The following is a 55,192-nucleotide window of genomic DNA, read 5'->3' on the forward strand; positions in this document are numbered from 1 at the left end:
AATGGTGGTATCAATTTAGAGGGTGCTAAAGTTGATATTCAAGGTTCACAGTTAACTGCACAAAAAGATATTAAGATTGTTTCAAGTAAAGATGATGTGTTAGTTGATGGGGTAAAAAATAGTTTTGCAAAGAGAAAGAAAGAAGAAAAGTTTACTGAAGCCAATAATTTAAAAAATTCTATATTAAGTAGTTTAGATTTATTAAAACAACAACAGTTTTTTACCGATTATGATAATATGGTTACTGCATATGAAGATTATGCTTCTAGTAATTATGATTATACTTTATATGTGAAGCATTATAATCTTTATAAAGATTTTATTTCCAAATACCCAGTGAGACCAAACCCAAGGCTTCTTATATTTGGATCAGATGTACCATTATTCCATAGTATTATTGCTGTACCACAAAGAAGTAGCCGCTTTGATGCATTATATTCATTTGAGCCAAAATATGATGAAAATTATTTAAGGAGCTTACAGGCGGAAGTTGATTTTTATAATACAGAGATAAATGGTTCAGAACATGCCGAAGCTAAATTAACTTCAAAATCAGGAAATATAAATATTACTTCTGCTAAAGGTTTATCTATAAGTGGAGGAAATATTTCTGCTCAATTAGGACAAGTTAATTTAGAAGCAAGTGGTGTTTTAGCCGAACAGTATAAATCTACAACCACTACAGAGACTAATCCCCAGCCAAGAATATTAAATGCAAGTATTATTGTTGATGGTCATACAGATTTTTATGATAAAGGCAGTGAAAATGATCAAAATTATAGTATGAGAACACTAGTCAGCCCTTCTATTATTAATGGGGATAAAGGGGTTAACATTAGAACTGTAGGTAAAACTAAAGATGATAACTTAGTTTTACAAGCTACCGGTATTACATCAAAAAATGGTGATGTGAAAATAGAATCAAATAAAAGTATTTTATTTGATGCAGCTATTGAGCAAAGTTATGATCGATCAATAACTACTGAAAAGAAAAAATCATGGGGTGGTTTAAAGAAAAAGTATATTACGACTGTTTCTGAAAATAATGGCACAAATGCGGCATCAGTTGATATTTCTGCAAAGAATATTTCTATTGAGACAAAGAAACTAGATCCATCTGTAGATGCTAAAACCCCAGATAATAATATTGATATTTATTCTGGGCGCTTTACTGCTGAGGGTGGAACAATTTCTATTAACTCTGGGGGAAATCTTAACCTTTATACAGTGGAAGAGAGTTCTAGGAGTGATGTAGATATTACGAAAAAATCATCTTTTGCTGGAATCAAATACAACACCTCTAAAACAAATGCAACGCGTACTCAAGTTACTGAAATACCAGCAACCTTAAAAGCAGATTATATTGGGACAAAATCAGTTTATGATACAAAACTTGTTGGAACAGAATTTGAATATTTAATCGGTTCTACACTTGAAGCTGGCGGTAAGTTAGAGCTCATCGCTGCTAAAACCTCTATTACTGACTTGTTAAAAAAAGAAAAAAACTCTGTAGTCTGGCAATCAATGCAGGATAAAGGTTCTATCACTGAAACTGCTCAATTACCAAGTTTTAATGGTCCAGTTTTACCTACTTTTAAAGCCGCTGGTGGTTTAAGTGTACAAGTTCCAATTAGTGAAAAAGATGTTAATAAAGTAGAGCTACGTGATGCGATTCTTGACTTATCTAAAAAACCAGGAAATGAATATTTAAAAGAATTGGTAAACCGAAAAGATGTAGATTGGCAAACAGTTCTATTAACTCAAAAAGACTGGGACTATAAATCACAAGGTTTAACAGCAGCTGGAGCTGCGATTATTGTTATTATTGTGACAATTCTTACGATGGGTTCAGGAACTGCTGCAGCGGCAGGTGCGGCTGGAGGAACAGCAGCAAGTGGGACTACAGTTGGTTTGGGCGCAAGTATGATTGGTTCAGCAGGCGTTACAACTGCAACAGTGGGAGGTGTTACAACAATTACAGGTGTTTCTACGCTTGGGGCTATGGCAAATGCTGCTATTACAAGTTTAGCAACTCAAGCAAGTGTAGGATTAATTAATAACGGTGGAGATATCGGCAAAACACTAAAAGATTTAGGAAGTAAAGATTCTGTTAAGAATTTAGCAGCATCAGTAGTCACTGCTGGATTGTTGAATGGGGTAGCGACAAACTTAAATATCAGTAGTAATGCTATTGTGAATGACATTGCCAATAATATGGCTACTGGAATGATACAAGGTGTTGGCAGTACATTGATAGATTCTGCTGTTAATGGTAGAAACCTAAGCGAAGGACTGGAAAAAGCTTTATTAGCAGGATTGGCAAACTCACTGCAAGCACCATTAGCAGGTGCTATTGGTGACACATTAGGAATGAGTAGCAATGCCTTTGTGAGTAAAGTTGTTGCTATTGCTGCGCATGCTGCAGCGGGTTGTGCAACTGGTGTGATTGACAAAGAATGTCAGTCACGAGCACTAGGAGCCGCTTTAGGTGAGGTCATTGCAGAAAATATGTTCAAACCAGCAAATGGCATTGAATATACGGAAGCAGAAAAATCAAAAATTCTCAACATTACTAAACTTACCACTGGGGTGGTTGCTGCGTATGTAGGATATGATGTGACTGCTGCTGCAAATGCAGCAGATACAGCCGTTAGCAATAATTATTTGAACCATGTGCAAGAGAAGCAAAAGAGTCAAGAACTTAAAGATTGTAATGTTCTTACTTGTGGTGGAGTAGTTGTTAAATGGGCTGCAATTAGTGCAGGACAAGATGCAAATTATGCAGCAGGCTTTGCAGTAGGTATTCCGACCTCTGTTGCTGAGTCGGTAGTGGGTTTGGCAAAAATGGCTCTTAGCCCAATACAAACCTATAAAGCAATCAAAGAAGTTATCAATAGTGAAAACGCTCTAGGTAATATTAGTGATGCTATTAAACAAGATTATACGAACCGTATTAATAAGCTTGAATCAGAATATGAAAAAGCTGGTATTAAAGGCTCATATAATGCAGGTTTAGAAGCGGGCAAACTTACAGCTGATGTAGCGAGTTTATTCGCTGGTGGCGCTAGTCTTGCTAAAGGTGGAGTGATCCTGACAGAAAAAGTAGCAGCAAAAGTTGGCTACAAAGTTTTAAAAGATCCAATAATTATTTCGGATAAAGGTATTGCAGTCAATTTAGATGGACATAAAATATATGATCCTCAATTTACTCCCTTGAGTACAAATCCCCGTGCGCTTTATAGATTCTCAGATTTTAATCATAGATCTACAGGTGGTGATATCTATTTTGGTGAAAACATTGCTACATCTTATTTCGAAGTGAGACAGGCTGTAAATGGAAAGTCTTTATTTGTGGGACAGGTTGAGGTTAAGAATATGCTAGATTTAACCGATCCTAAAATATTGAAACAAATGGGGATTGATCAAAAAAAACTAACTGAAATTGCGCCAGATGGTTATTCAAATGCAGAAAAGGCTAAAAAAGAAGCTATATATGCGTATACAAATAGAATTGCGAACCAAGCCTATGACAAAGGTTACACAGGTATTATCTATAATAGTAGCCGTAATACAGGTTCAAACAATAACCGTGCTGTAGTGTTATTTGGGGGGCGTTATGATGCTGCTAAGATTAAACCAGTGCTTGATAAGCCGATTTTAAAGAAATAAGGAGCAAATACAATGAGAAGTTTACACCAAGTAGCAGCTAGTGAAATAGCTGTAGTACCTTATTATTTGAATGGATATCAACAGAATGGTCTGCAGTACGGAGTGAATGAATATGAAAGAGCAGAACCATTGGGTGCGCAATGTGCGAATTGTCATACTATTCTATGGATAACAGGACGTAGCGATCCTATTTTAAATGAGACAAAACCTAAAAATATTCCAGATAGCGGGCCTATTTATCGTGAATATATTCAAGATAATCTAAAAAGGTTTTTGAGATCATTACCTGCGTGTCCAAATTGTCATCAACAAACTTATGATTTATTTGTACACACGACTACATTAACTAGATTTGAAGATGGTAGTTCTTATCCAAAATATCCAGAGGAATATTATGGTGTTGATGAAGAGAGGTCAGCTAAAGTCAAAGATAAAGCGGTGTGGTGGTATGGTGATGAAGCCGAGGCTAAAAGGCTAAATTTAAATTTTTTATGATTTTCTTCAAAATTAAATTATTGTCTGGTAAATATTTTGATGGCGATATTAACTTAAAATCTCGTCACTTGGAATTAAACTCTTAAATATATTTAGCTCATTACTCAAAGAAAATTAATTACATGAAGCCCATTTAAAATGGGCTTCATCCTATAAAATAGTAACTTATTCTTAATTAGTTACTATTTTATACTTCCATGAATAATAGAACAGCTCTATTAATATAAAGATTTTTAACCCGCAACGATCCGCTTCTCAAGCATTTCCATAAAGGTTTTTAAAATAATATTGTGGTTTTTGCCTTTGTGAGTAATTAAACAAATAGGTGTGCTGTAATGCATTTTCTCCTTTGAAACAGCTTGCATAAAACCATCTTCAACCCATTTTTTTGCGTAGTGGTCGGGTAAAAAACCCAAGAATTTTCCAGTTAAAATCAGAAATGCGATGCCTTCACGGTCACTTGCTGTCGCTTTACAGTCTAAAAGTTGGTGCAACTTTGCTGCTTCTGGTGTGATGGCATAATTAGGAAGGACTGCTTGCCATGTTTTTAACTCATCTAGATTCATGTTGCTGCACTGGCTAAACAACGGATGGTTTTTGCCGCAGTATAAAAATGAACTTTCGCTATATAAATCAAAATAGTCTAGACCAGACAATGGCGTCACAAGGGGGATAACGCCTGCGTGTAAACGGTTATCGAGCACACGGCATTCAATATCTGACAGAGTACTCATACTAATGTTAATAATCACTTCGGCATGTTCCTCGGCAAGTTGAGTCAAGGTATTGGTGATATAGCCTCTAGGCATAGTCACAAGATTGTTAATAATGCCGATATTAAACTCACCCTTAAGGCGGTTATGCATTTGGTTGACTTTAGAGCGGAAGTCTTCAATGGCTGCCGTAAGCACTTCTATATATTCTAAAATTTCCCGTCCTTCATCGGTCAGGGCAAATCCGGCACGGCCTCGCTGACATAGCCGAATGCCTAAACGATTTTCTAAATCACTCATATGCAAACTAACTGCAGAACGACTAATACCTAAAATACTTTCGGCAGATGTAAAGCTGTGACAGTCACATACCGTTTTAAATATTTTAAGTAATTTAATATCAAAATCAGTGACTTGATTTAATTTTTTAGGTTTCATTTAGTTTTGTTTTTTTAAATCTAAACTCAAGATAATTTGAATTTATCAAACTTATTACGCTATGTACACTCAAACCATAATTTGAAAATAAACAGGAATGGTTATGTTTGATACGGATAAATTTAGCGACTCAGAGCATACTTTGGATGCGGTTCAAACTAATAACAATATGCATATAAATTATCAAGCACACTGGATGCCTTTCTCTGCAAATCGTAACTTTGCTAAAGACCCGCGCATGATTGTGGGCGCAAAAGGATCATATCTAATTGATGATTCGGGCCGTGAAATTTACGACTCACTCTCAGGCCTATGGACTTGTGGTGCTGGTCATACGCTTCCTGAAATTCAACAAGCGGTGAGTGCTCAATTAGGTCAGCTCGACTACTCGCCAGCTTTTCAGTTTGGTCATCCGTTGTCTTTTAAGTTGGCAGAAAAAATTGTTCAGCATATGCCTGAAAAATTACAACACGTTTTCTTTACCAACTCGGGTTCAGAGTCAGCAGATACTGCCATCAAAATGGCACGTGCGTATTGGCGCATTAAAGGTAAACCAAGCAAAACTAAATTGATTGGCCGTGCCCGTGGCTATCATGGTGTAAACGTTGCTGGAACAAGCTTAGGTGGGATTGGTGGCAACCGTAAAATGTTTGGTCAGCTTATGGATGTAGACCATTTACCGCATACCTTGCAGCCGAATTTAACTTTTACCAAAGGTTGTGCAGAAACAGGTGGGATAGAACTTGCCAATGAAATGCTTAAGTTAATTGAGCTACACGATGCTTCAAATATTGCAGCCGTCATTGTGGAGCCTGTTTCTGGTTCAGCAGGTTGTATTGTACCGCCAACAGGCTATTTACAACGTTTAAGAGAGATCTGTGATCAGCATGACATCTTATTAATTTTTGATGAAGTAATTACAGGTTTTGGCCGTTTAGGAACGTGGACGGGAGCAGAGTATTTTGGGGTAACACCAGATATTTTGAACTTTGCGAAACAGGTGACCAATGGTGCTATTCCTTTAGGTGGTGTGGTGGCAAGCCATGAAATTTACTCAGCCTTTATGCAACAAGACTTACCAGAGCATGCCATTGAATTTACCCATGGCTATACCTATTCGGCACATCCGGTTGCTTGTGCGGCTGCTTTAGCTGCGCTTGAAGTTTTAGAAAAGAAAAACCTGTTAGCTCAATCTGCGGCGTTAGCACCAACTTTTGAAAAAATGCTGCATGACTTAAAAGGCTCACCGCATATTTTAGATATTCGTAACTGTGGTTTGATTGGTGCTTTGCAGTTAGCACCACGTGATGGCGATGCCACCATCCGAGGCTTTGAGCTTGGTATGAAACTTTGGAAAGAAGGATTCTATGTTCGCTTTGGAGGCGACACGCTTCAGTTCGGTCCAATGTTTAACAGTACAGAGGCTGATATTGACCGCTTATTGAATGCCGTTGGCGATGCACTTTATCAAGTGAATTAAGGCTTATAGACATTTTAAGAGCATCGGTAAAGTCTATAGATGCTCTTTAAAAACTAAATGAAAAATACAGTTTGATCTAAAAACTAATTGTAGTAAGGAGTAACAACAATGACAAATGGCCTAGAAGATTTTAGCTATGAAGAAGTTTCAACTGAAAATAGTACGCATAGTGAACAAGCCAAAAAAGTGCTAGGGCATTTCATTCAAGGAAGAATTGTATCTAAAACGGCAAGAAAACAGCCAGTTTACAATCCTGCGACGGGTGAAATTAGTAAAGAAGTCGAAATTGCAGATGCTCAAACGGTAAATGAAGCAGTTCAGGTAGCCGAGCAAGCATTTCCTGCATGGCGAGATACACCAGTCATTAAACGTGCACGAGTCATGTTTAAGTTTAAACAATTATTAGAGCAAAATGCTGAAAAGATTTGCGCTTTGATTGGACAAGAGCACGGTAAAATTTCTCATGATGCTCAAGGCGAATTACAACGTGGTATTGAAAATGTTGAATACGCTTGCGGTGCACCAGAGCTTTTAAAAGGGGAATATTCAAAAAATGTCGGTCCAGATATCGACTCATGGAGCGAGTTCCAACCGTTAGGTATTGTCGCTGGGATCACACCGTTTAACTTCCCAGCTATGGTGGCTTTGTGGATGTTCCCAATGGCACTGGTTTGCGGTAATTGTTTTATTTTAAAACCTTCGGAAAAAGCACCTTCTGTGGTTTTATACCTTGCAGAATTATTAAAGCAGGCGGGTTTACCTGACGGCGTGTTTAATGTGGTGAATGGTGATAAAGAAGCGGTAGATGCCTTATTACATAATCCTCGTATTCAGGCAGTCAGCTTTGTAGGTTCAACACCAATTGCTGAATATATTTACCGTACAGCAACATCCACGGGCAAACGTTGCCAAGCATTAGGTGGGGCAAAAAACCACGCGATTATCATGCCTGATGCCGATATCGATAACGTAGTAACTTCATTGTTAGGCGCAGCTTTTGGTTCTTCAGGTGAACGTTGTATGGCACTCTCGGTAGCAGTTGCTATTGGTGACGAAGTTGCCGATGTAGTCATTGATAAGCTAACTCAAGAAATGAAAAAATTGAAGTTCGGCAACTATGCATATGCAAGCAACGACTTTGGGCCACTTATTACCCAAGCACATAAAGACAAGGTACAAGCCTATATTCAAAGTGCAGAACAGCAAGGCGCAAAAATTGTAGTAGATGGTCGTGATGCAAAACCGGCAGGCTATGAAAAAGGCTTCTTTGTTGGGCCAACTTTAATTGATCAAGTCACGCCGAACATGACCAGCTACCAACAAGAAATTTTTGGTCCTGTGTTGCAAGTTATGCGTGTGAATACTATGCAAGAAGCCATGCAACTCATTAATGACCATGAATATGGCAACGGTACTTGTATCTATACCCGTGACGGGGAAGCTGCGCGCTATTTTAGTAGCCATATTCAAGTTGGTATGGTCGGTATTAATGTACCTTTACCAGTACCTGTTGCTTATCATAGTTTTGGTGGTTGGAAGCGTTCGTTGTTTGGTGATTTACATGCTTATGGTCCAGATGGTGTCCGTTTCTACACACGCCGTAAAACTATTACGCAACGTTGGCCGTCTGCTCAGGTCCGTGAAGCAAAACAATTTTCAATGCCAACTTTAAATTAATTATTGCAACAAGGGGAAAACAATAAGTTTTCCCTTTTTCATTACCGTAGGATTTTAAACATGTAATAGATTGTTTTTATAGATATATTTTTAAGGATTGAAATATGAATAATGATACAACAAAAAAATTAGGCGAAGGACTTTCAAATCGCCATATTACAATGATTAGTATTGGTGGTGTTATTGGTGCAGGTTTATTTGTCGGTTCATCTTCTGCAATTGCCAAGGCAGGCCCAGCGGTGATTCTTGCATACCTGATTACCAGCATTATGGTATTTCTGGTGATGCGAATGTTGGGTGAGATGGCCGTTTTAGAACCAGACACTGGTTCATTTTCTACATATGCCCGTAAAGCGATTGGCCCTTGGGCAGGCTTTACCATTGGTTGGTTATATTGGTGGTTTTGGGTGCTTGCGATTCCTGTAGAAGCCATTGCTGGTGCTGAAATTTTACATTCGTGGTTTCCGAACGTTTCAGTTTCTATCTATGCATTCTGTTTTATTGTGTTCTTAAGCTTGGCCAACTTTTTTAGTACCAAAAGTTTTGGTGAGTTTGAGTTCTGGTTTTCTTTGGTCAAAGTAGTGGCCATTATTGGTTTCATTATTATTGGTATTTTGGCAATTTCAGGTATTTGGCCTTTAGCTAAAAATGTTAGCGGCGTTGCCAATTTATACAATAACGCCGGTTTTATGCCGCACGGTATGGGCGGAATTTTATCGGCAATTTTAATTACGGCATTTTCATTCTTTGGTGTAGAAATTGTCTCGATTGCAGCAGCAGAATCATCAAACCCTAAACAGAAAATCAGACGCGCTACCAATTTGGTGTTGTACCGTATTATCCTTTTCTTTGTAGTTTCGATGTTTATTGCCGTTTCACTTGTCGACTGGCGTTCACCAGACTTACAAAAGTACGGAACATTCCAATACGTTTTAATGAGCTTGAACGTACCGGGCACTAAACTCATCATTGATACGGTCGTGTTTATCGCCGTTGCGAGTTGTATGAATGCTGCGATTTATACGTCCTCTCGTATGCTATTTCGTTTGGGCACTCGTAGTGAAGCGCCACAAGCCGTAACTAAAATCAATTATGCGGGTGTACCTGCAATTGCAGTATTTTCTTCAACTTTCATTGGTTTAGTGTGTTGTGTCATTAACTATGTATTCCCTGGAAAAGTATTTGGCTTATTGCTCTCAAGCACAGGGTCAATTGCATTACTGGTGTACTTGGTTATTGCGTTCTCACAACTACGTTTAAGACATAAGCTCGAGGCAGCTGGAGCGGAAATACCATTTAAAATGTGGTTATTCCCATGGCTGACTTGGTTTGTGATTATTATTATTTTAAGTGTGTTGGCTTATATGTTCTTCTCGCCAGCATATAGTTATGAAACGACTTTATCTTTAGGGGTAACTTCGCTTGTGGTGGTTTGTGGATTGTTCGTCACGCGAAAGCGTAAAGCAACTAGAACGGTTGCCATGAATTTAGATTAATTAAAAAAGAGACCATAAATGGTCTCTTTTTTTCTCATATTCCAAGATCTAGACGAACTATTTAGTCGTATCAATAGAGACTAAAACCGATAAACCTGGGCGTAATAATTTAACGTCTTTTTGATTTTCAATAAGCTTAATTCGTAAAGGAAGGCGCTGAACAATCTTGGTAAAGTTACCTGTTGCATTGGTCGCCGAGATTGGAGAAAAAAATGCGCCAGTTGAAGGAGAGAAGCTATCTACCACACCTTTTAATTCAACATTATAAGCATCTACATAGACATTAACTGGTTGTCCGATCTTGATCTTTTTTAACTCAATTTCACGGAAGTTGGCTTCTACATAAACCTGATCTAAAGGAACAACCACCATGAGTGGATTACCAGCACTCACAAAGTTACCTACATTAGCTGACTTTTGACCAATCATGCCATCAATAGGTGCACGAACCTCTGTATAGCTCAAATTCAGTTTTGCTTTATCAAGCGCCGCTTGGGCTTGTTTAAGGGCTGCTTGTTTGGCTTGTACCTGTATCTTGTATTGATTGAGCTGATACTGTGCATCAATCACTTTTTCTTTACTGCTGTCTAAGTCAGCATATTGTTCAGTCAAAGTAGTCTTAGATTGCTGTGTAATTAATCTAGACTCCGCTCCAAGTGCCTGTAATTGCTCATAACGAGCCGTATTATCTTTGGTGAGTTTAATTCCAGCTTCTACTTTTCTCAGCTGTGCTTCAGTTTCTCGAATGATAGTGGGTTGTCTATCCACTGCGAGCATTGCTTCACTCAGGTCAGCTTGCGCTTTTGCATAATTAGATTCAGCCTCAGCCAAAGCAGCTTGATAATCACGTGCATCAATCCGCGCTAAAAGTTGGCCTTTTTTTACGGTCTGGTGATCTTTAATGTAAATTTCCTCAATATTGCCCGATACTTTTGGGGCAATTGTTGAGTACTCTACATCTACACGTGCATCGTCTGTTTCAACAACCGAAGAGGGTAAAAATATAAGTTTTAAAACCCATAAAATAGATGCTAAGACAATAATAAACGCAATAGCCATAACCCAATGCTTTTTGAGAAATTGCACCTTGGTTAACTTGGGTGGTTCGGTATGGGTGGTGTCTTGGGCTTCGAGAGTACTCATAAAGATTTTCCTGAGTTATGACTATTCATTAACTTAATGAGAGCAATACGTGGCGGATAAGTTCGAACTGGCAAAATCAACATCACGATAAACAAAATAGCGGTAAGGCCAGCTAAGATGAGATATTGATCGCTAATAACTAAAACTGATTGTTGCGCTTGAATCGCAGAATTTAGGGCAGATAAACCACCTGAAACACGATCTGCACCATTTGCGGTGAGCACAGGTGGAGTAAGTGGGTTAATAACAGGGCCTTGAATATTTTGGAAAACATGTTGAGCAGTATTTTCAATCAGTCGTGTTGAATGGTATTCACCGCGAACTCGATTGACCCAGTCCAAAATACACACACCTAGTACACCGCTAATAGCACGTGGGGTATTAATCATAGGGGATGCATAAATTGCCATGGTTGGGTGAACACTGTTTGTACCCATCATTAAGAGCGAGAGCACGACACAGGTTTGCCCCAGACATGAGATTGCATGCCAAAAATAAAATTGGTCTTGATTCCATGTGGTATCAAGTTGACTTGCACCTAGACAACCCGCAATGACCAGAAGTAAACCAAATCCGTGTACATATCGGCTATCCACCCAAGCTTGATTTAAAAGCTTCACAACAATAGGAATATAGATAAATTGCAGTGCCGCAATTTGTAAGCCAATCCACATGGTCTGAGTGGGTTTATAGCCATGTACAGCACTTAAGTAATTGAGTGGTAATGTGCTTGTGGACATACCAATAATGACAAAGCAAAAGAGTGCGAAAACAGCATAAGCAAAATTTCGGATTTCGAGCATTTGCGGTTTAATCAATGGTGACGGATAACGCCATTCATGTATGAAAAACCAAGGTAAAGTTATTGCACTAATTAAGGCTAATACACAAATTAATTGAGAATGGAACCAATCTAAATGGTTGCCATGCAATAACATGGTGCTCAGGCTGGCTAAGCTAATAATCGCTAAAATGGCACCCATCCAATCGTAAGTTTTTATTCTTGAATAATTCAATGGATCTTGGGGAATACCAAAATAAACCAGTGCAGCGCTTAGCGCACAAAACGGAATAGTTTGGAAAAATATCATTTTCCATCCAATTACATCTAAGTAAAAAGCTGAGAGTGCAGCACTTAAGTTGGGAAAGAACGTCGCAGTTAATGCATAGCAGGCTAATCCCCATAGCCGAATGTCAGGTCCTAAAAATCTAAGCGCACAGGCCATGAGCAAAGGAATCGTTAAACCATTGGCGAGCCCTTGTAAACCACGTAATAGATAAAAGATTTCGATATTTGGACTAAAAGGAATTAAAACGCTAGAAAAAAGGCAAAGTCCTATAGCAAAAAGAAGAACTCTGCGCATAGAAAAAATGACTGCCCAACTCGTAGACAGGATCATTCCAATAATCATCGCACTTGCGTAAATACTATTAACCCAATAACCCGAGTCGACACTAATGCCCATTGCACCTCGAATGTCGACTAAAGTAATGCTGGTAATTCGGTTATTAAATTCAACAGTCATTGCAGCAAATATTGCACCTGCTAAACCGATGAGTGGCTTTGTATTCATCTTTTACCTTAAATCTTAAACATCAATTCATTGCACGGAGTAGATATTTACTGTACTGTACCGATCGGTACTCTACTCTTTAATTAAATTTCCGTCAATTCTCGATTTTGAACTTTTCGATGAGTTACACTTAGAACGAAATCGCTAAAATTTTTATAAGGTCAATATGTCTGGTTTAACGAAAGCTCATGAAAAAGATCAAAAAATTCTGGATGCAGCAACAAAGTTTTTTTTGATCCACGGCTTTAGTGGCACAACGACAGACATGATTCAAAAGGAAGCAGGGGTTTCAAAAGCAACGATGTATGGTTGCTATAAGAATAAAGAAGCGATGTTTGCAGCGGTGATTGAACGTCAATGTACCAACATGCAAAAACAAATTATTTTAGTTGAGACAAAAGCCGATAATTTACGATCAGCACTAACTGAAATTGGGAAGACCTATCTGTGTTTTATATTATCGCATTCAGGCTTGGCTTTTTTTAGAGTTTGTATTGCAGAAGCTGTAAGATTCCCAGAGTTATCTGAAAAATTCTTTGAGTTGGGTCCACAGCGTCTAGCAAATATCATTGCAGGATATCTAGTAAAATCCGTTAAACAGGGCGAAATTGAATTAAGCTCTTCTTCAGAAGTTGCTGCGAATATATTTTTATCGCTATTAAGAAGTGATGCTCATCTAAAATGTTTGACGCATCCTGATTATTTAATATCAGAGAATGAAATTAGTACTTGGGTTGAGTATGCGGTTGATTTGTTTTTAAAAAATATCAATTACAAACCAAATTAATTTAGGAAATTTTATTTTATCTATAAGCTCTGGATGTAGAAATAAAAAAGAGACCAGTTTGTGGTCTCTTTTTTATTTATTAGATCGCTTCTCTGGTCATCTCACCATTCACCAATCTTAAAATCTGCAACGGGTTGCTATCTTTTAAAGCCTCTGGCAATAAGCTTTGGGGATAGTTTTGGTAACACACAGGTCTCAAGTAACGGTCAATTGCCAAGGTTCCAACCGATGTCCCTCGTGCATCAGAGGTGGCTGGGTATGGCCCGCCGTGCACCATCGCATCACACACCTCAACACCCGTTGGATAACCATTTATGAGTAATCGTCCAGCTTTTTCCTCTAACACTGGAACTACATCTGCAAACTCGGTTAAGTCTGCTTCGTCGGCAATTAAAGTCGCAGTCAGTTGCCCATTCATGCTTTGTAAGGCCTGAATGAGTTGGGCTTTATCTGCCACTTCAATGATGACCGTAGTTGGCCCAAAGATTTCTTCTTGTAAAAGCTGGTCACCCGCCAGTAACAGCTCAACATCCGCTTTAAAGAGTTGTGGCTGTGCCTGATTGCCTTGCTGGGTTTGACCTGCCAAATGCTTAATGCCTTGATGCTCGGTTAAGTGCTCAAGACCAGCGGTATAACTTTTTAAGGTGCCGGCATTCAGCATAGTCTGTGCAGGTTTGCCACCCATAATTTTGGTTAGGTTGCTAATGAGTTGAGTAAATTCGGCTGATTTAATTCCCAAGATTAAACCCGGATTGGTACAGAACTGACCACAGCCGAGCACTACTGAATCTGCCAAATCCTGTGCAATCTTTTCACCACGGTTTTTTAAGGCTTCGGGTAACATCAGCATCGGGTTAATGCTGCTCATTTCAGCAAATACGGGAATTGGCTGTGGACGGGCTGCGGCCATGTCACATAAAGCTCGTCCACCACGAAGTGAACCGGTAAAACCCACAGCCTGAATTAAAGGATGTTTCACTAAAGGTTCACCCACGCCATTACCATAGATCATGTTAAATACACCTTTAGGCATATTTGATTTTTCTACGGCACGTTCGATTGCCTGCGCTACAAAATCTGCTGTCGCCATGTGTCCACTATGGGCTTTCACCACTACAGAACAACCTGCGGCCAGTGCCGAAGCAGTGTCTCCACCCGCAGTTGAGAATGCTAAAGGAAAGTTACTTGCCCCAAAGACTGCAACAGGACCGACACCGATTTTAATCTGACGCAGGTCTGGGCGAGGTAAAGGCTGACGCTCAGGTAAAGCGGTATCAATACGGGCACCTAAAAAATCACCACGGCGCAGCACTTTGGCAAACAAACGCATTTGTCCACTGGTACGGGCACGCTCACCTTGTAAACGTGCAAGTGGCAAAGCCGTTTCCTGTGAGACAATTTCAAGAAAATCTGTACCCAAAGCATCGAGCTCATCGGCAATATTTTCTAAAAAGGCAGCACGGTGTTCAGGTGAAGTATGGCGGTAAGTCTTAAACGCTTGACTGGCTGCTTCACAGGCTTGATTCACCTCTTGCTCGGTTGCATGGCGAAATTCATAAGGCAAAGCTTCGCCAGTTGTTGCATTCACACTTTTTAGTAAAGTGGAACTTTGTGAACTACGTGAACCGCCAATAAAGTTGTGTCCGATAATGGTCATAACAAATATCCTGAAATTAATGAGAATGTCTTGGAAGGTTGTCTTGGTTTACGACTCGCATGTATAAAGTTGCGGGTTCCAAACAACCACCAGTAGATAATTGACCTACCAGGTTGCGATACATTTCTTGCCAAGGTGTTTGAGATGCAGAGTCCGTCGGTTTCCATTCACGGCGGCGTTGTTCTAACTCTTCGTCAGAAATGAGTACGTTGACTGAACGTTTATTGAGATCAATGCGCAAACGGTCATTGGTTTTAAGTAAGGCAATGCCGCCGCCTACAGCCGCTTCGGGTGACATATTTAAAATTGAAGGGCTGGCAGACGTACCGCTTTGACGGCCATCTCCTAAGCAAGGCAGTGAATCAATACCTTTTTTAATTAACTCCGCTGGGGGAGCCATATTGACGACTTCTGCGCTGCCCGGATAGCCAACTGTTCCAGCACCACGGATGACCAAAATACAATGTTCATCAATGTTTAAAGCAGGGTCATTAATTCGTGCGTGGTAGTCTTCGGGACCTTCAAAAACGATTGCACGTGCTTCAAAGCTATTTTCACTATTTGGGTCAGATAAATAGGTTTTCTTAAATGCTTCGCCCACTACAGACATTTTCATAATGGCGCTGTCAAAGAAATTACCACTCAGCACGATAAAACCTGCGCCATGTTTCAATGGTTGTTCATAAGGGAAGATGACATCTGCATTTGAGGTTTTTGCATTTTTAGCAATTTTCCCAATTGTTTTACCGCTGACTGATGCACAGTCTTCATGTAAAACACCTGCTTTTTGTAATTCATGCAAAACAGCAGGAACACCGCCAGCACGGTGGAAACCTTCACCCAAATATTTGCCCGCCGGCATGCAATTCACAATAAGTGGAATATTTTCTCCAACGCGTTGCCAGTCTTCTAAACTCAGCTCAATCCCCATATGACGAGCAATTGCAATGAGGTGAGGAGGGCAGTTACTTGATGCACCTAATGCTGAGGCTACCGCTATGGCATTTTCAAATGATCGTTTGTTCATAATTTTAGAAGGGCGTAAATCTTCTAAAACCATTTCACATATTCTTTTGCCGGTCATATAGGCCATTTGCCCGCGTTCGCGATAAGGCGCTGGAATGCTTGCACATGTCGGTAAAGACATACCTAAAGCTTCTGCTAATGCATTCATTGAAAGTGCGGTGCCCATGGTATTGCAATGCCCAACTGAAGGTGAGGCGGAAGTCGTCATTTCCATGAAGCCTTCATAGTCAATTTCACCCGTGGCAAGTAAATTTCTTGCATGCCAAAGCACCGTGCCTGAGCCAATTAATTCACCCTTAAAGTGACCATCTAGCATTGGCCCACCAGATAACACGATTGCCGGTATATCTGTTGTTGCGGCTGCCATTAAACATGCAGGTGTCGTTTTATCGCAGCCCGTTGTTAGCACCACACCATCAAGTGGATAGCCATGTAATATTTCAACTAAACCTAAGTAAGCTAAATTTCTATCGAGTGCAGCAGTAGGGCGACGGGTTTGCTCTGCAATCGGGTGAACAGGAAACTCCATCGGGATACCGCCAGCATCACGAATGCCTGCTTTCACACGTTCAGCAAGCTCTTTGTGGTGACGGTTACAAGGGGTCAAATCACTCCCGGTTTGTGCGATACCAATAATAGGGCGGCCTGATTGTAGCTCGGCACGGGTCAAACCATAGTTCATGTAACGCTCAACATACAAAGCGGTCATATCGGCATGTTCAGGATCATCAAACCATTCTTGGCTACGTAAAAAAATCCGTTTATTTTGATCATTCATTTTTTGATCCTTTCACTCATACTTTTTGAAATTTAGTTTATTCACGAGATGAATTTTGCAATTCAAACGATCGATAATACGTGAAAATTATAGTAATTCACGTTGTTTTAAATTGTGCATCAAAGCATTTATGCCAAAATTCCACGGCATTGCTTTGTCACTGGTCATGACCGTGTTGTATAGAGTACCGAGCTTTGGTGAATGGATACGAACTACATCACCAACTTTATGGGTAAAGCCCGCACCAGCTTGCTCACGGTCTTGGGTGGGGGCAAATAAAGTACCCAAGAACAAAACAAAACCGTCTGGATATTGGTGGTTTTCATTGAGGGTTTGTTGAATTAAATCTTCGGGATCACGGCTAATTTGAGACATAGAACTAATGCCATTGAGCACAAAGTTATCTGTACCCTGAATTTGGAGTTCAACATCACAAGCGCGGATATCATTTAAACTAAAGGTAGAGTCAAAAAGACGAATAAACGGGCCAATTGCACAAGATGCATTATTATCTTTCGCTTTGCTTAACAAGAGGGCACTACGACCTTCAAAGTCCCTTAAGTTCACATCATTACCTAAAGTCGCGCCTAAAATTTTACCGTGGCTATTGGCAACTAATACGACTTCCGGTTCTGGGTTATTCCACTCAGACTTTGGGTGAATACCAATATTTTGGCCTGTTCCCACAGCTGCTAAAACAGGTGCTTTAGTAAAAATTTCAGCGTCGGTACCAATACCCACCTCAAGATATTGAGACCACATTTTTTGTTCAATTAAATACTCTTTGAGTTGAAGAGCTTTTTCCGAGCCGGGTTCGATTGTTTTTAAATTATCGCCAATTACGCCTTGTACAACTTCACGGATCGATTGAGCTTTTTGTGCATCGCCGCCCGCTTGTTCTTCAATCACCCGTTCTAACATGCTTGCTGCAAAGGTGACACCAGCTGCTTTAATTACTTGCAGATCAATAGGGGCTAAAAAATATGCCTTGTTTGTATCTGGCTCGGCGACAGTATTGGCAAACAACTCATCAATTGAGCCAACTAATTTTCCTTCAATTTCAGCTAAAGCTTTTAAAGGATCCGAACTTTCAAGTAACTGGGAAATAGTGTGGAACTTTTCAGAAATATCAAAAACCTGATTACCTTTTAAAAGAATTGGAGATGGACCGGAAATTTGATTTGGAATCCATGCACGACCTATTAAACATCCTTGGGTAGCGTCGTCTGGTAATGAGTTCTGGGAATTTAACGTAAAGTTCATTTAAAGCATCCTTCTTTTATTTGAAATCATGATATGTTTCTTATTTAATAAACACCAATCGTAATAATTTAATTATTAATAACGAAAAGTTATCGAAAAGGATTTTTATAAATGGCTGATTTGACTTACGCAAGTTTAAATAATTGGTTGAAATTCAAACATCTGGTGTTGTTAGAAACTTTGGCGAGGACCAATAACATGCATTTGGCAGCCGAGCAGATGAACCTAAGTCAGCCCGCGGTGAGTAAAATGCTAAAGGAAATAGAAGGTTTACTGGGCTTTCCTGTTTTTGAACGACTACCTCGAAATATGCCAGTAACGGCTTTAGGCGAACATGTAATTCGATATGCTCAGCGTGTATTAAACGATGCAAAGCATTTTGTCGAAGATATTGAAATTTTACGGTTAGGCGGTCACGGGTTTTTAAAAGTAGGTGGTATCTTTGCAGCAACCGCGGTGGTGATACCAAATTCAATTATTGAGATTAAAAAACAATGGCCCTTACTTTCTATTGATGTTGTTGAACAGACCAGCGACCATTTAATGGAAATGCTAAGTGAACACACTTTAGATTTAGCTATTGGCCGTTTTACCGATGTGACGCAAAGCCAGTTTTTTGATTTCCAACCTTTAGGCCCGGAGCCGTTTTGCATTGTTGTTAATAATGCTCATCCATGTGCCAAGAAAAAGTTTTGTACATTAGAAGAATTATTAAATTGGCCATGGGTGCTTTATCCTAAAGGCACGCCAATTCGACAACGTATGGAAGGCGCATTTGCCCGAGCAAAAGTCAAAATTCCTTTAAATACGGTTAATACCATGTCGATGCAGACCTTTTTACAGATATTAAAAGGGGCGCCTATGGTGGGGATGTTGCCCGAAGCGATGGTTATTGATCAGGTAAAAGAAGGGCAATTACAGATTTTAGAAACAGATCTAATTTTAGATGCACAGGATTATGGTATTTTGACGCGTAAAGATGAACCAGTTTCTGATATTGCATCAGCATTTATTAATATCTTGCTTAAAAATGCGAAACGTAAATAAACGACCGAGCCTCAAAGCATGATGAGATTTGAGGCTTTAAAATTAAAAGAAAAACCTACTTTGTTTAGTAATTTTATAAAGATAAAACTGATATTAAAAAGTTATCAATATTTAGAAATTATTCATTGGAAATTATTGAAAGGAGTCCTTATCGTTTAATTCACGACAATTACAAAAGTTTTTAAGTGAATAAAAACTAGGAAAGGACCTCTGTATGAATGTGCTAATCACTGGTGGAACAGGTTTTATTGGAAAACAAATTGCCAAAGAGATCTTAAAAACTGGCAGTTTGAATTTAGATAACAATAAACCTGAGCCAATCGATAAAATTATTCTGTTTGATGCATTTGCAGGCGATGATTTGCCTCAAGACCCAAGAATTGAAGTGATTATCGGTGATATTACCGATAAAACTACAGTTGCTCATATTACAGAAAATATTGATGTTGTTTGGCATTTGGCTGCTGTAGTGAGCTCGGCAGCCGAGGCTGATTTTGATTTAGGTATGGATGTTAATCTGTATGGACTCTTAAATTTATTAGAAGAATTAAGAAAGAAACAAACCACGCCTCGAGTCATTTTTGCCAGTGGCTGTGCTGTATTTGGCGGACAGTTGCCAGAGATTGTGACAGATGAGACAGTGGTTACACCAAAGTCCTCTTATGGCATGCAAAAAGCCGTAGGAGAATTGCTGGTCTCGGATTACTCAAGAAAAGGCTTTATTGATGGCCGTATTTTAAGACTACCGACTATTGTGGTTCGTCCTGGTAAACCCAATAAAGCGGCATCGACATTTTTTAGTTCAATCATTCGCGAACCGTTAAAAGGTGAAACGGCCGTTTGCCCAGTCCAGTCAGATACTCCAGTTTTTGTTACTTCACCGCGACGTTGTGTTGAGTCGATGATTAAAGCGGCGTCAATTTCTTCAGATGTACTTCAAGATAACCGAATTATTCCGTTACCGGGATTAACAGTTACGGTTAAACAAATGCTGGAAGCGCTTGAAAAAGTTGCGGGCAAACAAGCAACTGATTTGGTGCAATGGCAAGAAGACAAAACCATTCAACGTATTGTTCAAAGTTGGCCTGTTCAGGTGAAAGCTGAATATGCCGAATCTTTAGGTTTCCAAGCAGATAAAAATTTTGAAAGCGTGATTCAGGCACATATAGAAGATACCCAAAATTAATGGCAGTGATCGCCAGTTGATGTGAGAGTTATTATGGAAGATATCAAAAATGTAACTGCTCTCGAAGAGCAGACAATCAAACGTATTTCGAACAGAATTATCCCGTTTCTCATTATTTTATTCATTATGGCATTCCTAGACAGAACCAATATTGGTTTTGCTGCGTTACATATGAATGATGCACTTGGAATTACTCAAACCATTTTTGGTCTGGGGGCGGGTGTATTTTTTCTAGGTTATTTTATTGCAGAAGTGCCGAGTAATATTTTGCTTCATCGGTTTGGAGCGCGAATCTGGATTGCCCGAATCATGATTACTTGGGGAATCATTGCCGCACTCATGGGTTTTATTCATAGCGGTACGCAGTTTATTGTTTTACGTTTTTTACTGGGTATTGCTGAAGCAGGTTTCTTTCCCGGTGTGATCTTTTATTTAACCTTATGGTTTCCTGTAAAATATCGTGCCCGAGTTTTTGCAACGTTTTATCTTGGATTGCCAATTGCTCAAATTATTGGAGCACCAATTTCAGTCGGCCTTATGCAATGGGGCAATACCATTGGCTATGAAGGTTGGCGTTTGATGTATGTGCTAGAAGGGATTCCTTCTATTATTTTAGGACTAATTTGCCTTAAATATTTAACCAATAACCCTAAAGAAGCAGAGTGGTTAACAGCTGAGCAGCGTCAATGGCTCATGAATACGCTTGAACGTGAAGAAAGAGAAAAAGAGCAATCTGCCGATGCTGCTTTAACTAAAGGTGAACTCATTAAACAAGTATTTAAAAATCCTTTAGTTTGGATTATGGCGGTTGTTTATTTTGGAATTACTTCTGGTTCAAATGCAATGTTCTTCTTCTTACCAAGTGTTTTAGAGTCATTCCGTAACACATTTGGTATGCAAATTAGCCTTATTCAAAATGGTTTACTTACAGCAATTCCATATGCATTTGCAGCTGTTGGAATGGTTTTATGGAGCCGCCGTTCTGACCGTAAACAAGAGCGTTATAAACACGGTGCTTGTGCTGCACTTATGGCGGCGTTAGCCATTGCGATTGCACTTATTGTGAATCAGCCTTGGGCAATTATTGTCGGCTTTATTCTGCTCGCAATTGGTGTATTTAGCGCAATTAACATTTTCTGGACCATTCCTGGGCAAACTCTAACGGGTGTTGGTGCCGCAGCTGGAATTGGATTAATTAATTCGGTAGGTAATTTAAGTGGTTTTACTGGTCCATATTTAACTGGCTATTTATATACCACCACAGGCACCTATACAGTGGCATTCCTTGCAATTGCTGGCTTTGTAGCGATGGGTGGTTTGGGCTTGTTGTTATTAGCAAAGCTAAAATCGAATAGCTTAAAAGTAGAACAGCAGCAACTTAAAGTTCGAACTGCTACGGAGATGAAATAATGGCGACCATCGGATTTGTGGGTACAGGCATTATGGGACTGCCAATGGCTATGCATTTACTCAAAGCAGGCCATCAAATTAAGGTTTGGAATAGAACTTTATCTAAAGCAGATAGTTTAAAAGAAGCTGGTGCCCAAGTTTGCTCTGACCTTGAACAAGTCGGGAAAGATGTAGAGTTTCTAATCTGTATGCTTAGCGATGGAAAAACCTGTGATGAAATCCTGTTTAAAGAACACGGCGCGACTTCACAGCTAAAACCTGAAAGTACGGTTATTGTCATGAGTTCGATACCCGTTGAAGTTGCAAAAGTACAAGGTGACAAATGTAGAGAAAGAGGGTTTAAATATTTAGATGCTCCTGTTTCTGGTGGAGAAAAAGGCGCCCAAAATGCAAGTCTTGCTATTATGGTGGGCGGTGACGCTAAAACATTTTCACAGGCTGAAACTATTTTAAGTGCAATGGGGCGCCCAATTTTAGTGGGCGGGGCTGGCTGTGGAATGCTCGCAAAACTTGTCAATCAAATGATTGTAGCAACCACCATTGCAACAGTGAGTGAAGGTTTATTGCTTGCTAGTAAAGCCGGTGCCGACCCTATTAAGCTCAAACAAGCACTCACAGGAGGTTTTGCAGATTCTCCAATTTTACAGCAACATGGCGAGCGTATGTTAAGTCGAAATTTTAAACCGGGAGGTACTGCTCGAAACCAGCATAAAGATATTCATACAGCCGTTAGTTATGCTAAATCCTTAGAGTTAAATTTACCTGTTGCCCAACAAGTCAGCCAATTATTTGAAAATATGCTGGCTGCCGGAGACGGTGAGCTTGATCATTCTGGTTTAATCCTTGAACTTGAGCGAATGAACCCAGTGTGAAATTGCTTTAAATTTAGCGGTACTTGATGAATAGACATAATCAAGTACCGCTTTTTTTATGGTTGATGCTTAGATTTTGTAATAAGAAAAATAATTAGTGGTTATTGAAATTTTATTTACGATTTAGACGGAATATATTTACGCATAGCAAAGATAAACAGCGTAAATAAAATACTAAAACCAAAAACAGGTAAGCTGAGACCTAACACGATTCCCACCAATATTAACCATATTTTTTGTGAGCCAGTTGCGCGGTTCCAAATTAATAGACTTTGACCAACGAAGTGAGTTGTCATGAGTTTTAAATTCGAGTTTTTAAACGCAGCTTTATATCCATAAATAATCATAATACACAGTGCGAAAGCATAAAGTGCCAGTACCAATTGATTTATCCAACCAAATAAAACACCAATATGCGCATCAACTCCCCAACGAGTGAGCTTTGCCACCAGTGAGTAGTCTTTAAACGCAAGTTGATCGATGACTTTGTGTTGTTCCATATCTATGGCGATACTGTCTGCTTGAGTTGGCCATTTGCGCTGAATTTCGGCTACAGTCCAAGCTTGATTGCCACTAGTCGGTGGTTTGATTTGTATCTGTGCTGCATCAATGCCATGTGCTCTGGCGATTGAAAGAGCAGTATCGTACTCAGTAGAGACAATATTTAAATTAAGATTTTCACTATGAGGCATCTCGTGATGTTCATGGTGCATCACTGTAGGTAAATTATCTGTTTGAAGAGAAGTTGCTAAAGTTGGGGTTTGCCAGTTGAGCCACTGACGACCAACTCGAATATTATCTCCAGCCCATTCAGACCATGTAAGACCTGTAACGGCGATTATTAATAAGAGAGGAAATAAAGTTAAACCCAACGAGCTATGCCATCTTAATAATCTATTTTTTTGTGTTTGCCTGATTTTAAGATTTTGAAGCCGTTTCAACCAATTATACAGTCCAGTTAAAGTCAAAATGGCTAACCAGCTTGCCGCCAGTTCACTATAAAAGCGGCCCCATTTTCCTAGCAATAAATTACTATGCAGTTGATCAAGAGTAGTTCGAAACGGTAGCACTCCACTGGTACCATAAACCGCTAGATGGCCTTGAGCTTTAAGTGTAAAAGGATCAATAAAAACGGCTTCACTTGTAAAATCGTGGACAGGGTCTGAAAAAATTACACGTGTTGTCTGATCAGAGCTTGGGGCTGGTCTAACTTCAATTACTTGTGCAGACTTAGGCATTTCTTGCTTTGCGGCTTCAATTTGCTGGCTCAGCTTATGTGGTGTTTGATTTAGTGGCTCAACATATAGAACATCTTTATAAATGGCTTGTTCAAATTGTGGTGTAATTACATAGAGTAAACCAGTGATTGCTGCGAACAAGATAAATGGTGCAATAAAAATACCGGCATAAATATGAATTAAACGGTAAAGACTACGCCAGAAAGATGATTGGGTCAGCATCGGAAGATAATGTCTATCAGATTTTGGGCTGGATTATAACGAGTTATTTATTTTAATGTTGATTGAGTGGTAACCACTATTAAATTATTTGATTAGCCACCTTGTAAACTTTTGGCCTAATAATTAAATAGTTTTTATTACTTGGTAAATTTGGCGTTTTTTTTGCTTACTCTTTAATATCTTAGCTATTACATTTAATTTGACCGCTGTATTAACCATGATTCAAACCGTCTTGCTCCCTTATGGTGTTTTTTTACATGAAAAATGCACCAAATAGACACGTCTTTTTATTTTGCACTGCATTTGTGCAAGGTATGACGTAATGAAGTTATTCGCTTCATTACTATCTTTCCTCATTCTATGTGGATGCTCTTCATCTGAACAAAGTGGTAAAGCGCAAGAAAAGTTAGCGGCCCATTCGATATGTGTCTTTGATAGTACAAATACAAAAGTCTGTATAGTCAAACCCGCCCAAAGAATTGTTTCTTTGTTTGAGTCGGGTTTAGATAGCTTATATATGCTAGGGCAAGGTCATAAAGTGATTGGCATACCAGCCGAAGTATACATCCAACCTTTATTATTCAATGCTTATTCAAAAATAGATAAGCGTATTGCCAATAAACAGCTTGCGTCGCCTTCACAAGGGGCAAATGCAACCAATATTGAAAGTCTTGTGTTGTTAAAACCTGATCTGGTAATTTTGGGAAGCGGGCAAACTCAAACGATTGAACTGTTACGGCAGTTTGGCATCGCTGTATATGTAATGGAGTCAGGCACTTATCAGCAAGTGAAAGAAGAACTTTCTGAAATTGCTATTCTGAGCGGCGCCCAAAAGCGAGCTCAGGAAATTTTAAATTTCTCTGATGAAATTGTGGCAGAAGTCGCAGCCAAAACCGCACGTCAGCCAAATAAACAATCGATTTACTATGCTTGGTCTGGTGGAAGAATTTTTTCTACCTCGGGACGTCAGTCGATTACCAATGATTTTATTGAACTCGCAGGTGCGTACAACATTGTTCAGACCAATGCTAACCAACCCAATGTAAATCCCGAGACTTTAATTGAATGGAACCCTGACAATATTGTGCTTTGGAATACCAACCCCCAACTGATTTATGAACGAAAAGAATTACAGGGTTTAAACGCTGTACAAAACCGAAAGGTATTTAATTTGAGTCCTGCATTTATATATAACCCACACACCATCAAAATTATTATTACGGCGATTTATTTGAATCACAGTATTTATCCCGAACAGTCCGATTTACCTGTAAGTGCTTTACAACAGCGTATTTTAACCAAGTTGTATGGTGAACACCTTGCCAAAGCGTTGGTGCAATAAAAATGGAAAAACTGAAATATTATTGGTTTTACCCTTTACCTTTCCTCATGATTTTTATCTCGCTGCTTATTGGGCCAACTCAAACATTGAGTGCATGGGATTATTTGCGGTGGGGTGTGCAAGCGGTGTTTGGTACGCCATATTTTGATGCTGAGCAATTTAGACTGATGCAAAACATTATTGTGAATGTCAGGCTACCCAGAATTTTACTGACCTTTATGGTGGGAGCCGCATTAGCAACCGCGGGTAATGGCTTGCAGGCCTTGTTTCGTAATCCCTTGGTCGATTCTTATGTGCTGGGTATTTCATCTGGTGCCGCGTTTGGTGCAGCTTTGGCACTTTCTTTAAGTTGGCTTTCACCAAACCTATCAGCCTTTATTTTTGGCGTTTGTGCTGTTGGCTTAACGTATTTATTTGCGCATCAAAAACATGAAAGCCAGACGTCTTTAGTGATGGTGATTTTATCGGGCATGATTGTTTCGGGGCTGTTTTTAGCAGGTCTCACGATTATTCAATATTTAAGTGATCCATTTAAATTACAAGCGATTGTGCAATGGACCATGGGCAACTTACATCAGGCGTCTTGGCAAAAGGTTCAATATGCCGTGCTGCCTATTTGTATTGGTCTTGCCGGGTTATTTGCGATGCGTTGGCGCTTAAACTTAATGGCACTTGGTGCTGAGGAAGCGCAGGCGGTGGGTGTTAACCCAAGGTGGGAACAGCTTCTTTTAATTGCGCTAGTGACTGTATGTACCTCAACTTCTGTGGCTGCGGCAGGCATTATTAGTCTATATGGGCTCTTTATGCCGCATATTGTGAGAATGTTGGTTGGGCCAGATCACCGCTACAGCATTCCTGCCAATATGGTGTTGGGCGGTAGTTTTCTACTCATGATTGATAACTTTTCTCGGGTTTTACTGACTTTTGAAATACCGATTGGTATTTTTACCATGCTACTTGGCGCACCATTTTTCTTATTATTAATGAAAACACAGAGGACTCATTGGGCATGATACAAATTGATCAGTTAAATTATGCCTATGGGCACAAACAGGTTCTCAAAAACATTCATCTGGAGTTTCCTGAAAATCAATTTTCCGTAATTTTAGGGCGTAATGGTTGCGGAAAATCGACACTTTTTAAATTGATGGCTGGCCTAGAACCTGTAAAAGATGGCTTGATTCGTTACTCTGGAAAACCACTATCGGACTTTAAAGGGAAAGATCGTGCTGCATTACTCGGTTTTTTACCACAGTTTCATAAAACCGTATTTCCATTTTTGGTTAAAGATGTGGTGATTACGGGACGTGCCGCTTTTAGCAGATATAGACCTTCAAAATCAGACTGGGAACGTGTAGACCAAGCTTTGCTTGATTTAGATATTGAGCATTTACGCGATCGCCCTTATACCGAGTTGTCGGGGGGCGAAAGGCAATTGGTTATGATTGCCCGTATTCTAGTGCAAGCCCCGAAAGTCATTTTGCTTGATGAACCAACCAATCATCTCGATGTTTATTATCAATCTTACTTAATGAAAAAATTGCGTCAGTTGTCGCGGCAAAATTTTACGGTGATTGCGATTATGCATGATCCCAATTTAGCTTTTTTATTTGCAGATCATTTGTTTTTTATGCGCCAACACGAAGTAGTTAAGCCTGAATCTAAAACTCGTATAACCGATCCGAAGTTTTTAAAAAGTGTCTATGATGTCGAGTTTCATGAAGCCATGATTCAAGACAAAACTATTGTTATTCCTGATCATTCGTGGCTATGAATATGTTGAATTATCAGGGGGTTGGAAAAACAGACTATGAGCCTGCGGTAGAGTTTGCGCTTTATACAAGGCAGCTCTTATTTCCAGAAATTTATCATGGGCAAATTCCTAAAGATTTACAAAATTTTGAGCAATATTATGTTAATGATCCATTAGGTTGCTTTATTACGGTAAAAGATAAAAACCGTATTATTGGCACTATTGCATATCGGGCGTATGACCATCGTTTTGATTTAAATTTGCTATCTAAGACAGTGGAAGTGGTTAAGTTGTTTGTATTGCCTGAATACCGCCGCAATGGCATCGCAACCATGCTATGTAAAATGTTGTTTAGCCATGCACAAAAGAATGAAATTACCACTTTGTATTTGCACACTCATCCATTTTTGCCTGCGGCTGAAGAGTTTTGGACTTTACAAGGTTTTGAGGTTATTCAACGGGAATGGATCGATACCTATGACACCATTCATATGAGTAAATCTTTATAGTCTGTTAGAAAAATTTATTTCAAAACTACCTGATTTATGGCGTGCAAATTTATATCCGTTACTTTTAATAATAGTTCTACTAATCATGATTTTTGTAAATTAACTTTTTATTTCAATTGATTGAAGAATAATTTCTCTTAAAAATCGAATCTCTAAATGCTCTAAAACCCCAAATTTTATATCTTAAAGGGCTTTGAAAAAAGTTTGAAAAATAGACTTGAAATATATAGTGGCTTTATGCCACTATATATTCATCGAAGTTCATCAGACAAAAAGAGGATGATATGGCTATCCAGCTTTTAGATGCGGCAAGAAATGAAATTCCAGTGAAATTCACGCAGTTTTCTGGTGGCGAGCGTCATGTTCAAATTGATGAAAAAACATTGAATTCACTATCTGGCAACGTATTGGTTCGCGCCAAAATGACCTCAAGTCACGATATGATGGACTATTTGTTACTTGAAAATATATTGCTGAATCAGGGCTTAACCATTGACCTAGAAATTCCGTATTTTCCATATGCACGTCAGGACCGTATTTGTGCAATAGGCCAAGCGTTCTCACTCGATGTGATGACGAAGCTACTTAACATTAACGCAGACAAAAAAGCGGGCAAACAAGGCAAGATCACTGTTTGGGACTGTCATAGTGAAGTCACTACAGCCTTACTTGCTGCCAATACTTCTTTTAGTGAAGTTGTGAATGTGAGTTCAGTGGACATCATCGAAAAGAGTGAAGCGCTAAGCACATTATTAAAAGATGAAAAAACAGTACTGATTTGCCCAGACAAAGGCGCAAAAGCACGTACACAAATGGTTGCAGATGCTTTTAATTCTGAGCGCAAACAGCCTATCACTATTGTTCAGTGCGATAAAAAACGTGATCCAGTAACTGGCAAAGTCTTAGGTACACATGTACATGCGACTGATTTATCAGGCCTAACAGCGGTCATTACCGATGACATTTGTGACGGCGGTGCAACCTTTATTGGTATTGCCAAAGAACTCCGCCGCCTTAATTGTCATAAGGTCGTTCTATATGTGACCCACGGTATTTTTAGTAAAGGTATAGAGGTTTTTGATGGACTGCTTGATCAACTATTTACCTCAGACAGCTTTCCACAACAATCATCAGACAAAATTTCAGTAATTGCTTTTGCAGCAAAATAAAGAGAATAAAGATGACGATTAAACTTAATCCATTAAACGCTATCGATTTTTATAAAGCTGATCACAGACGTCAGTATCCAGCAGGTACAGAGTACGTGTACGCCAACTTTACACCGCGTTCATCTCGACTCGCTAAAATGTTACCTGACTTCGACGATAAAGTTGTGTTCTTCGGGCTACAAGGTTTTATCAAACACTTTTTAATAGATACATGGAATGAAGGCTTTTTCAAACAACCTAAAGACAAAGTTGTAGCTGCATATAAACGCCGTATGGATAGTTCATTAGGTGAAGGTGCTGTACCAGTTGACCACATTGAAGCATTACACGACTTGGGCTATTTACCATTACGTATTAAAGCATTAAGGGAAGGCAGCCGCGTCAATATGCGTGTACCTGTGCTTACCATCATTAATACCGACCCGCGTTTCTTTTGGTTAACGAATTATATTGAAACGGTGTTAAGTGCTGAGCTTTGGAAAAGCTGTACAACCGCCACTATTGCTTATGAGTACAAACGTTTATTAACTCAATATGCTGTAAAAACTGGCGCACCACTTGATTTTGTACCTGTGCAAGGGCACGATTTTAGTAGCCGTGGCATGAGTGGAATTTATGATGCTGCACAATCGGGTGTGGGGCATTTAACCAGTTTTATTGGAACAGATTCGGTTGCTTCAATTGACTACGCAGAAGAATATTACAATGCTACAGGTGTGGTTGGGGTATCTGTACCAGCGACCGAACACAGTGTGATGTGTATGGGTACAGAAAACAGTGAGCTAGAAACCTTTAAGCGTTTAATTTGCGAGCTTTATCCGTCTGGTGTTGTCAGTATTGTGTCTGATACTTGGGACTTTTGGCGAGTGATTACCGAGTTTACGGTGGCTTTAAAACCTGAAATTTTGGCAAGACAACCGAATGCTTTAGGTTTGGCGAAATTGGTTTTCCGTCCAGACTCTGGTGACCCTATTAAAATTATTTGTGGTGATCCAGACGCCGAAGTCGGCAGCCCAGCATATAAAGGCGCAGTTGAATGTTTATGGGAAGTGTTTGGCGGTACAACAACTGACCAAGGTTATAAAGTACTAAATGAGCGTGTCGGTTTAATTTATGGTGACTCAATTACTCTAGACCGTGCACAGCGTATTTTAGAAGGGTTAGAAGCCAAAGGTTTTGCTTCAAACAATTTGGTGTTTGGTATAGGCAGTTTTACCTATAACTACTTAACTCGTGATACTTTTGGATTTGCTGTGAAAGCGACTTGGGGACAAGTGAATGGTGTAGGCCGTGAGTTGTTTAAAGATCCAATTACTGACTCAGGTGTGAAAAAATCTGCGAAAGGTCTGTTACGCGTCGAAGAAAGTGAAAATGGCTTCACCTTGTTTGATCAGCAAACAGCCGAACAAGAACAAGGCGGAGCACTTAAAACCGTCTTTGAAAATGGTAAACTTCAATATGAGTGTACTTTGGATCAAATTCGTGAGCGTTTATCCATCGCATAACTGAGTTTAGATGAGCCGTTGCATGAGTATCGGCTCATCATTTTTATTGAGAGGCTGAACGTGACTATTCAAACTGAACAAGAATTCCTTGCCAGTTATGATCGCCGAGATTATGACGCACCTTTACTCACGGTCGATATGGCTATTTTCTCGGTATTTAATGGTCAGTTGCAGATACTACTCATTAAGCGACCCAACTTTCCAGCTAAAAACCAATGGGCTTTACCCGGCGGTTTCGCCGATTTAACCCAAGACCAAGACTTGATGGCTACTGCATATCTTAAGCTGGTCGAAAAAACAGGGATTGCTTCACCTTATTTGGAACAAGTTGCCTCTGTCGGCAATGCCAAACGTGACCCGCGTGGCTGGGCCGTAACCATTTTGTATTTTGCATTAATTGATTTTAATGCCTATAAACATCAAGCCTTGGCTGAATACAGCGAATGGATACCTGTAGCAAAAGCAAAAGATTTAGCATTGGCGTTTGATCATAATGAATTGCTCAACTTAGCTTTAGAGCGTTTAACCAATAAAACTCGATATACCGCATTACCAGCCAGTCTTATGCCTGAGTTGTTTACGCTAACCGAGTTACAAACTATTTATGAAATTATTCTTGGGCAATCCTTAGATAAAAAAGCGTTTAGACGCCGTATGATAGAAGCAGGCGCAGTTGAAGAAACTAATCAAAGCAAAATTGTAGGCAAACGACCAGCTCAGCTTTACCGCTATGCATTCGATTCTTTTGATTTTATATTTCCTCGTTCACTCGAATTACCTAGAAATAAAGAGGGTGAAGATAAGCAGAACAATGAGCTTTCTGACTAGCGCATCTTGATGCGCTTTGATTTATAATGCCGCGCTTATGATTGATGTCATGTTTTGATCAGCACTTTGCCTATGTCACACGTTTCTCCCTGCTTCCAACAAAATCAGTTTTTTGTGTTGGTGGAATATCTCACTTCTTTGCATGAAATTTATCCTGTGAAACATGAGTTTGCAGGATATCCGGCTGCAATGACATTGGCAGATCGCGTACATTCAGATCATGATATTGCGCCGCTTGAAGCCAGCAAAAGTTATCCTGACTCAATAGAGAAAGTCTTACACTTTTCAGGTAAGGCCCGAGACATACAAGACTTTGAGCATTTTTTAGAGCAAGCTCAAACAGCCAATATTCAAAACTTGTTATTGCTTACAGGAGACAAACTTAAAGAGCATCATAATGGTCGAGATGGGCAGCCTCGTAGCCGTTACCTAGAGTCAGTAAACGCCGTAATGGCTGCCAAGCAACACGGCGGGTTTCGTATTGGCGTTGCCTTTAATCCGTTTAAATATGTAGAAGCTGAGCGTGATGCACAGTACTTAAAACTGCATAAGAAGATTAAAGCAGGCGCTGATTTTATCATTACCCAATTAGGCTATGACATTGAAGCCTTAAAGCAAGCCAAATCATTTTTAACCAAGAACAATTATTCGCAGCAAATACTGGCTTGTGTCATGCCACTGACTTTGGGCCGTGCCAATTTTATGGTGAAGCATAAAGTCGCTGGTATTGTGATTACTCCACACATGTTAAAAGTCTTAGCAGAAGAAAAACAGGCAGGGCAAACCGACCGTGTTTATTTGCGCTGTGTTTTACAGATTTTGATATGTAAACATTTGGGGTTTGCAGGAATTCATTTATCTGCTTGTCATAAGCCAGAAGAGCAAATGCTGCTTGAAAGTTACATTGAGCAATACAGACATCTGGAGCTTGAAGCCTTAGAAGAGCTTTGGAATTCACTTTGGCAAGTCACGACAGGCAAAAAGTTTTCGCCTGAAATTACGCTTTTTTCATGTCAGCCGACCTCTAAACAAATCATTAAATATCGCCAGCTACATGTTATGCATGAAGCAATGTTTGGATCAAAAATTGCCAAGGGGCTTGGACGGTTTATTTTTAAAGCATCTTTTTGGGAAAATGCTTTGGTCGTCAAAGTATTGCTTAAAACAGAAGTACTGAGTAAACATAGCCTAGTGGGCTGTGAAAGCTGTGGTCAGTGTCGCTTAAGCGATACTTTATATATTTGCCCTGAAACATGTCCAAAAGGTTTAGCCAATGGGCCTTGTGGCGGTACAACTTTAGACCGCTGTGAATTTGGTGACCGTGAGTGTATTCATTCCGTTAAAGCAAGGCTTGCTAAAGCCCTTGAACAAACTGAAATATTAAAAGAAAAACTCATTCCAACTGTGCCTATTCAAACTAGGGGAACTAGTTCTTGGAAAAATTGGTATTTAGCGACTGAGGCTTAAGTTTTGTACTAACTTGTGATTTGAATTTGTTAAAAAATCAAATGATAGGCTAAAGCACGGCAATAGTTTAAAAATAACAATTGTTTGCCTTAATTATGTCCAATCAAAATGGCTATCGAGGAGTATACTTAAAGCAAATCTTTTGCGTTAAAGGAAAGGCTGTCTCAATGAAAAAGTTGGTTGCTGTACTTACTGTAATTGTTGTTTTAACTGCATGCGTTTACGACCCTGTTAATTACAACAAAATACACGACCAAGAGTTCCAAGATCACCTCAGGCAAAACGGTTAGTAATAAAAAACCCACTCAATGAGTGGGTTTTACAATCTTGTAAAGAATCTTTGTGATGAACTCATGCATTACCACTTTGCAGACTAGTTGTAACGTATGTGATAAATATTAAACACGTGAACAGATAGATTTCCGAAATTTAGGGTCGTAGGTTCGATGCTCGCCGGGCGCACCATACCAATTGAGTGACAAAACAAATTCATACCTTCGCTGAAAAACGCTCACATTACTTTTGCGATGAGTCGATTGAAGAGATACGTGGGAAAAATAAAATACTGTGTGAAATTACGGATGATGAGGCAAGAGCAGTGCAGCGGCTTATATTAGATGTAATTAACAATATAGATTCGGAAGCTCTACTCGAGTGGTTGTATGTCATCATATGCTGCTACTTCGAGAGACATTCTTGGCCAAAATTACAAACACCAGAAAGAACTGTTATGGAAGCAAAATATGATATTCGATGTGAGCTTGCTGTATTACACTATCGTTATCCATTTATAAAATATAATAAAGGTTATATTTAAAATAATTTACCAGTCAGTTTAAAATAAACCAACTGGTAAATTTAAAATATAATTTTTGGTGGTTTTAAAACATGGTGTTGCTATTTAAATAATAATACTTATTTTGTATTAATAAAATTAATTATTTAGATCGTCTTAATTGTTTTTTTGTAAGTCGCTATTATCTAATAATAAAAGTTGTTGGTGTTGAAAATCAGGAATATTATATAAGAGCAGGATAATAATAAATGGAATAAGCTCATGAATAAAAAAATTGTAACAGTAATACTATCGCTTTTAATTACCCACCCAACTACTGCTTTTTCTAAAAATACGAAATGGCCGTGGAAAGATAAGCAGAATATATGTTCGCAAGATAATTCTTCCTGTACTGCAAAAGAGGCTTTTAGTACTTTATCTACCGCTACAGAATATTGTGTAAACCTATATCAGGAGTTCGATAAACATACAGTAAGAGGGAAAAGATATTCCGGAATCATTGGATTCATCGGAACTATTTTCGGGGTTGCGGGTGCAACAACAACCGGTACGGCTAGCACATGGTTTTCTGGACTATCAGGTACTAGTAATGCCTTTCAGGCAAGTACAAATGACATTATGGTGACGAGTGTAACTCAAGCTAGCTTAACTAGCATTCAGGAGATGGTCTATATCTATAACGTGGCGATTCAGCAGCAAATCGAGAAAAAAAATTATGACACTGCAGTTATGACTGCAATGAATATGGCCAGCCAGTGTAGGTTTGCCCCAAGTGTTGTTAGTCAAAGAATGTTGGAAGCGGTAAAGCAAACTTATCCAATGCCTGATGCTCTACGTCCAGCTGCAAATCTTGCAAAACCAGGAGCTCAACCAGAGATAAACCCTGCTGAACAAAAAGAGCCATCCAAAACGATTTTAAAAGATTCTCAACTCCCACCAAGTTTAGGTATTCAAAATAAGTAATACCTACTTTGAAATAGTTTTGAGGAGAGTAAAAATGGAAACATTAAGATTAGGCTCAACTGGTAATCAAGTGAGTAAATGGCAATATTTCCTTAGAGGGCAGGGATATCACTTAGATGTCACGGGAGAATTTGATGAATTAACTGATATTGCTACTAAAAAATTTCAGGTAAAGAATAAGCTTTATATTGATGGAATTGTAGGAAACCAGACTTTTGGTAAGGCAGCTATGCTGGGGTTTCCTATTATTGATGTAAATGATGATTATAATCCAGAATTTCCTAATAAACCTGATTTCAAACCAATTACAGGAACCAAGCTGAGACAGGAAATGTTTGGTCCGCTTGAGTTTGAGCCTGCTCCGACAAAATCTAATCCTGAAGGTTTAAAGATCACTAATAATTTTAGAAATAAAATAGTCCCAGTTGAGATACCCCAATTAATTGGAATTAAAGGCGCACCGAAAACAGGTATTATTTACGTTCACATGAAAGTTAAAGATCAGATACAAGAACTTTGGGCAGAGTGGGAAAGGCTTGGGCTTTTAGATCGTATTTTGACTTTCGACGGGGTCTTTAATGCAAGATTTATACGCGGTAAAGCTAAGGAGCAAATATTATCAAATCATGCTTTTGGGACAGCTTTTGATATTAATGCAGCATGGAACCCATATGGAGCAATACCAGCCACAGCAGACCAGAAAGGTTGTGTGTATGATCTAGTTAGAATAGCTCACCAATATGGTATGCATTGGGGTGGACACTTTAAGAAACCAGATGGAATGCATTTTGAGATAGCTCAAATACTCTAGTTTAAATTTTATAAATATGAAAAGAGAAGGCTATCAAAATAGCCTTCTTATATTAAGAATTGATTGCAAAAGTTGTACTGTTGGATATTTTTCTTTGGATCAAATATATCAATATGATTAATGCTTTATTCAACAGGAATTTTAAATGCTACAAAATAGGGTAACTTCTTTTTATTCTCATATGCTTTTTGATTTAGTGATTTAATCTCATCATTGACTTTGCCGCCCGGGAATTCATACTTATTCGATAAATAGGGATACTTATGCTCGCCTTTAAGGGCACATTAAACTTTATCCTGCTGCTGGATGACTGCGGCAACGACTTCTACAGATTTCATAAGCATATAAATAGCTATCTAATAACTATTCTTAATCACGAAATTAGTGACTATATTTTAGCTCTAAAGGCGTCAATTTATAGTTGAGTCGATATTTAATTCTTAAGGCTTTCGCTACCTTAATAGCATCTAAGACTTCAGTATCTGCTTCAGGATCTTTGACTCCTACAATTTGAGCTTCAACTATAGGTTGATAGGTATCATTTCTTACTCCAGAAGCAATTTGATAGTTTGAGGTCACAAGAGTACCTTGATTCATTTTAGGAATTTTAAAGTAGCGAAAATCGTTTTGCATGACTAACTCCGCACCACGTAGAACTACAAAATCTCTTGCTTGTTCTGGTGAACTACCACGGTCACCTTTATAGCTGACATAGAAGGAGTCTTTACTCGCTTGTCCTTCTCTGAAATGTGACATGACCGCACCAGGATTATAAGCGGGAGGAATTAAAACAGCACAGCCTGATAACGATAATAAAAGGATGGATAGGAGGATTTTATTCATCTATGGAATTCTCTTTATGTGAATTGATGAAGAGAGTTATTTTTTATCTTCATAAATAATTTCTGCTCAGTATATCGAAAGCTGATAAATACGTGTTAACGTTTTTGAATCTTTAAGCCTATTTGAACCTTTACAGGGTAAATTCTTTTTTTGCGTTACAGTGGTCGAAGTATAAATAAAGATCACGTAAGATATTTAAAAGCTCATGGAAAGATGGGATTTTTTGTTTATAAATATCTGATTTATTTTGGTAATATGCTTTAAGTTAATTTATTATATTAAAAAATGAAAAGATATTTATTATTAACTTGTATCATCGCTTCAAATGGCTGTATGGCATATTCTGATACTCCTAGCCTTCAAACATCGTGTGAAAATATAAGCGTCCAAACAGTAAAAGTTATGGAAAGGAGACAAGCAGGTGTAACCTTAAGTCAGGAAAAAGAAGCACTCAGAAAATTCATGGGAATACGTAAATATAATTCTGAAAGAGTAAAATCCGCATTTGAAACAGTCATGAATAAAATTTTAATTTAAGTTTATAAGGAAAATATCAAAGAAAATGACTTTGAAAATGAAATGATGATCAGTCGCTTTAGACAAAAAATTTTCAATAAATATTTATCTGGTGAGCTTATTGATGAGTCAATATAAATTCTAAAATTGAAAAATAAAAAGATTTCGTTTTGAAAAGCTCGCATAGGCGGGCTTTTTTATTGATTCTATAACCTTAACGAGTTTATTTAGAAGTAAAGAAAAAAACAAAAGAATAAGATGCAGGACAATAGATTTTTTATTAAATTTATATAATATTTACGTATTCCAATATTTTATAATGGGCACAAGAATTTTATGGGTAGAATATTATTAATTTTTATAAGTTTATTGATTATTGGCCCAGTGTACAGTGCTGATGATTTTTTCGAAAAAAAAACCTTCTATCTTAATTGCTAAAGATGAAGGAGTTCGAAAGAATAACAGTCGTGAGAAAGTTGATTTTTTTGAGTTATCAAATCAACAAAAAATAGATCGTACAAATCAAATTTTTAAAAGGGCAGAGCGAGGTAATGACGCTCTATTCCAAACGGCGAATATGACTGATTATGATAAATCACAATATTACAGAGAAAATAAGTATGCTAATAATAGGGGGTATTCACCATATATTGAATCTACACCTAATAGAAAAGTAATTTCAGAAGAAGAATATCAACAGGAACTTGAGCAAAAAAGAAAAGAGAGAAAAGTTGATCGAACCCTTCTGTATCTATTAGACAAGTAATTTCACAAGAGGCATAGCAATAGTTAAAAGAGTACCATATAAAGACGCAATTAGTTTATAGATGTATTCAATTTTAGCTACTGAAAAATAAAATATCTTAGAGGATATCACTTTCTAAATGAATGAAATATTCTGTTGAAATTGATTGTTAAAGGATAGCCTCACTTCGGTGGGCTTTTTATATAATGAAGATATAAAAACTAGAAAATTAATATTTTTACGAACAAAATATAGCTATTACCTACCAAATCAAAAAATAGATATGCTATAGAAAAGGATGGGATTGGTATTAAGCTCAAAGGAAGCACTTAACCAATCTTCTTAAAATTCGATGGATTTCGTTAAATAGGTAGACGATGACTGCACTTTTAGAAAAGGATTTCAGCCCATCTGAGTTTACATTGTTTTCTGAAATATTATGGAAACTTGGCTCAGGCAAAGGGCAATATAATTTACGTGAAAATATCATTGCAGATATTGCCATTTTGTTGCGTGCTGATTTTGCCGCGTCTTATATTTGGGATTCAACGCATAATTTATCGAGAGAAGGTGTGATATGGAAAATCGACCCAAAAGCGATGGAGGACTATGAAAGCATTTGGCAATTTGATGATCCCATTACGGCACAGCTTCATAAACTCCAGAAACCGACATTTGTAAATGAGGTCATGCCTCTTACTGACCTTAAAAAAACCAGCTATTACAATGAGTTTTTGAGAGCCTATGGTTTGTATCACGGCATAAATATTTATTTTGTCCGAAATGGTATAGATATTGGCGATTTACGTATTTGGCGTGCAAAAGACGCTGACATGTTTGGTGAGCGTGAAAAAAGAATATTAAATCTACTCGAACCTTATTTTAGTCAAGCCTTACCCATTGATTTATCTACACAATATGCTCTGACTCCACGAGAACAAGAAGTGGTTCATTTAGTCTCTAAAGGTTTAAATGATAAAGAGGTGGCAAATTTACTTGATATCAGCTTTACCACATTAAGAACCCATCTGAATAATTCTATGAGAAAAATAGGCTGTAATAATCGCACTGAAATGGCTTTACTCATTCAACATTAAAACAAAAACAATCCTCAATTTTGAGGATGCGAATGAATTAGCAATTTGTACTAAGTTCTTAAGATCACAACTTAAATGGATTTTAAGTCATCATGTCAAATGCAGTTGAAAAAGATAATTGGATTGAATTACAGGGTTTAGCAAATGCTTCAGTTAATGTCATTACTCAATTGATTCATGAAAGAAAAATATCTTGTGAAGAGCTTGTGCATCATTACTTCGATTCTATTGAAAAACAACAGTCTTTAAATGCATTTATTAGCACAGATAAAGCTTCAGCAATTCAACAAGCTCAATATTGGGATAAATACCTGCTTAGTGGAAAAACATGTCCAGCTTTAATGGGTATTTTAATTGCGGTTAAAGATAATATTCATGTTGTAGGTTTCCCGAATAGTGCAGGCACACCAGCTTTAGCTGATTTTAAACCTCAAAGCTCTGCACCGATTATTCAAAAACTTATTGATCACGGCGCGATTATTGTTGGTAAAACCAATATGCACGAATTGGCCTTTGGGGTAACTGGTTATAATACTGCCATGCATATTGAAGGCGTTGTGGGTACACGAAATGCCGTAAATCCATTGCATATTGCTGGCGGGTCTTCGTCAGGTAGTGCTGTGGCCGTAGCAGCGGGAATGGTTCCAATTTCGATTGGAACAGATACGGGTGCTTCGATTCGTTTACCAAGTGCTTTAAATGGTTGTGTCGGCTTTCGTCCCACGGTAGGACGATATTCACAAGACAGTATTACCCCAATTTCACATACTCGCGATACAGCTGGCCCTATTGCACACACAGTATCTGACATTATCTTAATTGATCAGCTTATTACTCAAGAGCCAAAGAAAGAACCATTACAGCCTCATCAAATTAGGTTCGGTATCCATCCATATTTTTGGAATCATTTAGATGAAGAGGTTCATGAGCAGGCGCATATTGCGCTTGGGTTGTTAAAAGATGCGGGAGTCGAAATTATTCCTGTCGATATGCCGAATTTAGAACAACTTAATCACGCTATTTCTTTTCCTATAGTCATCTATGAAGGTAAATATGATCTTATTCAATATTTAAAACTTCATCATATAGACCTCACCTTAGAGACTGTAGTTGATCAAATCTCAAGCCCAGATGTTCAGGCAATTTTTAAACAGAATATTCTTCCCCAATTAATTCAAGATCAGACTGGGCAACTTGTTCCTGTTTTACCTTTTTATGAAAAGGCCATCAGTGAAGCGCGTCCTCAATTGCTTGAACTCTACCAAAACACATTTAAAGCACATAACTTACATGCTTTATTATTGCCGACGTCGCCGATTGTTGCGCCACTCGCAAACGAACAAGTCAGTTCAATTGAGAATTTCCAAACACTCATTCGAAATACAGACCCCGGCAGTAATATCGGATTACCAGGGCTGAGTTTACCCATTGGAAAGGGAGTGAAATCGAAACTACCAATTGGGTTGGAAATCGATGGTTTACCTCATCAGGATAGTGAAATACTTGCGATTGGAGTAACTTTAGAAGAAATTTTTAGTGCTTTAAATCAGTAAAAAATGATCCGTAAATTGTCTAATTCCTAAATAAAAAAGAGTTAAAAGTAACTCTTTTTTAACATTAATTTTGTTTTTTAATAATATTGGGGTTCTTAGGTGTATGTTGGGTTGGGGTTGGGCGATTCTATATTATTTTACTTAATATAATTAATCAAAAGTTGTCGGAATAGTCTGTTTATAAGCGCTTTTTTACTATTTTGACTAAGCCAGAATATTTATATTTTATCCTTCTATTAATATTATAAAATTTCTCCATAACTATTTAGCGGTTACATAGATCTTTAAATAATTCTACTTAATTAATACAAATGGAAAGTTAATCTTTAATACTAGTGAAATAAATCTCTTTATATGTAAGATTTTTTTAAATAACTCCAACTGTAGTAATTGTTTGAATTTTAATGATAATTTTTATTTATTTAAGCTGTTTTTATAAGCGGTTATTTGAAAAAATATAAAATTACATAATTTTTAAACATAGTTTATATAACTTGCTTTATTGACATAAATAGAAAAAATATCTGGCAAAGAGGTCAATGATATTTAATTCACTTAAGAACCATAATTTGCACCAAATTTTACGATGTCACGATTCATTGAATAAAACCAAGTGAAAAGTTACGTAAAAAAGAAATCAATAGTTTTATTGACTTAAATAAAAAATCGAATATTACAAATAAGCGGAATGAATATGGATAACGTAGCTCAGCTAGAAACTGATACTAATTTCCAAAGTCGAAAGAAAATAACTTGGGGTGTTTTTAGTGTCCTACTGTTATTTTTAGTTGCTGGTATCTTATATTATTTTTTTGTATATCGATTCTATCAATCTACGGATAATGCTTATGTGCAAGCCGATGTCACTTGGGTGATGCCAAAGATTTCAGGCGAAGTGATGGAGTTATTAATTAACGATAATCAGGTAGTAAAAAAAGGGGAAACTTTAGCAGTATTAGATCACCGCGATTATCAAGCTCGTTATGATCAAGCTCGTTCAGTAGTCAGCTTGAAAGAAGCTGCACTGGGTGTACAACAACAAAATGAAAAGTCTGCCAAGTCTTCAATTATTGAAGCTCATAGTGGCGTAGTGGCAGCACAAGCTGATTTAACTCGTTTAAGAAAAGAGTTTGAGCGTTATCAAGATTTATTAAAAGATGGGGTGATTACCCGACAAAACTTTGAAGGGGTTCAGTCTCAATATTTAACGGCGCAAGCTCAACTCAGCAAAGCGCAAGCCGCCGTAAATGCGGCAGAAGCTCAGTTGGGGAGTTTACAAGCGAGTCGAGCGCAGCTTCTAGCAGATATTCAAAGTGCCAATGCAAACTTAAACCTGTATCAGGTCGATTTGGCTTCATCCAAAGTGGTCAGTCCTGTAAACGGTAAGGTCGGTAGCCTTGCAATCCAGAAAGGTTCACGTGTTTCTCCGCAAACCCGCTTAATGGCGATCATTCCTGAAAATAGTTTGTATGTACAAGCGAACTTCAAAGAAACCCAAATTGAAAAAATGCATATTGGTCAGAAAGTTAAATTAAAACTTGATGCCTACCCAAGCCTGACCTATACCGGAAAAATTGAAAGCTTTTCACCAGCTTCAGGCGCAACTTTTTCACTCATGCCACCAGACAATGCCACAGGCAACTTTAACAAGGTTGTTCAGCGTATTCCTGTGCGTATTGCCATAGATTCAAGCCCACATATTGATTTGATAAAACCCGGAATGTCGGTGAGTGCCACCGTTGACCTAAGAACTTAATAATAAAATTTTAGGTAATAACAAATGAATAAGCACCTTGAGGCCGAGTGGAGATTCCCAGCAAAAACTGCATGGGCAATTTTTGCTGCCATGATTTTTGGCAACTTCATGGCGATTCTTGATATTCAGATTGTGGCGAGTTCTCTAAACGAAGTTCAAGCTGGTATGAGTGCAAGTCGTTATGAAGTCACTTGGGTGCAAACGGTTTATTTAATTGCCGAGATTATTGCAATTCCCATGTCGAGTATTGTCTCGCGGGTGCTTTCAACACGGGTCTATTACACCATCTGTGCAATTGGGTTTACGGTCAGTTCTTTACTTTGTGCCTTGGCATGGAACTTAGAAAGTTTATTAGTGTTCCGTGGCATCCAAGGTTTTATGGGCGGCGGCATGATTCCGACCTCCATGACGGCGTTGTACTTACTTTTTCCAGAACCAAAGCGCTCATTGCCTTTGGTGATGTTTGGGATGATCAGCACTTTGGGGCCGGCCATCGGCCCAACCATTGGCGGTTGGCTCACAAATAACTTTTCGTGGCACTGGATGTTCCTGATCAATATTATTCCAGGCATCATCATTGCTACGGTCATTTACTCAGGCCCTAATATCGACCGTGCCAACTACTCACTCATTAAAAGCATGGACTGGTTTAGCCTGATTGGTATGGCGATGTTTTTGGGTGGACTTGAATATTTCCTTGATGAAGGCGCACGGCATGACTGGCTTGTAGACACAGGTGTTCGAGTAGCGTTTATGATCTGCGTTGTGGGTGGCATGATTTTCTTCTCTAGAAGTTTTACCCAGCCAAAGCCTTTGCTCGATTTGTCCGTATTTAAAAACAAAAATTTTACCTTAAGTGCTATCACGACTTTTGTGATTGGCATGGCGCTGTATGGCTTGGGTTACATGATTCCCGTGTTTCTTGGGCAAGTCCGTGAAATGAACAGTAGCCAAATTGGTCACGTCATGATGGTGACAGGCATTGTCATGTTCTGTTTTGCGCCGTTCCTTGCGTGGCTCATCCCCAATTTTGATACCCGAAAAACCGTATTTGTTGGAATGATTCTGGCTGGCTTTGGTGTTTGGCTTAATTCACACCTCAGCATTCATAGCGATTACGACTTTATGTTTTGGCCGCAAATTTACCGTGGTATTGGTCTCATGATCTGCCTGATTGTGGTTTCGCATTTAGCCATGAGCACTTTGCCGCTGAGTAAAGTAGCCGATGCCAGCGGTATTTATAACCTGATGCGTAATATTGGCGGCGCGGTTGGACTAGCTCTCATTAACTCATCTTTAGATTGGCTCACTGCGCTTCATGTCACCCAGATTAATCAGGGGATGACACCGCAAAACTGGATTTTTACAGAAAGACTCGACCAACTCACGGCGCAATATCAGGAAGTCGGTGCAAATGCTCAGCAAATCGCGCTGAGTGTGATTTACCGCGACATTCATTTTCAGGCACTGACCTCTAGCTTCAATGATTTATTACGGATGCTCGCAATCATTATGTTTGTGACCGCATTTTTAACCATCTTTATGGATCGGGGGAAGAAAATGAATATGTAGATATTAAAAAATAAAGGCAGCTTTCAAAGAATGAAAAACAATAGGGCATATCAAAACGTATCCCTTCATAGAAAAAGAACATTGATCTGAGTTTTCTAAAATCGGTTGATGAGATCGGGGAACTCACAAATTAGAGGTGGAAGGTTAAAGGATTATGATTAATACAACGTATAAACTAATTTCAAAATTGAACCTGAAAAACACGACTTATGGTCAATATTTTGAAAAAGAGCAAATCGATACTGAGCGATTAAAAGTGATGTATTCCATTTACGAACAGTATTATGAAAATACGAGATTTTCTATTTTCGTAGATGATTTCCAAAATAAAAGCGGTGCGATCTTAATTTTTGATTCGGAAACAAATGAGATTGTCGGTTTCTCGACTGTGGTGGTGCAGCATTTCTATTTAAACGGTAAGGACTACACCGTGTTATTTAGCGGTGATACGGTCATTTTGAAGAAGTTTTGGGGCACGCGTAGTCTGCAAAGTACCATGCTCAAACTGATGATTAAGCTTCGAATCAAATATCCATTTAACGAACTCTATTGGTTACTCATTTCTAAAGGCTATAAAACTTATCTCTTACTTGCCAATAACTACTATGTGTATTACCCAAATATTAAAGACGAAAACCAGCATCTTTCGGAAGTCGTTGAGCACTATTGTGAAAAATTCTTTGGGGAGTACTACGACCGTGAAGCTGGCCTTTTAAATTTTGGCGATGACTATCAACCATTAAAAGGTGAAGTCGCACCAATTACTGCCGAAATGAGAGAGAAGAACCCAAATATTCATTTCTTTGAACAAAAAAATCCGACATGGAAAGCTGGTACAGAACTGCCGTGTATTGGTCGTCTTGGTTGGAAAGACATAGCCCGTTTCCCTGTGAAGCTGATGACTAAACCGACCAGTAAAGGAAAGTTTGAAGCATGCGTAACCCATAAAACAAAACGTAGAGAGGCCATCCAATGAAAACTAATGAATGGCTAACTTTGGGTTCGCATCTTATTTTAAAAAAATGGTGTGATGCATCTGACCGCAATTTTCAAAAACAGTTTAATGCCTTAGAGACCACGCAACGTCAAATTTTGCATTCGATATTACAGACCTCTACCTTTGCCCGAGATAAGAAAGTTCAAAACTATGAGCAGTTTGTAAAAGCATTTCCTGCAACACGTTACGGCGCATGGCGAGAAGACATTCAGCGTTACCGTGAACAAAAGCTTTCACTCTCGAGCAGTAAACTGGTTCGTTTTCAGCCGACTAGTGGTTCGAGCGAACAAATTAAGTTTATTCCATACACCAAGCTGTTTTTAGATGAACTTGATCATGCGATTGCGCCGTGGATGGCGAGTTTATACCGCAAATGCCCTCAGCTCAGCTCGGGCACACATTATTGGTCGGTGTCATGGTTGCCTGAAAGCCAACGTGAAGTTTTAAAAGATAAAAACCTAAATGACGATAGTGCGCTACTTGGTGTAGGTAAGCGAATTTTGTCTAAGTTTACTCAAGCGGTTCCAAGTAACGTTGCTTTTGCAGCAAATGCTGACGATGCACTGTTTGCCACCATTTGTTATTTGGTCGCAAACCGTAACTTAGCCATGATTTCGGTGTGGAGTCCAACGTTTGCGCTGCAATTGCTCGAACGTTTAGAGGCATTGCAACAAGACGTGATTGAGGTTTTACAAAGTGGTTCATGGGGTAACCGTCAGGCTTCATTAAAAGAAGTGACTGCGCCGCGTAGCTCTGAAAGTGCTCAAGCCTTAATTGCAAGTTCAAACGGCACACAGATCGACTTTAAAAAGCTCTGGCCAAAGTTAAGTTTAGTGTCGAGTTGGGACACTGCAGGTTCAAAAGCTTGGGCGGAGAAATTAAAAGAGAAATTACCCAGTGTTCAGTTTGAAGGAAAAGGTTTATGGGCGACGGAAGGTGTAGTGACTATTCCCTATAACGACCAATACCCGCTGGCCTATCAAAGTCACTTCTATGAATTTGAATATTTAGAAGGCGATAAACAAGGTCAAATTATTCCGTCGTGGCAACTTAAACAAGGTGATGTGGTCAGCCCGCTGATTACCTCTGGCAATGGCTTACTTCGTTACTGTCTAGATGATTGCTTACGGGTAACAGGCTTTATAGAGCAAATTCCGTGTTTTGAGTTCCAAGGCCGCCGTTTTGGGGTCGATCTGGTCGGTGAAAAACTCGCGCCTGAAACAGCTCAACAGTTGTTGTCTCAGTTGAATGAAACCGAGTCAAAAGCGATTTCTTTACTGGCGATTGATACTCAACAACAGGTTAAACCATTTTATTGCGTGCTTTTTGAAGGCGACATTCATCACAGCATTAGCAATGAATATATCGACAGTATTTTGCGTCAAAACTTCCATTATGAACTTGCTCGAAACTTGGGGCAGCTCGACCAGCCTCAAATTCGTCAGGCCAATAATGGCTGGAATGCGTATAAGCAACTGGTCATGTTTGATGGCATTATCGAAGGCAATATCAAGCCTGAGCCACTCAAAAAAGTCACCCTCAATAGTTTGGAACAACTATGAAAGGGATGAAGCCATTTAATACTCGGTTTTTAACACTTCGACACGCCTTGTATCTAGGCGTGTTGTTGGTGTCGAACACACATGCCATGACTTTAGACGAGGCTTTATATGCCAGTTTAAGGCATGAAAGTCAGCTTGAAGTGAGCCGTTTAAGTGTGAATCAGTCCACCGCTGTGCTTGAACAGGCTAAACAGCGTGATGGACTTAAAGTCAATTTAGTTGGTCAACTGGACTATGAAAGAATAGATACGCCTTCACACGTCCTGTTTCCAACCGAAGGAAACCGTAAAGGTCGAAGTTTGCAATTACAGGCAGATTATCCGATTTATACCTCTGGTCGACACCGTTTAGGAATAGATGTTGCCGAAAGTCAGCTTTCTGCACAAAATCAAGGTTTGTCAGATCAACGATCTGAAACCATTTTAAATACCGTAATGGTCTATACCGATGTACTAAAAAAGAAAGCGATTTTAGAACTTAGACAAAAGACCATGGCAAATCTGCAACGGTCTTTATATGAGTCAAAGCGCCGTTTTGACGTGGGAATGATTACCCGTGCGGACTTGGCTCAGGTTTTGGCGCAAGTTGCTCAAGGCCAAGCCGATATCACACAAGCTCAATCTAACTTAACTGTAAGTGAAGCACAGTTTTACCAAGTGACAGGTACAACACCTGACAACCTTGTTCCAATCAATCAATTACCTCCTATTCCCGCTAACCTAGATGAAATATTGGCTCAAACCAAGAACCACCCGGCGTTAATGCGGGCTAAATATGAAAAGCAGGCTGCCGAAAAACAATATGCTTTAACTAAACGCGAACTGTGGCCTACGGTCATGCTGACCAGTCGTGCCGGAAAGCAAGATGAAGCGAGTTATATTGGTTCTGAAAGTAATAACTATATGGTTGGGGTGCAGCTCAATGTACCGCTTTATGACGATGGTTTAAATCGGGCCAACGTCAGAAAAGCACAGGCCGATATCGATTTGGCTGCGCAAAAAATTCGAAGTCTTGAGCTGGACTTGAATAAGCGTACCCGTACCACCTATGCGCAGCTTCAAACGATCCGACAAAATAAAGAAGCATTGGCAAATGCCATAGAGGCTGCGTCTATTGCCTTTGTCTACACACGTAAAGAGTTTGATGTTGGCACCAAAACTACATTTGATTTGCTCAATACAGAGCAAAAGCTACTCGATGCACAAACCCAAAAAACAGTAAATGACCAAGACGAAGTGGTGTTTGTCTATCAGCTACTCGACCAAATGGGCCGTTTAAATAACTTGGTTCCCGTTCAGACTGCACAACAGGTGAATAATGAATAAAACAAATCCACCACTTGCTGACAATACACTCATTACCCGTGAAGCGACTTTGGCAGATGATCAGGCTTTAAGAGATTTAATCGCCGTACCGATGACCACTAAAGGCATACAAATTAGCTTTCAGCGCGAACCTAGTTATTTTCAAGCGTCTGATATTGTCTATCGACATAAACTGCATGTGGTGATTGAAGACACCGAGAGTCAAAAAAATGTCGCTTGTTATAGCAATGGTTACCGCCCTTGTTATGTCGATCGGAACATTCAAAACTTACGTTATGCGGGTGATTTACGGGTAGATCATAACTACCGTGGTAAATCACTGGTAAAAGTTCTGGCAAAGCATGTAAAACAGACCATGCATGAACCGAACTATAGCCAAATGATTATTTTTGATGATAACCATGCCGCGCGGGCTGCCATCCAAACAGGCAAAACGGGTATGCCCGATTATTATGATGAAGGGCTTATCGAGACACTCAGTCTGACGAGTACAGGTGCAAAAAGAAAAATCACGGCTTTTTTAAAGCAGAGTTCTCAGCAGAGTGACATTCAAGAGATCCGTACATGTGTTGCCGAAGCTCAGCATGTTGAAGCGATGAACCAATTTATTAGCGACATGGCCGAGTTTTATAACTTTATTCCTGCCTATAACTTTGAAGAACTGGCCCAAGGGCATCGGTATTTTTCAGGAATAAAACTCTCAGACTTTTCACTTTACTTTAAAGGTGAAAAACTAGTGGGCATGTTTGGTTTATGGGATCAGCACAGTATTAAGCAAACTAAAATTTTGCATTACAGTTCGGTCATTGGAGTTTTTAGACCCGTTTATAACTTGTTGACTCCAATTACTAAGGGCATGCGTTTGCCTAAACTCGGCGACTCTATTCAATACCATGTGCTGCATACGCTTATGTGTCATCCACAAGATTTAGCTTTGCATCATAAAATGCTTGAAGATGCCTATAACAAGTCAAAACAGCAGGGTGTTGGTGTGGTGAGCTTTACGCTTTCACACAAAGACCCGCGCTATCAGTTAAACCAGTTTTATAAAGGTGAGCGTTTAACAGGAATGCATGGTTTTATTAGTTATGAAGGTGACCCAAGACCACATTTTGATAAAAACCTGATTCCGTACTTAGAAGTTGGGCGTATTTAACCCTTAGATAATTTCGCCGTAGATCATTAATGCGCAAAAATTTGCTCAATTCTTAGGAATGTTAAATAGGATTGAGCAAATATATGCGCAAAATGGTGAATGTTCGCTAGAGCAAGAGTCTTTTCTCATGATGATTTTGATTAAGTTACAAAATCAAGATAAAACGTTTTGGATTTAATGAACCTAGTGAATTTGACCCTTTAGCCCAACTTATCTTGCGCCGTTGAAACAATTAGCATGGTTTGAAGATAATAATCGACACGTGAGTGATTATTGTCCTTATGTGAGTTATGCGCATTAAAGGCTGCGTCATGAAGTTTTACAACTCGAGCGATTGGATTCGAACTACAACGAATTAAATATTCTTCGCGTGTTTCACTTTCCCGTTTAGTTAATGCATCAACCGCATCACGGACTTCTTTTCCAAATAAACTTTCGATTTTGGCTAGGGTAAGAGGCGTGTCCTCAACGCTATCGTGGAGAAGGGCTGTAATAATATAGACTTCTGAAAATTGGTGCTCAATTAATGAATTGACCACACCTTTAATATGGTAATCAAAGTAATCATGAGGACCATACTTTTGACCTTGATGCGATTCTTTTGACAATTTCTCTGCTAATTCAACTTTATTTTGAGTCATTTTTTGCTCTTATCACTTTAAGTATATGACACGGCCTAATTTGTGAGATAGGTCGCTTAATTCATAATTTTATACTGAATACTTAAGTTAGGCATAAGGGTAATTGGTCATTTTTATTTATTCATTCTTGTTTGATAAGAACAAGAGCCAACCTTAAATTTTTTTCAACTTTAAAATTTAACTTAATGATATAAAAGCAGATTGTAAATATTACTTAAGAATATCCTTAATTATGTAATTAAATGAAAAACAATAATTATTTAAATATTTTCTAGCCAATTTCACATTGACACTTCAAATATTGGAGATTACCATTTGCGGGCTGGCCTACATTGCCAGTCGGTTTTAGCAGACCGTTTTAAGACCGCATCAGGATTATTTCTTCTGAGGAATAGTTTTGTGCGTGCACATCTCGTTCCCTCCCGTAGCGGTAGGACGGGAGTGGGACACCTACGGGTGTGCTGGATGTCTTAACCAGTCTGCTAACCCACTTCCGTTCTGCCACCATAATTCTAATGTCTTGGCAGAACTCCATATATAAGGAGTTGGCTTTGTACATTCATCATTTCTTGGCAGCCATTGCCAAAAGCTATAACAACACAGCTTAAAACATTTAACGCAGCTTGATCGCCGTAAGGCTTTTCAGGCTTTAGCTCGTTATTATTTACAACTTAGACAATTAAACCTTGAGATGTGCTGAGCACAGTCTTTACGGCTTTGCTGTGCCTTTTTTCTCCCAAAAGGCAGCAGTTTTTATATCTCATTTATATACAACAATAATTTTTATAACGGTAAAAATATGCCAAAAATAGTTCTCCCAACACGTGCGGTACAAGTCGTAAATAAATCAATTGAGTTATTTCACTACAACGGATTTCATCTGGTCGGCATCGACAGACTAGTGAAAGAGTGTGAAGTGACCAAAGCGACTTTTTATAACTACTTTCACTCTAAAGAACGGCTGATTGAAATCTGCCTGATTGTGCAAAAAGAACGCTTAAAAGAAAAAGTAGTCTCAGTGGTTGAATACGACCATGACACAAACGCAGTCGATAAACTCAAAAAGCTCTATCTTTTACACACCGACCTAGACGGGTTGTACTACTTATTATTTAAAGCCATTTTTGAAACAAAACTGACTCATCCAAAAGCGTACATAACCGCCGTGCGATATAGAACATGGCTTATCAACGAAATATATAGCCTGCTTAGAGCACTTAACACCGATGTTTCCTTTACTGATGCCAAACTGTTTTTATATCTAATCGAAGGCGCCGTTATTCAGCGTTTAAGCTCAAATGAAGTTGATGAGAGAGTGGTTGAGGTGTTTTTGAGGGGGATGAGGTGAAGAGAAGTACTTTTATTTATAATAATCTTATAAGAATGTAAATTAGTTACTGTGTTAATCAACAATGGAATTAAAGATTATGAGTGTAGATAAAGATTCTTTAAAAGCTGGGGCAGAATTATTAGAAGTTGTTATTGATACTTTTATTACACCTGAAGGCTTGGTCAAAGACATTCCTGTTGTTGGTAGTATTTTTTCTCTAGCCGAAGCCTGTAGTACATTTAGGAACAAAAGATTTGCAAAAAGGGTTGCCGCATTCCTAACGAATTTTTCACCTGACGAATTTGAAAGGTTTAAAAAAGCTATAGCAAATAAAAGTAATGAAGATTTAGGTGAAGAAATATTAAGTGTAATAGAAAACTTAGAAAAAGAAGTACAAGTAAATATGATTGCACGTGCAACTAAAATGCATATCGCACTACTTGAAGAAGGTCATTCACAGGCATCTGTTAAATATATTTTAGATCACAATCTTCATATTATTAAGCAATTAGATAGCCATCTTTTAGCTGGTCTTCATGCAATCTATGGCAGTCAGAATTCTGTGAGAATTAGTTCAGTAGATCAAGCTTTATATAATTTAGGTCTATTAAAGCAAGCTCAAGAAATTGCTTATATTGGAGCTCAGGTTATGCCTAATCTATCATTTGAATCATCTATTGAGGGATTATCATTTTATAAAAAAATTGTATGTGGTGAGTGATGTTGAGAAAATTTATCATTGTTAGTATTCTACAAATATTGCGGCAATAATCATTAGAAACTTGCTCATGTTTATACTTATTTCACATGAGATAAAATATCATGTTTAACAAATGGTTAAATGGATTTTAAATGAGGGGGAAATATGTCTTCTGAAAATGAAAGTAATGCTAAAGAAAGAGAAAAATTTGAAAAATTTATGATGAGTAATAGTAGAGGTTTACCTCCTTTAGTTGAAGATACTTCAAATGGGTCGGTGGTTTGGAAAAGTTTGGATAATATTAACTATGAAGAATTAGGATATTTTCTATCTTGTCATTTAATTATAGAACACTATATGGATGAGTATTTGAAATTTGAATATCAGAATTTAAGTTGGGGGGATTGCAAGCTAACATTTTCTCAAAAAATAAACTTATTATCTAATTTCCCTATTTCTGAACCATATAAAGAACTTATACCATCAATTAAAGCTATGAATAAAGTAAGAAATAAAATTAGTCACCGTGTTGATTTTAAAATATCAATGGATGATCTAGAACCTTTAAAATATTACTTATATGGTGCATATAAAGAAAACAAAGAGATGGTTCCTTCAACTGTATTGAAATTATTAGAAATTTATACAATGATGGTATGTGTTGTCTTCGCTAGTACAATCAGTGCATTAGTTCGTCATAAATCAAAATAAAAAAGAGACCCTACTATTTAATTAAGTAGGAGTCTTATTTAACTCTATCTGCATCATACAAAGACTTATATCTATCTTTTGATGCGACATCCTTAGTTTCATCAATAAATTTCTGCATTTTAGCTTTATAGTCAGTGTGACCAGCTTTATACATTTCAGTTAAATATACAAATTCGGCATCTCGGTACTGGTGATCATTTTTGCTAGTCGATTTACTCAATTCGGTTTGTATGAGTTGGGCAGCAGCTTCGTGACACTGTTGAATTTTTACTTTGACCTCATTTAATTTTTCAAGCAATGTACATCTAAACATTATCTGTTGAGGCAAGGGTTTCTCTTTGATCTGTTGTTCATTTAACTCATAAGCCTCTTTATACATACCAGACAGCATATAAATATTCATTAATGCCATTTCTCTTTGTTTCTTGGCAGTAACTTTTTTAATTTCAGGTATTAAAGGTGCTAAAGTTTGTTTTATCTTTTCATCTTCACCAGAAGTCACAACTTCATTTGTGATTGTTTCGTATCTATCTAAAATCGCTTTATCACTTGCCGATAGTTCAGTTTTTACGTTTTGAGAACTGCTTTTCGCAGTAGTATCTACCTTTGTTTGTTCATTTGATGCCTTGCTACAAGCAGTAACTCCAAATACAGAAATGAGAATAATAGTACTGATTAATTTTCTATTCATGATTTACGTCGAAAAAAGAGATCTTAAATTTATGAGGACACCTGTAAATTAGCAGGGAATGTCGCCTATGGATTATTATTTAAGAAGTAAGGATTGGGCAGCTATATTTTTTAGGTATTTCGGTACTCTAGATATACTAAGTTTATTAATGGCTAACAATAAATCTTGATCAATGCTATTGAAGCCATATGTGTGACAAATATTCGTACAAAGATAGTTGAATAATTGAGCCGTAACTTCAGCATCTGCTTCTGCACGATGAGCTGTGCCATTAAACTTAATATTGAATAAGTCTGCCATTGCCCCAAGTCGATAACTGGGTTGATGAGGTAAAATACGGCGAGCAAGTTTCAAAGAACAAATGAGTCCATTGTGTGATGGACTTAACTCCTGTCGAATACTTTCTGCTTTTAGGAATTTCTCATCAAATCCTGCATTGTGAGCAAGTAAAGGATCTGTTCCAATAAAGTCCAATAGAGAAGGAATGACTTCTTCCACTAAAGGAGCATGATTAACCATATCTTGAGTAATACCAGTCAACTTTGTGATGTAGTATGGAACCTTTACACCACAGTTTATTAATGAAACAAAACGCTCTGTGATTTCACCTTCTACAATACGTAAAGCCGCGACTTCTGTAATACGATCGCCAGCCTCAGGACTGACTCCTGTGGTCTCGAAATCAAGTACAATGATTGGCGAAACATTCATAAAACGCTTTCTCTATTAGAAATTAGGTATTAAAAGCACAACACTTTTTATCATAATAGCTTTAAGTCAAATATAGCACTAAGTTAACTTATCTAAATATTGAAACTATATTAGTAAGTGATATGTTTAGCTGTTAGGTTATGCCGAGCACAGCCCATTTACACGGGCTTATAAAGAGTGGTCGGGTAAAACACCACACCAAGCCCGCGAGGAAATGAATAACTGAGGGTAGAGCCTCTTAAAATAAGATGTGCATATATTTTGAGTGTTTATTCATCATTTAACGCACATTCAAAATTACTTGGGTTTTCTTTACATCTTACCTTTTTCAAAAAGTTCATCATTTTAGGGTCATAGATACCAGCCTTGGTGAGTTGTATACGTGCCTCGCGCATCATCTTCATATAGTTTACTTGTTCATTTTTAGGAATATCCATCCAATATTTTGAAGGAATATCACTTTCATATTTGGCAATAATACCAAATGTTCTATTGAGTTGGCTGGCTACCCAAGTCCGCGACTTTTGCCCAAAACCTACTGGAAACTGATCTTTACGAATAATGAAGTTTGCTGAAATTTGAGTCAAAGGAAAACGAACAATTGCTCCTTTCTCACCTAAACCTTTGTGTAGTTCAAAAGGTTTGAATGCCACAATAGGAGCGGGCACAATATCAATTTCATGATTATTAAACTTTGCACCGGCATTGGTGACGTCTACTGATACAGCCTGACCTCCAACATGTTGAACAAGCTTTGGTTGCGCTTCATCATATTTAAATACCCCAATTTTTTTACCGGCAGCCTTCGCGAGAGTATTTATACTTCTATCATTTATAAACAAATATGCAGGACCAATTGTGCCTAAACCTGCAATTTCGTAAGGGCCTACCACCATGTTTTTTGCGGCCATTGGTGAAGACAACAGCTTATAGGCATTAATTGCCGTTTTCATATTTGTTAATGCGCCAACTGCATCTAAAGATCCTGTATATTTATTAAACTGACGGCCACGTAAACCACTAATGATAGCGCCATCACACTTACCGACTTTTAAATCTTCAGCCGCAATGCGTTCATCTACATATGCTTTTAAAGATAGATCAGCACCCCAGTTTTTAGCTTCAAGTGCATAGTCTTTGGCTAAAGCGAAAGCATCTCCCGATTTACCAATGGGGTCATACACACAAACGACTTGTTGTTTTGCATAAATAGTTGTTGTTAAACATGTGCTTGCAATGAGTAAAATAGTTTTAAAACGATCCATATTTAATTATCCATTATTTAAATTATAAAAATTATTTTATGAATCTTGCTTAGATTAGATATGACATTTAAATAAGAATTTAAAGAGAAAAGGTCAAAAGAGAGCTTTGGATCAGCATCTTATTTTTTTTTAATGGTATGGCTATGTTGTATATGAATAGAGATCTAAAGTGAGCTAAATTTTAAGAACAGCTGCATACACGCACTATATCGTTTTTTTCAAGCATGTAAAGAGGTTTTTAATATATTTTATTTAAATTTCAATAGCATAAAAAATAATTTGAGTTTCGGTTTTTAATTTTAACAGGCTAAAAGTTTTGAGGCTTAAAAGGAGATTTAGAAAAAGAAATCTGTATAGCAGCCAGTAGTCGCAAATACATCTTGTAAGTAGCTCAGCTCACTAGGGTAAATATAAAAGTGTAATGACAACTTACAGGAAGTTGTCTAGAAAATTATTCTGGTTAAGATTAGAAATAGGGTTTAATACATAAGCATCCAATAGAACCAGCTTAGGCGTTTAGTAATTTGCTAGAACAACACATACAGTTAACCAAGCTAAGTATTCATCACAGTAAAGAATTAGTAGTGAAGCAACAACATAGAGAAGCGAAGCCTTATATATGGTAGGTTTCCAAATCTTTTATTTAACATAATATACATTATACGAAGTGTTATATAGTTAACACTTTGATTCATATAGCTTTATTA

At 38.3% G+C, this 55,192-nt stretch carries 44 protein-coding genes and 4 pseudogenes; 35 read left to right on the forward strand and 13 right to left on the reverse strand.

Annotation, left to right across the window (positions count from 1 at the left end; translation table 11 throughout):
- Nucleotides 1-3,669 (forward strand): DUF637 domain-containing protein (locus tag ACTJJG_RS15820; protein WP_440608975.1); only part of this gene is annotated, 3,669 nt, incomplete at its 5' end.
- Between the two features lie 12 nt (nt 3,670-3,681).
- A complete protein-coding gene (locus tag ACTJJG_RS15825; protein WP_017385962.1) occupies nt 3,682-4,164 on the forward strand; it encodes a hypothetical protein in 483 nt (160 codons plus the stop codon).
- Nucleotides 4,165-4,397: 233 nt separating this feature from the next.
- Here the strand turns inward: ACTJJG_RS15825 and ACTJJG_RS15830 are convergent, their stop codons facing one another.
- Nucleotides 4,398-5,315, reverse strand: a complete 918-nt coding sequence (locus ACTJJG_RS15830) for a LysR family transcriptional regulator (RefSeq protein WP_017385960.1) — start codon at nt 5,313-5,315, stop codon at nt 4,398-4,400.
- A gap of 97 nt (nt 5,316-5,412) precedes the next feature.
- Here ACTJJG_RS15830 and ACTJJG_RS15835 point away from each other — a divergent pair, with 97 nt between their 5' ends.
- The 3 genes from ACTJJG_RS15835 to ACTJJG_RS15845 all read left to right on the forward strand — a co-directional run bounded on the left by ACTJJG_RS15835 (nt 5,413) and on the right by ACTJJG_RS15845 (nt 9,968).
- Nucleotides 5,413-6,795, forward strand: a complete 1,383-nt coding sequence (locus ACTJJG_RS15835) for an aspartate aminotransferase family protein (protein WP_079381144.1) — start codon at nt 5,413-5,415, stop codon at nt 6,793-6,795.
- 108 nt (nt 6,796-6,903) lie between these two features.
- Nucleotides 6,904-8,472, forward strand: coding sequence for a CoA-acylating methylmalonate-semialdehyde dehydrogenase (locus tag ACTJJG_RS15840; protein WP_440608976.1), 1,569 nt, complete (start codon nt 6,904-6,906; stop codon nt 8,470-8,472).
- Between the two features lie 104 nt (nt 8,473-8,576).
- On the forward strand, nt 8,577-9,968 hold the full coding sequence (locus ACTJJG_RS15845; protein WP_017385957.1) for an amino acid permease: 1,392 nt from the start codon (nt 8,577-8,579) through the stop codon (nt 9,966-9,968).
- A gap of 57 nt (nt 9,969-10,025) precedes the next feature.
- Here the strand turns inward: ACTJJG_RS15845 and ACTJJG_RS15850 are convergent, their stop codons facing one another.
- On the reverse strand, nt 10,026-11,111 hold the full coding sequence (locus ACTJJG_RS15850) for an HlyD family secretion protein (RefSeq protein WP_002113815.1): 1,086 nt from the start codon (nt 11,109-11,111) through the stop codon (nt 10,026-10,028).
- A complete protein-coding gene (locus tag ACTJJG_RS15855; protein WP_161282191.1) occupies nt 11,108-12,685 on the reverse strand; it encodes an MFS transporter in 1,578 nt (525 codons plus the stop codon). Before ACTJJG_RS15855 ends, ACTJJG_RS15850 begins: the two co-directional genes overlap by 4 nt.
- A 166-nt stretch (nt 12,686-12,851) precedes the next feature.
- Here ACTJJG_RS15855 and ACTJJG_RS15860 point away from each other — a divergent pair, with 166 nt between their 5' ends.
- Nucleotides 12,852-13,472 carry a TetR/AcrR family transcriptional regulator gene (locus tag ACTJJG_RS15860; protein WP_075383032.1) on the forward strand — a complete coding sequence of 207 codons (621 nt, stop codon included), beginning with the start codon at nt 12,852-12,854 and terminating at the stop codon, nt 13,470-13,472.
- Between the two features lie 79 nt (nt 13,473-13,551).
- Here ACTJJG_RS15860 and ACTJJG_RS15865 read toward each other — a convergent pair whose 3' ends face one another.
- From ACTJJG_RS15865 to ACTJJG_RS15875, 3 genes are all read right to left on the reverse strand, one after another.
- Entirely contained in the window at nt 13,552-15,129 is a 1,578-nt protein-coding gene (locus ACTJJG_RS15865; RefSeq protein ID WP_230445300.1) for an aldehyde dehydrogenase (NADP(+)), read from the reverse strand.
- A gap of 16 nt (nt 15,130-15,145) precedes the next feature.
- Nucleotides 15,146-16,933: an IlvD/Edd family dehydratase gene (locus ACTJJG_RS15870; protein WP_230445301.1), complete on the reverse strand. Its 1,788-nt coding sequence runs from the start codon at nt 16,931-16,933 to the stop codon at nt 15,146-15,148.
- Between the two features lie 87 nt (nt 16,934-17,020).
- Nucleotides 17,021-18,196, reverse strand: a complete 1,176-nt coding sequence (locus ACTJJG_RS15875; RefSeq protein WP_057070864.1) for a fumarylacetoacetate hydrolase family protein — start codon at nt 18,194-18,196, stop codon at nt 17,021-17,023.
- A gap of 111 nt (nt 18,197-18,307) precedes the next feature.
- Between ACTJJG_RS15875 and ACTJJG_RS15880 the strand changes: the two genes are divergently transcribed.
- From ACTJJG_RS15880 to ACTJJG_RS15895, 4 genes are all read left to right on the forward strand, one after another.
- The gene (locus tag ACTJJG_RS15880; RefSeq protein WP_017385943.1) at nt 18,308-19,243 is read left to right on the forward strand and encodes a LysR family transcriptional regulator; all 936 of its coding nucleotides are present in this window, start codon (nt 18,308-18,310) and stop codon (nt 19,241-19,243) included.
- A gap of 214 nt (nt 19,244-19,457) precedes the next feature.
- Entirely contained in the window at nt 19,458-20,429 is a 972-nt protein-coding gene (gene denD / locus ACTJJG_RS15885) for a D-erythronate dehydrogenase (protein WP_233752345.1), read from the forward strand.
- A 33-nt stretch (nt 20,430-20,462) separates the two neighbouring features.
- Entirely contained in the window at nt 20,463-21,839 is a 1,377-nt protein-coding gene (locus ACTJJG_RS15890; protein WP_230445303.1) for an MFS transporter, read from the forward strand.
- Nucleotides 21,839-22,711, forward strand: coding sequence for an NAD(P)-dependent oxidoreductase (locus ACTJJG_RS15895; protein WP_057070861.1), 873 nt, complete (start codon nt 21,839-21,841; stop codon nt 22,709-22,711). The genes ACTJJG_RS15890 and ACTJJG_RS15895 overlap by 1 nt, the downstream gene beginning before the upstream one ends.
- 116 nt (nt 22,712-22,827) lie before the next feature.
- Here ACTJJG_RS15895 and ACTJJG_RS15900 read toward each other — a convergent pair whose 3' ends face one another.
- Nucleotides 22,828-24,171 carry a PepSY-associated TM helix domain-containing protein gene (locus ACTJJG_RS15900; protein ID WP_230445304.1) on the reverse strand — a complete coding sequence of 448 codons (1,344 nt, stop codon included), beginning with the start codon at nt 24,169-24,171 and terminating at the stop codon, nt 22,828-22,830.
- A 322-nt stretch (nt 24,172-24,493) separates the two neighbouring features.
- Here ACTJJG_RS15900 and ACTJJG_RS15905 point away from each other — a divergent pair, with 322 nt between their 5' ends.
- The 12 genes and pseudogenes from ACTJJG_RS15905 (at nt 24,494) to ACTJJG_RS15960 (ending at nt 35,314) form a co-directional block, all read left to right on the forward strand.
- Nucleotides 24,494-25,513 carry an ABC transporter substrate-binding protein gene (locus ACTJJG_RS15905; RefSeq protein ID WP_230445305.1) on the forward strand — a complete coding sequence of 340 codons (1,020 nt, stop codon included), beginning with the start codon at nt 24,494-24,496 and terminating at the stop codon, nt 25,511-25,513.
- Nucleotides 25,514-25,515: 2 nt separating this feature from the next.
- Nucleotides 25,516-26,526, forward strand: a complete 1,011-nt coding sequence (locus ACTJJG_RS15910) for a FecCD family ABC transporter permease (RefSeq protein WP_230445306.1) — start codon at nt 25,516-25,518, stop codon at nt 26,524-26,526.
- Entirely contained in the window at nt 26,523-27,287 is a 765-nt protein-coding gene (locus ACTJJG_RS15915; protein ID WP_000614440.1) for an ABC transporter ATP-binding protein, read from the forward strand. The genes ACTJJG_RS15910 and ACTJJG_RS15915 overlap by 4 nt, the downstream gene beginning before the upstream one ends.
- Nucleotides 27,284-27,775 carry a GNAT family N-acetyltransferase gene (locus tag ACTJJG_RS15920; protein ID WP_230445307.1) on the forward strand — a complete coding sequence of 164 codons (492 nt, stop codon included), beginning with the start codon at nt 27,284-27,286 and terminating at the stop codon, nt 27,773-27,775. The genes ACTJJG_RS15915 and ACTJJG_RS15920 overlap by 4 nt, the downstream gene beginning before the upstream one ends.
- Nucleotides 27,776-27,782: 7 nt before the next feature.
- Nucleotides 27,783-27,878 (forward strand): annotated as a pseudogene (locus tag ACTJJG_RS15925) (sulfite exporter TauE/SafE family protein); the annotation flags it as partial.
- A 181-nt stretch (nt 27,879-28,059) separates the two neighbouring features.
- The gene (locus ACTJJG_RS15930; protein WP_230445308.1) at nt 28,060-28,944 is read left to right on the forward strand and encodes a phosphoribosyltransferase family protein; all 885 of its coding nucleotides are present in this window, start codon (nt 28,060-28,062) and stop codon (nt 28,942-28,944) included.
- Nucleotides 28,945-28,955: 11 nt separating this feature from the next.
- Entirely contained in the window at nt 28,956-30,449 is a 1,494-nt protein-coding gene (locus ACTJJG_RS15935) for a nicotinate phosphoribosyltransferase (protein WP_372552492.1), read from the forward strand.
- A gap of 60 nt (nt 30,450-30,509) precedes the next feature.
- Nucleotides 30,510-31,277 carry an ADPR responsive transcriptional repressor NtrR gene (ntrR, locus tag ACTJJG_RS15940; protein WP_372552493.1) on the forward strand — a complete coding sequence of 256 codons (768 nt, stop codon included), beginning with the start codon at nt 30,510-30,512 and terminating at the stop codon, nt 31,275-31,277.
- Nucleotides 31,278-31,349: 72 nt separating this feature from the next.
- Complete coding sequence (locus ACTJJG_RS15945; RefSeq protein ID WP_372552494.1) at nt 31,350-32,744, forward strand: methylenetetrahydrofolate reductase C-terminal domain-containing protein; 1,395 nt, start codon at nt 31,350-31,352, stop codon at nt 32,742-32,744.
- Between the two features lie 167 nt (nt 32,745-32,911).
- Nucleotides 32,912-33,034 carry a hypothetical protein gene (locus ACTJJG_RS15950; protein ID WP_372552495.1) on the forward strand — a complete coding sequence of 41 codons (123 nt, stop codon included), beginning with the start codon at nt 32,912-32,914 and terminating at the stop codon, nt 33,032-33,034.
- Nucleotides 33,035-33,801: 767 nt separating this feature from the next.
- Entirely contained in the window at nt 33,802-34,503 is a 702-nt protein-coding gene (locus ACTJJG_RS15955) for a hypothetical protein (RefSeq protein WP_368576871.1), read from the forward strand.
- 34 nt (nt 34,504-34,537) lie between these two features.
- A complete protein-coding gene (locus tag ACTJJG_RS15960; RefSeq protein WP_368576872.1) occupies nt 34,538-35,314 on the forward strand; it encodes a M15 family metallopeptidase in 777 nt (258 codons plus the stop codon).
- Nucleotides 35,315-35,520: 206 nt separating this feature from the next.
- Here the strand turns inward: ACTJJG_RS15960 and ACTJJG_RS15965 are convergent.
- Together ACTJJG_RS15965 and ACTJJG_RS15970 are read right to left on the reverse strand one after the other, a co-directional pair.
- Nucleotides 35,521-35,652, reverse strand: a pseudogene (locus tag ACTJJG_RS15965) ((deoxy)nucleoside triphosphate pyrophosphohydrolase); the annotation flags it as partial.
- Nucleotides 35,653-35,695: 43 nt separating this feature from the next.
- Complete coding sequence (locus ACTJJG_RS15970) at nt 35,696-36,157, reverse strand: CC0125/CC1285 family lipoprotein (RefSeq protein WP_439711775.1); 462 nt, start codon at nt 36,155-36,157, stop codon at nt 35,696-35,698.
- An 852-nt stretch (nt 36,158-37,009) separates the two neighbouring features.
- Between ACTJJG_RS15970 and ACTJJG_RS15975 the strand changes: the two are divergent.
- The 9 genes and pseudogenes from ACTJJG_RS15975 to ACTJJG_RS16015 all read left to right on the forward strand — a co-directional run bounded on the left by ACTJJG_RS15975 (nt 37,010) and on the right by ACTJJG_RS16015 (nt 48,436).
- Nucleotides 37,010-37,439: pseudogene (locus tag ACTJJG_RS15975) on the forward strand (hypothetical protein).
- A 356-nt stretch (nt 37,440-37,795) separates the two neighbouring features.
- The gene (locus tag ACTJJG_RS15980) at nt 37,796-38,515 is read left to right on the forward strand and encodes a response regulator transcription factor (RefSeq protein WP_372552497.1); all 720 of its coding nucleotides are present in this window, start codon (nt 37,796-37,798) and stop codon (nt 38,513-38,515) included.
- 92 nt (nt 38,516-38,607) lie between these two features.
- Nucleotides 38,608-40,068, forward strand: coding sequence for an indoleacetamide hydrolase (iaaH, locus tag ACTJJG_RS15985; RefSeq protein ID WP_372552498.1), 1,461 nt, complete (start codon nt 38,608-38,610; stop codon nt 40,066-40,068).
- Nucleotides 40,069-40,762: 694 nt separating this feature from the next.
- The gene (locus ACTJJG_RS15990) at nt 40,763-41,824 is read left to right on the forward strand and encodes an HlyD family secretion protein (protein WP_086398730.1); all 1,062 of its coding nucleotides are present in this window, start codon (nt 40,763-40,765) and stop codon (nt 41,822-41,824) included.
- A 24-nt stretch (nt 41,825-41,848) separates the two neighbouring features.
- A complete protein-coding gene (locus ACTJJG_RS15995; protein ID WP_372552499.1) occupies nt 41,849-43,396 on the forward strand; it encodes a DHA2 family efflux MFS transporter permease subunit in 1,548 nt (515 codons plus the stop codon).
- Between the two features lie 187 nt (nt 43,397-43,583).
- Nucleotides 43,584-44,372 (forward strand): hypothetical protein, encoded by a 789-nt coding sequence (locus ACTJJG_RS16000; RefSeq protein ID WP_171071499.1) that lies wholly within the window; start codon nt 43,584-43,586, stop codon nt 44,370-44,372.
- Entirely contained in the window at nt 44,369-45,955 is a 1,587-nt protein-coding gene (locus ACTJJG_RS16005) for a GH3 family domain-containing protein (protein WP_372552500.1), read from the forward strand. Before ACTJJG_RS16000 ends, ACTJJG_RS16005 begins: the two co-directional genes overlap by 4 nt.
- On the forward strand, nt 45,952-47,280 hold the full coding sequence (locus tag ACTJJG_RS16010) for a TolC family protein (protein ID WP_372552502.1): 1,329 nt from the start codon (nt 45,952-45,954) through the stop codon (nt 47,278-47,280). The genes ACTJJG_RS16005 and ACTJJG_RS16010 overlap by 4 nt, the downstream gene beginning before the upstream one ends.
- Nucleotides 47,273-48,436 carry a hypothetical protein gene (locus ACTJJG_RS16015; RefSeq protein WP_372552503.1) on the forward strand — a complete coding sequence of 388 codons (1,164 nt, stop codon included), beginning with the start codon at nt 47,273-47,275 and terminating at the stop codon, nt 48,434-48,436. Before ACTJJG_RS16010 ends, ACTJJG_RS16015 begins: the two co-directional genes overlap by 8 nt.
- 200 nt (nt 48,437-48,636) lie before the next feature.
- Here ACTJJG_RS16015 and ACTJJG_RS16020 read toward each other — a convergent pair whose 3' ends face one another.
- Nucleotides 48,637-49,077, reverse strand: a complete 441-nt coding sequence (locus tag ACTJJG_RS16020) for an HD domain-containing protein (protein ID WP_372552504.1) — start codon at nt 49,075-49,077, stop codon at nt 48,637-48,639.
- A 799-nt stretch (nt 49,078-49,876) separates the two neighbouring features.
- On the opposite strand from ACTJJG_RS16020, the gene ACTJJG_RS16025 reads away from it, so the two are divergent.
- The 3 genes from ACTJJG_RS16025 (at nt 49,877) to ACTJJG_RS16035 (ending at nt 51,818) form a co-directional block, all read left to right on the forward strand.
- Nucleotides 49,877-50,425 (forward strand): TetR/AcrR family transcriptional regulator, encoded by a 549-nt coding sequence (locus ACTJJG_RS16025; RefSeq protein WP_440608977.1) that lies wholly within the window; start codon nt 49,877-49,879, stop codon nt 50,423-50,425.
- Between the two features lie 79 nt (nt 50,426-50,504).
- Nucleotides 50,505-51,128, forward strand: a complete 624-nt coding sequence (locus tag ACTJJG_RS16030) for a hypothetical protein (protein WP_372552505.1) — start codon at nt 50,505-50,507, stop codon at nt 51,126-51,128.
- A gap of 144 nt (nt 51,129-51,272) precedes the next feature.
- The gene (locus ACTJJG_RS16035; protein ID WP_000093651.1) at nt 51,273-51,818 is read left to right on the forward strand and encodes a hypothetical protein; all 546 of its coding nucleotides are present in this window, start codon (nt 51,273-51,275) and stop codon (nt 51,816-51,818) included.
- A 34-nt stretch (nt 51,819-51,852) separates the two neighbouring features.
- Here ACTJJG_RS16035 and ACTJJG_RS16040 read toward each other — a convergent pair whose 3' ends face one another.
- The gene (locus ACTJJG_RS16040) at nt 51,853-52,509 is read right to left on the reverse strand and encodes a hypothetical protein (RefSeq protein WP_372552506.1); all 657 of its coding nucleotides are present in this window, start codon (nt 52,507-52,509) and stop codon (nt 51,853-51,855) included.
- A 75-nt stretch (nt 52,510-52,584) separates the two neighbouring features.
- The gene (locus ACTJJG_RS16045) at nt 52,585-53,220 is read right to left on the reverse strand and encodes a 3'-5' exonuclease (RefSeq protein ID WP_372552507.1); all 636 of its coding nucleotides are present in this window, start codon (nt 53,218-53,220) and stop codon (nt 52,585-52,587) included.
- 130 nt (nt 53,221-53,350) lie between these two features.
- Between ACTJJG_RS16045 and ACTJJG_RS16050 the strand changes: the two are divergent.
- A pseudogene (locus ACTJJG_RS16050) lies at nt 53,351-53,446 on the forward strand (hypothetical protein); the annotation flags it as partial.
- A 43-nt stretch (nt 53,447-53,489) separates the two neighbouring features.
- Here the strand turns inward: ACTJJG_RS16050 and adeT1 are convergent.
- Nucleotides 53,490-54,485: a putative multidrug efflux protein AdeT1 gene (adeT1, locus tag ACTJJG_RS16055; RefSeq protein ID WP_372552508.1), complete on the reverse strand. Its 996-nt coding sequence runs from the start codon at nt 54,483-54,485 to the stop codon at nt 53,490-53,492.
- Between the last annotated feature and the right edge of the window lie 707 nt (nt 54,486-55,192).

Source organism: Acinetobacter sp. 22512 (assembly GCF_052044755.1).
GTDB lineage: Bacteria > Pseudomonadota > Gammaproteobacteria > Pseudomonadales > Moraxellaceae > Acinetobacter > Acinetobacter pittii.

Excerpts from the sequence above, each read along its gene's own strand:
- ACTJJG_RS15825 (WP_017385962.1), top strand. The coding sequence starts at position 3,682 with ATGAGAAGTTTACACCAAGTAGCAGCTAGTGAAATAGCTGTAGTACCT.
- ACTJJG_RS15830 (WP_017385960.1), bottom strand. The coding sequence starts at position 5,315 with ATGAAACCTAAAAAATTAAATCAAGTCACTGATTTTGATATTAAATTA.
- ACTJJG_RS15835 (WP_079381144.1), top strand. The coding sequence starts at position 5,413 with ATGGTTATGTTTGATACGGATAAATTTAGCGACTCAGAGCATACTTTG.
- ACTJJG_RS15840 (WP_440608976.1), top strand. The coding sequence starts at position 6,904 with ATGACAAATGGCCTAGAAGATTTTAGCTATGAAGAAGTTTCAACTGAA.
- ACTJJG_RS15845 (WP_017385957.1), top strand. The coding sequence starts at position 8,577 with ATGAATAATGATACAACAAAAAAATTAGGCGAAGGACTTTCAAATCGC.
- ACTJJG_RS15850 (WP_002113815.1), bottom strand. The coding sequence starts at position 11,111 with ATGAGTACTCTCGAAGCCCAAGACACCACCCATACCGAACCACCCAAG.
- ACTJJG_RS15855 (WP_161282191.1), bottom strand. The coding sequence starts at position 12,685 with ATGAATACAAAGCCACTCATCGGTTTAGCAGGTGCAATATTTGCTGCA.
- ACTJJG_RS15860 (WP_075383032.1), top strand. The coding sequence starts at position 12,852 with ATGTCTGGTTTAACGAAAGCTCATGAAAAAGATCAAAAAATTCTGGAT.
- ACTJJG_RS15865 (WP_230445300.1), bottom strand. The coding sequence starts at position 15,129 with ATGACCATTATCGGACACAACTTTATTGGCGGTTCACGTAGTTCACAA.
- ACTJJG_RS15870 (WP_230445301.1), bottom strand. The coding sequence starts at position 16,933 with ATGAATGATCAAAATAAACGGATTTTTTTACGTAGCCAAGAATGGTTT.
- ACTJJG_RS15875 (WP_057070864.1), bottom strand. The coding sequence starts at position 18,196 with ATGAACTTTACGTTAAATTCCCAGAACTCATTACCAGACGACGCTACC.
- ACTJJG_RS15880 (WP_017385943.1), top strand. The coding sequence starts at position 18,308 with ATGGCTGATTTGACTTACGCAAGTTTAAATAATTGGTTGAAATTCAAA.
- denD (WP_233752345.1), top strand. The coding sequence starts at position 19,458 with ATGAATGTGCTAATCACTGGTGGAACAGGTTTTATTGGAAAACAAATT.
- ACTJJG_RS15890 (WP_230445303.1), top strand. The coding sequence starts at position 20,463 with ATGGAAGATATCAAAAATGTAACTGCTCTCGAAGAGCAGACAATCAAA.
- ACTJJG_RS15895 (WP_057070861.1), top strand. The coding sequence starts at position 21,839 with ATGGCGACCATCGGATTTGTGGGTACAGGCATTATGGGACTGCCAATG.
- ACTJJG_RS15900 (WP_230445304.1), bottom strand. The coding sequence starts at position 24,171 with ATGCTGACCCAATCATCTTTCTGGCGTAGTCTTTACCGTTTAATTCAT.
- ACTJJG_RS15905 (WP_230445305.1), top strand. The coding sequence starts at position 24,494 with ATGAAGTTATTCGCTTCATTACTATCTTTCCTCATTCTATGTGGATGC.
- ACTJJG_RS15910 (WP_230445306.1), top strand. The coding sequence starts at position 25,516 with ATGGAAAAACTGAAATATTATTGGTTTTACCCTTTACCTTTCCTCATG.
- ACTJJG_RS15915 (WP_000614440.1), top strand. The coding sequence starts at position 26,523 with ATGATACAAATTGATCAGTTAAATTATGCCTATGGGCACAAACAGGTT.
- ACTJJG_RS15920 (WP_230445307.1), top strand. The coding sequence starts at position 27,284 with ATGAATATGTTGAATTATCAGGGGGTTGGAAAAACAGACTATGAGCCT.
- ACTJJG_RS15930 (WP_230445308.1), top strand. The coding sequence starts at position 28,060 with ATGGCTATCCAGCTTTTAGATGCGGCAAGAAATGAAATTCCAGTGAAA.
- ACTJJG_RS15935 (WP_372552492.1), top strand. The coding sequence starts at position 28,956 with ATGACGATTAAACTTAATCCATTAAACGCTATCGATTTTTATAAAGCT.
- ACTJJG_RS15945 (WP_372552494.1), top strand. The coding sequence starts at position 31,350 with ATGTCACACGTTTCTCCCTGCTTCCAACAAAATCAGTTTTTTGTGTTG.
- ACTJJG_RS15950 (WP_372552495.1), top strand. The coding sequence starts at position 32,912 with ATGAAAAAGTTGGTTGCTGTACTTACTGTAATTGTTGTTTTAACTGCA.
- ACTJJG_RS15955 (WP_368576871.1), top strand. The coding sequence starts at position 33,802 with ATGAATAAAAAAATTGTAACAGTAATACTATCGCTTTTAATTACCCAC.
- ACTJJG_RS15960 (WP_368576872.1), top strand. The coding sequence starts at position 34,538 with ATGGAAACATTAAGATTAGGCTCAACTGGTAATCAAGTGAGTAAATGG.
- ACTJJG_RS15970 (WP_439711775.1), bottom strand. The coding sequence starts at position 36,157 with ATGAATAAAATCCTCCTATCCATCCTTTTATTATCGTTATCAGGCTGT.
- ACTJJG_RS15980 (WP_372552497.1), top strand. The coding sequence starts at position 37,796 with ATGACTGCACTTTTAGAAAAGGATTTCAGCCCATCTGAGTTTACATTG.
- iaaH (WP_372552498.1), top strand. The coding sequence starts at position 38,608 with ATGTCAAATGCAGTTGAAAAAGATAATTGGATTGAATTACAGGGTTTA.
- ACTJJG_RS15990 (WP_086398730.1), top strand. The coding sequence starts at position 40,763 with ATGGATAACGTAGCTCAGCTAGAAACTGATACTAATTTCCAAAGTCGA.
- ACTJJG_RS15995 (WP_372552499.1), top strand. The coding sequence starts at position 41,849 with ATGAATAAGCACCTTGAGGCCGAGTGGAGATTCCCAGCAAAAACTGCA.
- ACTJJG_RS16005 (WP_372552500.1), top strand. The coding sequence starts at position 44,369 with ATGAAAACTAATGAATGGCTAACTTTGGGTTCGCATCTTATTTTAAAA.
- ACTJJG_RS16010 (WP_372552502.1), top strand. The coding sequence starts at position 45,952 with ATGAAAGGGATGAAGCCATTTAATACTCGGTTTTTAACACTTCGACAC.
- ACTJJG_RS16015 (WP_372552503.1), top strand. The coding sequence starts at position 47,273 with ATGAATAAAACAAATCCACCACTTGCTGACAATACACTCATTACCCGT.
- ACTJJG_RS16020 (WP_372552504.1), bottom strand. The coding sequence starts at position 49,077 with ATGACTCAAAATAAAGTTGAATTAGCAGAGAAATTGTCAAAAGAATCG.
- ACTJJG_RS16025 (WP_440608977.1), top strand. The coding sequence starts at position 49,877 with ATGCCAAAAATAGTTCTCCCAACACGTGCGGTACAAGTCGTAAATAAA.
- ACTJJG_RS16030 (WP_372552505.1), top strand. The coding sequence starts at position 50,505 with ATGAGTGTAGATAAAGATTCTTTAAAAGCTGGGGCAGAATTATTAGAA.
- ACTJJG_RS16035 (WP_000093651.1), top strand. The coding sequence starts at position 51,273 with ATGTCTTCTGAAAATGAAAGTAATGCTAAAGAAAGAGAAAAATTTGAA.
- ACTJJG_RS16040 (WP_372552506.1), bottom strand. The coding sequence starts at position 52,509 with ATGAATAGAAAATTAATCAGTACTATTATTCTCATTTCTGTATTTGGA.
- ACTJJG_RS16045 (WP_372552507.1), bottom strand. The coding sequence starts at position 53,220 with ATGAATGTTTCGCCAATCATTGTACTTGATTTCGAGACCACAGGAGTC.
- adeT1 (WP_372552508.1), bottom strand. The coding sequence starts at position 54,485 with ATGGATCGTTTTAAAACTATTTTACTCATTGCAAGCACATGTTTAACA.